Below are 57,671 nucleotides of genomic sequence, written 5' to 3' on the forward strand. Positions count from 1 at the left end.
TATCGTGTTGCCACACTCCTGTAGGAGCTGGCTTGCCAGCGATGAGGCCTTTGAGCCTTGCGCTGCCCGTGCGATCGCCATCGCCAGCAAGCCGGCTCCCACAGTTTCAGTGCATCTTGCTGTGGTCAGCCATGCTGTTCAGCGCCCGTGCCTGGGCCTTGACCTCAATCGACTCCTTGACGCCCTTGGCGTTTTCCACCACCAGCGTCAGCGGCACTTCGTCGCCCTCCTTCACCTGCCCCACCAGGTCGATCAGCATCACGTGATAGCCCTCGGGCTCGATGGCCACCGGCTTGCCCGCCGGCAACGGCACGAAGTCCACCGGCTGCATGCTCATGACGTCGTTTTCCATCTTCGACTGGTGGATCTGCACAATCCTGGCCACCGGCGATTTCGCTTCCAGCAACTTGGCGTCTTCGCTGGAAGTGATCCGCATGAAGGCCCCGCTCGAAGGCTGGCCAGGCACGGTGGCGCGCACCCAGGCGTCTTCCACGGTGGTTTGGGCAAAGGCCGGGACACTCAGCAGTGCGAGCAGGGAAAACATCAGGGTATTCAAGGATTTCATGGCTTCAACCTTATAAGCTCGAGTATTCATCAGCAGACTGACATCACGGTGAGCAAGTCATCTGCGCACTGCTTGGCCGACAGCGACGGCGACAGCCCCAGGCGCAGTACGCCCCGCGTGTCATAGACGAAACTGGTCGCCGTATGGGACAACGTGTAGGTCGAGCCGCTGGGGATCTTTTCGTAGAACACCTTGAATTCCTTGGCGGTGGCCGCGGTTTCTTCCAGGCTGCCATAGAGTGCGACAAAGCTCGGGTCGAAGGCCTTTACATAGGCATCGAGCACCTTGGGCGTATCGCGTTCCGGGTCCAGGGTGATGAAGATCACCTGCAATCGGTCGCCGTCCGGCCCCATCAGCTTCTTGGCCTGCACCGCCCGGGCCAGCGCGGTCGGGCAAACGGCCGGGCACTGGGTGAAGCCGAAAAACACCATCGGCATCATGCCGCGGAAACTCGAGAGCGTTTTGACGTTGCCCGCGGTGTCCTTCAGTTTGAAGGTCCGCCCGAGGATCTCGTCGCTGAGGTCCTTGCCGTATTTGTACGACAGGCCGTTGGAGCTGTCGCAACCGGTCAGCATGCCGAGGCCGAGCAAGCCAAGGCCGGCAACGACCTGGCGGCGAGTCAGCAATTCATTCATGTTCTGTAGTCCTTCCTGTGAAGCGGTGTCGCGGCCTTGCGTGGCCGGATAAACCCACCTTGACGCGCGTCGGGGGCGTCAGGGCTTATCGGTGGCAGGCCGTCTCGACAATGTTCGATGCGGCGGATCAGACGCTGGCGCGAGGCGGTGCGCGGGAGCGGGCCCCCGGGAAAACCGGGGCCGAGGCTTGCTCGGGGGTGAAGTGATGGTGCGTAAAGCTGACCGGGGGCTGTCCCAGGCGAGGAGCCAGGGCATGGGCGTCGCCCAGCGCCGGGTGCTGGAACAGCAACGAGCAGTAACCGCATTTCTCCCAGATCATCGCACCGTGATGACCCGCCGAGCCGGAGTCCTGCAGCGCTGCGACGCCCGGGCCGGGCACCGCGCCGCAAATTTCCTCGTTCGACGAACCGGCGCCGTGGGCCAGGCTCATCCCCTGCCCGATCAACGGGCCGACGAAGACCAGCAGCATGGCCAGCAGGCTGAGCCAGGCGGCGGTGCGGCGGCGTCCGGACGGTCGAAGGGACAGGATGGGTTTCATGGGCGCAGAATGTAACACCGACGGTGTGGCGGGTGGTGCGACAAAATGGCACATCCAGTGCCGCACCACGGGCTCAGCGCCTCAGGCCAGCTTGACGTTCATGGTGATCCGCGCCGTGAACACCTGCACACCCTCCTCGTCACGGATGTCCACCACGACGATCTTGTCCCCCGCCGTCGACCAGTCGACGGCGCTGCCATCGGCCACGGCATTTACGCCGGTCTTGGCCTTGGCCAGGTATTCGACCGTCATGCCCTTGGGAATCCAGCGGGCGCCCGCCGGAATCGACACATCGGTCATCACCCCGGCCGCCAGCTCCGCGGCATTGCACAGGGCAATGGCGTGGACTGTGCCCAGGTGATTGGTGATTTCCCGACGAAACGGCACCTGGACCTGCGAATACCCGGCTCGCAGTTCGCTGATCAACGGGTTGATGGTGCTGAAGTAAGGGGCCATCTGGCAGGCCAACTGACTGAATTTTTCCGGACCTACGCTGGTGAACATGCTTAGGGACTGGCTCATCGGGTGTACCTCTGTGGGTGTCTTGTTTGAGTAACAGAATAATATTCTGTAAAAGAACAATATTCTGCTTATTGAAAATCTGTCAAGCTCACCCTGCTGTTCCCTCCCATTGCTGTCTTGCCACCGGACTTCAGGTTGTTGTTTCCATGGAAAACCTCGATCTTCTCGAACGCTGTTACCCGGGCCGCCGGGCCGAATTGAAACGCGCGATCCTGGCGCAGGCACTGTCCAGCTTCAACGAGCACGGGATCGAAGCCACGACGATCGAGACCATCCGCGCCGAGTGCGACACCAGCGTGGGCGCGATCTATCACCACTTCGGCAACAAGGAGGGATTGGTGGCGGCGCTGTTCTTCGCCGCATTGGAGGACCAGGCCGCGCTGCGTGAACGCTATCTCTCGGCGGCCCGGACCTTGAAGGACGGTGTGCAGGCGCTGGTGTACAGCTATGTCGACTGGGTCGACGAACAACCGCAATGGGCGCGGTTCCAGTTCCAGGCGCGCTTTGTCGTGGCCCAGGGGCCCCACGCCGCGGAATTGGCCACGCGCAACAAGGTCCGTAACCGGCAGTTGCGCGAATGGCTGAGCGAGCCGGCCCATGCCGACGGCCTCAAGGCCATTCCTGCGGAGCTGCTGCTGTCGTTGATTGTCGGGCAGGCGGAGAACTACTGTCGGGCCTGGTTATCTGGACGGGTCCAGAGTCGCCCGGCGACCTTCAGGTCCGAGTTGGCCGAAGCCGCCTGGCGGTCTCTGCAGATCTAGCCGAGTGCATCCCCCTTGATGTCGTCGGCAAACTTGCGCATGAGTCGCACCAGGTCCTCGACATCCTGGTTGTCCCATTTGGCAAAAATCGCCTGTCCCATCCTTTTGCGTGCCTCATCGATCCGGTCGGTCATGGTCTTGCCTTTCTCGGTGATGACGGCCTCACGGATGCGGCGGTCGTTCGCGTTTGCCTGGCGCTCGATCAGGCTGAGGCTTTCCAGCTTCGCCACCTGCCGGCTGACCGTGGTGTAGTCACGCCCTACACGATCAGCCAGTTCGACCACCCCGATGGGACCTAGCCGCTCAACCAGAACCAGCAACGGAAACAACGCGCGGTCAAGGGATATACCGGCCTCCCGGACCATGGCTTCGTCGCGCTGAGGGCGGTTCATGACGCCAACAATCTCGAGCAAGGCCCCATGCAGCTCGCGAAGCCGAACGTCAATATGTGTATTTTGCACTTTTTCTGTTGACACTGTTTTCCCCCAGGGTTAACACTTATTAGGTGCAAATTACACATATCAAGGACGAGATGAAAGAGCCATTGGCAGTCGACGTATTGATGTGCACCACGGGCGCGGCCGGTTTGGCATCTCACGAACTCTTTAGCGGACGGTTTGACAGATGAACACACAAGATCAATTGCGTCCTTGGGACTGCTTCCAGAGCGCGAATCGCTTTCGACGGGCGATTCGCACCTTCAACTCGACCCCGATTCCCGAGGAGGACGTCTACGCTTTGCTGGCTGAGGCGGCGTTCGCGCCTTCAAGCGGGAATCTGCAGCCCTACGAGCTGCATTGGATTCGCGACCCTTCCTTGAAAAGCAGCATTGCGCAGGCATGCAATGGGCAGAAAGCGGCTGCATCGGCGACGGGCCTGATTGTCGTGGTGGCCAGTCCGGCACTGGGAACACGAACCGCCGGGGCGCAGCTCGCGTATGTTGAAAGCTCTTCGGCACTGGCGTCGAACTCGAAAGCCTATTACCGCAAGCAAATAGGGAAGTTCCAGAAGATCCTCGGGGTCGGCTCGTCAGCGTTGTGGTCACCGCTGCTTTTTCTGGCGGCACTGATTCGCCCCAGTCTGTCCCTGCTCCCGGTCGGTCATATCGGCAGTCGCCATTGGGCAGCGCGCAATGCGATCTTCGCGGCTCAAACCCTGATGCTTGGCGCCGCAGCGAAAGGAATCGACTCGTGTCCGATGGAGGGCTTTTCCGCGACCAAGGTTGCCAAACTACTGGGGCTGCCGCGCGGCGCCGTGATTCCAATCATTATCGCCTTGGGGTATCGCGCTGACGACGCAAGGATTGAAGAGCGCTGGCGTCGCCCAATGGCAGACATAGTGGTTTCACACTAGCAACATCGGCTCAGTGTTCAGCAGGACAGGCGTGTGCCAGCAACTCGAACAGTCGTGCATGCTCGGGAAACCGGGCGACTAGTTCGTGGCACCGCCCCAGGGTCATGTCGGCAAAGTCGAAACCGGGACACACGGCCTCGCTGATCAGCCCGTAGCCTGTCGATCCGGCCAACAGCCGCGAGGCTTTCCAGACGCCGCCCGGAACATGCAGTTGCAGGCACTGGCCGGCGCGGACATCACTGCCCATGACCACGGTTTTCAAGCGGCCATCCGGAAAGACGAGGCTGTACTCGATGGCGTCGCCCAGATGGTAGTAGTGCAGGATATCGGAGCGGTTCAGGTGGAAATGACCGATGGGCGCGGCCTCGGTCAACAGGTAGTAGATGGAGGTCATCAGGTAGCGTTCGCCATCGGCGGTGGCGAGCATGGCGCGCTCATCGGCCTGAAAGGTTCGCCGGTAGTAACCGCCTTCCACATGGGGTTCCAGGTTCAAGGCGGCAACCAGTTGCTGCGCATCGGGAGGCTGTCTGTCCATGGGAGGGACCGTCTTGCTGAGGGATGTCGGGAGAGTTGCCGCCCGGAGTATGACGCCGGCCGGGCGACAAATGAAAGCATTGGCGGAAGGCAGCCGGAGTCGAACCTGCCCGGGAACGGATGCCGTCCCCAACCGGGTTTGAAGCCCGGCCGCGCCACCGGGCGCGATTACCTTCCATTGATGTCAGCTCAAGGTTCTGGGCTTGACGGTATCTTGCGGTGAAACATCGCACTGTGGGAGCCGGCTTGCTGGCGATAGCGGTCGATCAGGCGATGCAAGACTCACTGGCCTCATCGCTGGCAATCGAGCGTCGACCGGCGCTCCTACAAGGGGCGTGGTGTAGCCAGTGCACTGTCGGCGCGAATGTAGCGCAGATTGCCGACTCGCCGGGTCAGGCCGATACGATCGAAAAACTCCAGTATCTGAATGCAGCGTTTACGCCCCAACCCCAGTCGATCACGAAAGGCGATCACCCGCACCGTCGGGTTATCCGCCGCCAATTGCACCAGCATAGCCGCCAATTGCCGGACTGCCGCCTCCGTGTAGAAACGGTCGTGCACCACCCGGTACACCAGCCCCAGCCGGGCCAGCTTGCACAGCAGCAAACGTACGGCGTCTTCATCGCGCCCAGTAGCGAGTGCCAGGGCGCGAACCCAGGGCGGATCGATAGCGCTCTGCTCCAGCAGCGGTTGCAGTTGTCGCCACAGGCCCTCGTCCTCTTCGCTCAAGCACACCTGATGGTCGGGCAGATGCAGCCAGGGTCCGCTGGCGACAATCAGGCCGTCGTCGAGCAACACGTCCAGCAGGCTGATGAACGCCGGTCGTTCCAATGGCAAGGCGGCAAAGCGACGCAAGCGCTCACGATCCGGCCCCAGTTGATCAGGTTCCAGGGCGTGAAAGCGCGCCAGTTGCGCGAGCAAGGCGTCTTTGTGCGCTTGCCAACCGGCGCTACTGAACAGCAGCGATCCTTGGCGCGTGGCGATCACACGGATATCGGCGGGCAGCTTCCAGGTGTCGCGCGGGCGATTGAACTGGCGTTCCAAGCGTTGCGGATCGAGGCCGCCGGCGCTGCCGGCCAGCAATGCCGGCAACACCGCCTCCAGGCTCCGGGCCTGCGCCAAGGCCTGTAACTGCGCCAGACGTTCGGGGCTGCGCCGCTGCCGGGTCGGTGCAAAGGGATCGAGCACCCGTCCACCGCCGAGGGTCCGTTGTGCGCTTTGATCGCGTAATACCAGGCGGTCACCGTGCACGGCGTGCAAAGGCTCATGGGCCAGCAACTGGGCAAAGGCCCGCCCTCCCGGTGCCAGCTGCGTGGTGTCCAGCAAGGCCACCCGGCCCAGCACATCCTGGGTGCCCAGATGAATGTGGACCGGGCTGAAATGTTCGAATTTTCGTGCTTCGCTGGCGAGCAGTTGCAGTTCGATGTCCAGTCGCCGGGTGGGCGCGTGCAACCACTCGGCCTGTAACCAGTGGCCGCGATGAATCTGCTCGAGCGTCAGGCGCTCGGCGCTCAGGTTCAGCGCCACCCGCTGCCCGGCGAAGGCTTCGCCGGCCGGCTGGTTCTGCGCGTGCAGGCCGCGGACCCGAACGGCTTTGCCCGTGGGGCCCAAGGCCAGGACTTCACCGGTGCTGACATGACCGGACAAGGCCGTACCCGTGACGACAATGCCGCTACCCGTCACGTTGAAGGCACGGTCGATGGCCAGGCGAAAACCACCTTCGTCACTGCGTCGGCGAACCTCGTCCTGGGCCTGGAGCAAGGCCTGGCGCAGTGTCTCGATCCCCTCGCCGGTGACACTGGACACCTCGACCAGCGGCGCCCGTGCATAGGGTCCGGCCGCCAGCAGCGTCTGGATCTCGGTGCGCACCTGTGACCTGCGCGCGGGCTCGACCCGATCGCATTTGCTGATCGCCACCAGCGCCCGGGGGATGCCCAGCAGCTCGACAATCGCCAGGTGTTCGCGGGTCTGTGGCATCACCCCGTCATCGGCGGCCACCACCAGCAACACCAGGTCGATCCCCTGGGCACCGGCCAGCATGTTATGGATAAACCGCTCATGGCCGGGCACATCGATAAAACCGGTGGGCGCGGCGTCGGCTGCGAGGGGCGCATAGAGATAACCCAGGTCGATGGTGATACCCCGTTCACGCTCCTCCGGACGCTTGTCGCCGGCCTGCCCGGTCAGTGCCTGGAGCAGGCGGGTCTTGCCATGGTCGATATGCCCTGCCGTCCCGACGATCACCCCGCCCGACTCCCGGCCAGATGCCCTTGGTGCGCGGATTCCGGACTCTCCACCGCCGCGCTTTTTGTAGGAGCAAGCTTGCTCGCGATAAACGATGACGCGGTCCCAAGGTTCAACCCCTCAAGCTGTGCCACCCAGACCGCCTCGTCATCCAACTGACGCAGATCCAGCCACAGGGCGTCGTCATCGATCCGCCCCAACACCGGAATCGGCAAGCCCCGCAAAGCCGCTTCCAGCCCCTGCAGGCTGCGCCCGCGCAGGCGTTTCGAGGTATGGGCTCGCAGGCACAAGGCCGCGCTGGGCAGCCGCGCCACCGGTTGGCTGCCGCTGCCGATCATGCCCAGCGCCGGAATTGCCGAGACACTCCAGCCCTCCCCCAATACTGCGGCCAACACCGGGCGCAGGCGTTCGGCCTGGGCGAGGATCTCGACCTGGGGCCGGGTCAGCAGGCGCAGGCTGGGCAGGCGTTCGGCCAGGCGCTCCGGGTTGCGGTACAGTCCCAGCACCGCCTCCAGTGCGGCGAGGGTCAGCTTGTCCACCCGCAACGCCCGTTTGAGCGGGTTCTTCTTGATCTTCGCGATCAGTTCCTTGCCCCCGACAATCAAGCCGGCCTGGGGACCGCCGAGCAATTTGTCGCCGCTGAAGGTGACGATATCGGCGCCATCCTCCAGCGCCTGGCGCACCGTCGGTTCGGCGGGCAGGCCCCAGCGCGTGAGGTCCAGCAGGCTGCCGCTGCCCAGGTCGTCCAGCAGCGGCAAGCCATGCCGATGGGCAATCCGCGCCAACTCGGCGGTGGGCACCTGGGCGGTGAAGCCCTGGATGTTGTAGTTGCTGGCGTGCACGCGCATCAGCAGACCGCTGCGTGGGCCGATGGCGCTTTCATAGTCACGGGCATGGGTGCGATTGGTGGTGCCCACCTCATGCAGGCGGACGCCGGCGCGGGCCATGATGTCCGGAATGCGAAAGGCCCCGCCGATCTCGATCAACTCGCCCCGGGAGATGATGCCCTCCTTGCGCTGCCCCAGGCTGTTGAGGGCGAGCAGCACGGCGGCGGCATTGTTGTTGACCACGGTGACGGCTTCGGCGCCGGTCAGCTCGCGAATCAGACCCTCGATCAGGTCGTCACGGTCACCGCGCTTGCCGCTGTGCAGGTCGAATTCGAGGTTGAGCGGGTAACGGGCCGCGGTTTGCACGGCGTCTATGGCAACTTCGGGCAGCAGCGCCCGGCCGAGGTTGGTGTGCAATACCGTGCCGGTCAGGTTGAACACCCGTTGCACACGGCTGCGGTGCTGGTTGAACAGGCGCTCGCCGGCCCTGCCCGCGAGGACTGGCGGGGTCAGCTCGGCGGCACTGAGTTGGCCCGAGCGGACAGGTTCACGCAGTTCGTCGAGCAGATGCCGCAAGGTCGCCAGCAAGGCATCACGGCCGTAGCGCTCGACCAGAGGCTGGCAGGCGGGATTGCGCAAAAGGCTGTCGATGGAAGGCAGGTGGGGCGGGACGGCGGCAAGGCTCGAAGACATCAGCGGTTTCCTGAATACGCGATGCTAAAACCTGAGTGTAGACGACGGTGTTTGGCGGATGAGCGTTGTAAACCTCAGGGGCCTCATCGCCAGCAAGCCGGCTCCCACAGTTCGTGTTCCAACGCAAAAACATCGTCGAACAAAAAACTGTGGGAGCCGGCTTGCTGCGGGCGGCGTTCCGACGATGGCGTCCGCACCGGCAACACAAAACTCAATCGCCGCCGGGTGCCAGCAACAGGTTCGGCGCCTGGCGCAGGTACCCCTCCTGGTCGAGACGAATGTCCAGCGCCAGGCTGCTGATATCGGCCGAAAGCGCCTCGGCCTCGGCGTCCTCTTCCAGGTAGAGCAGCTTCAGATAGCTGTTGCAGCCGGGACAGATCTCCGCCCGCAGGGGTGCATGACCGGTCGCGTGACTGTCGTCCCCCAGGCTCAGGTACCTAAGTCCCTTGCTCTGTTCGCAGTAGATGCATTTGACCCGCACCACATGCCATTCGCAGGCGCACAGCGAACACACCAGGTAGCGCAGGCCGTTGAACTTGCCCCGGTGCCGGATCACCCCGGCCATGGCCGGCGAACCGCAGGCCGGACATTGGGCCAGGCTGTCGCAGGGTTTTAGTGCCAGGTTCGGCACATTCATCAGCCAATGGCTCCAGGCCGCCTGCAACGCGGCCCCGAGAAACGGCACCAGCGCCGCCGGCAGGCCGGCGTACTGGCCGCTCAGCAAGGCCAACGCCCAGACCTTGCGTTGTCCGGCATGGCTGTCCTGCAAGGTGCCGATGGCCTGGCGTACGGCAGGTGTGGTGGTCGCAACACCTGACAACAAGGCATCCAGCCAAGGCAACCACAGGTCTTCGCGCACCAGGCTGTCGGCGGCCAGCGGCGGCAGGCCATGCTCCAAGCATAGTCGTTGGCGTTCGGGGTCAGGCGAAACGGTGCTTGGCGGTTGCTCCAGCAGTTGCTGCTGTACCCGGCAAAGCCCGGCCACCAGGCCGATGTACTCGGCCAACGGATGCCCGGGCGCCAGTTGCTCCAGCCGGGCGGCCCGCAGGGCGAACAGCGCCTTTGGCGGCAGGTTCAGGAACGGCGGCGCGCTGGCCGAGGCCTCGATCTGTCCAGGTTCCAATATCGTGCTCAAGCGCTTATCCCTTTTTCGGTGGCTCGGCGGTCGAGGTCTCGCCACGGGTCACTTCGCGATACCACAACTCATGGTGTTTGCGCGCCCAGGCGCGGCTGACCCAGCCATGCAGCATGGCCCCGACCGAGCCCTTGATCCAGATGCCGGCGTAAATGTGCACGATGATGCTCAGCACCAGCACGAACGCCGCCAGCGCATGGAGCACGACCGCCAGGCGAATGCTGCCGATGCCGAAGTACTGGCTGAAATACGCGCGCCAGATCACCACCCCGCTGAACAGCAGGACCAGCATGCAGGCCAGCAGCGTCCAGAACAGCAGCTTCTGCCCGGGGTTGTACTTGCCGATCGGTGGTACGCCCTGCTCCTCGTTGCGGATCACCCGATCCACCCGCTTGAGCCACAGGCGATCGTTGGCGATAAAGACGTTGGCCCGCCAGAAACGAATCACCAGCCCAAGGAACAGCACGAACATCAGCAGGCCCATGAACGGATGCAGGATGCGGGTCCAGGGCCCGCCGCCGAACAGCTGGCTGAGCCAGAACAGCGACGGATGGAACAGCGCCAGCCCCGACAGGCCGGCCATGAAGAACAGGATCGCCACCAGCCAGTGGTTGGTGCGCTGGCTGGCGGTATAACGCAGGATCGGCTTGTCGCTCATGGCCGTGGCTCCCCACCGGTTTTCGGATCGAACACATGCACGCCGGGGTCGACCTGGTGGACACCGTTATCCGTGGGCACCGGATGCTCGTTCTCCTCCACCCGTTGCGGGCCGATGCGCACGTAGTGGAAAAAGCCCGCCAGCACCGCCGCGCCCATCGCCAGCAGGCCCAGGGGCTTGCTGATGCCTTTCCACAACTCGACAAAGGGGCTGATGCTCGGCTGGTTGGGCAGGCCGGCGTACAGCGAGGGTTGGTCGGCGTGGTGCAGCACATACATCACATGGGTGCCACCGACACCGGCCGGGTCGTACAAGCCGGCCTGGTCGAAACCCCGGGACTTGAGGTCGACGATGCGCTCGGCGGCGTGCTCCTTCATGTCCTCCTTGCTGCCGAAGACAATCGCCCCGGTCGGGCAGGTTTTCACGCAGGCCGGTTCCAGCCCCACCGCCACCCGGTCCGAACACAGCGTGCACTTGTACGCCTTGTGGTCCTTCTGCGAGATACGCGGAATGTCGAAGGGACAGCCGGTGATGCAGTAGCCGCAACCGATGCAATGGCCCTGGTCGAAGTCGACGATGCCGTTGGCGTGCTTGATGATCGCTCCCGGGCTGGGACAGGCCTTCAGGCAGCCGGGATCGGCGCAGTGCATACAACCGTCCTTGCGGATCAGCCACTCCAGGTTGCCCGCGGGATTTTCATGCTCGGTGAAACGCATCAGGGTCCAGCTTTCGGCACTCAGGTCCTGGGGGTTGTCGTAGGTGCCGTGGTTATGGCCGACCTCGTCGCGCAGCTCGTTCCATTCCGAACACGCCACCTGGCAGGCCTTGCAGCCGATGCACTTGGTGGTGTCGATCAGTTTGGCCACTTCTTCCTGCTGGCGCACGGAGGGCGGTAACGTGGTGGTCGCCGAACGGGCAATGATGTCTTGGCTGGCCATCAGATTTTCTCCACGTTGACCAGGAACGACTTGGATTCCGGGGTCTGTGTATTACCGTCGCCAAGGAACGGCACCAAGGTGTTGGTCAGGTAGCCGTGCCGCGCCACGCCGGTGAATCCCCAATGCAGCGGGATGCCGATATGGTGCACGACCTGGTTGTTGACCTGCAGCGGACGAATCCGCTTGGTCACCACCGCCACGGCTTCGATATGCCCGCGCTTGGAGCTGACCCGCACCCGGTCGCCGGCGACGATGCCCTTCTCCTTGGCCAGCACTTCGCCGATCTCGACGAACTGCTCCGGCTGGGCAATGGCGCTGAGCTTGCAGTGCTTGGTCCAGAAGTGGAAATGCTCGGTCAGCCGGTAGCTGGTGGCGGCATAGGGGAAGTCCTTGGCCTGCCCCAGCGAGTCCCAGACCGAGTCGAAGATCCGCGCCGCCGGGTTGCTGGTGGCCTTCTTGTTGTCCGGGTGCAGCGGGTTGATGCCGATGGGGGTTTCGAATGGCTCGTAGTGTTCCGGGAACGGTCCTTCGGCCATCTTGTCGACGGCAAAGAAGCGCGCCACGCCCTCGGGGTTCATGATGAACGGGTTCATCCCGGCTTCCGGCGGCACATCGGGCTTGTAGTCGGGCACGTCGGTACCGACCCAGGCCTTGCCGTTCCACCACACCAGGCGTTTATCCGGCGACCAGGGCTTGCCCTGGGGGTCGCTGGACGCGCGGTTGTAGAGGATGCGCCGGTTCATCGGCCAGGCCCAGGCCCAACCCAGGTTCTGTTTCATGCCGTAGGGGTCGCTGTTGTCGCGCCGGGCCATCTGGTTGCCCTGCTCGGTCCAGCTGCCGCAGAAGATCCAGCAGCCCGAGGCGGTGCTGCCGTCGTCCTTGAGCTGGGCGAACCCGGCCAGTTGCTGGCCAGCCTTGATCGCAGTCCCCGTGGCGTCGGTGAAATCCGTGCTGGCGTAACCGTTGAATTCCCGGGCCAGTTCTTCCGGCGACGGTTCGGCGGCGATCTTGTAGGGCCAGCTAAGTTTGAGGATCGGTTCGGCGAAGGCTCCGCCACTGGCCTGGTAACGCTGGCGAAGACGCAGGAACAGCTCGCTCATGATCTTCACATCGGTGCGGGCTTCCCCCGGCCCCTCGGCGCCTTTCCAGTGCCATTGCAGCCAGCGGCTGCTGTTGGTCAGCGAACCGTCCTCCTCGGCGAAGCAGGTGGTGGGCAGGCGGATGACTTCGGTCTGGATGCCGGCGGTGTCGACATCGTTGAACGGCCCGGCATTGCGCCAGAACTCCGAGGTCTCGGTGGCCAGCGGGTCCATCACCACCAGCCACTTGAGTTTGCCCAGCGCCGCGGTGACCCGGTTCTTGTCGGGCAACGCGGCAATCGGGTTGAAGCCCTGGCAGATATAGCCGTTGACCTGGCCTTTGCCCATCCGATCGAACATGCGCAGGATGTCGTAGCCCGGGTTGTCGAGCTTGGGCAGCCAGTCATAGCCCCAGTGGTTCTCGGCCGTGGCGTTGGCGCCGTACCAGGCTTTCATCAGGCTGACATGGAACTTGCCGTAGTTCTGCCAGTAGGACAGCTGGCCCGGACGCAGGGGCTTGAGGGTGCGTTTGGCGATATAGGCGTCGTAGTCTTGTTCGGCATCTGACGCCAGGGTCAGGTAGCCGGGCAGCGAGTTGGACAACAGCCCGAGGTCGGTCAACCCCTGGATGTTGGAGTGACCGCGCAAGGCATTGACCCCACCGCCAGGCATGCCGACGTTGCCCAGCAACAGCTGGACCATGGCGGCGCTGCGAATCATCTGCGAACCGACGGAGTGCTGGGTCCAGCCCAGGGCATAGAGGATCGTCATGGTCTTGCCCGGTTGCGAGCAGGTGGCGATCTCGTCCCAGATCTTGCGCAGGGCATCCTGGGGCATGCCGCAGGTCTGACTCACCAGCGCCTGGGTGTAGCGACTGTAGTGCTGTTTCATCAACTGATAGACACAGCGCTCGTGCTGCAGGCTCGGGTCGACCTTGGCGAAGCCGTCCTCGCCCAGCTCATAGCCCCAGGAGGACTTGTCGGTGTAGGTGCGGCTGGCCGCATCGTAGCCGCTGAACAACCCGTCCTCGAAGCCGAAGGCGGCCTTGACGATAAATGACACGTCGGTGTAGTTGCGCACGTATTCGTGCTGAATCTTGTCCTCGCTCAGCAGGAAGTTGATCAGCCCGCCCATGAAGGCGATGTCGGTGCCGGTTCGGATCGGCGCGTAGTAGTCGGCCACCGAGGCGGTCCGGGTGAAGCGCGGGTCGACCACGATCAGCCGTGCCTGGTTGTGGGCCTTGGCTTCGGTCACCCATTTGAAACCGCAGGGGTGCGCTTCAGCGGCATTGCCGCCCATCACCAGGATCAGATTCGCGTTGGCGATATCGGTCCAGGTGTTGGTCATGGCTCCACGGCCGTACGTCGGGGCAAGACTTGCCACCGTCGGGCCATGTCAGACACGTGCCTGGTTGTCGAACCCCAGCATGCCCAGACTGCGAACGACCTTGTGGGTCAGGTAACCGGCTTCGTTGGACGCCGCCGAGGCGGCGAGAAAGCCGGTGGTCAGCCAGCGATTGACCGTCTGCCCCTGGGTGTTCTTCTCGACGAAGTTGGCATCGCGGTCGGCCTTGATCAGGTCGCTGACGCGGTCCAGCGCTTCATTCCAGGAAATCCGTGCCCACTCCCGGCTGCCCGGCTTGCGTACCTGCGGATACTTGAGGCGGTCGGGACTGTGGATGAAGTCCAGCAGGCCCGCGCCTTTGGGGCACAGGGTGCCGCGATTGACCGGATGGTCGGCATCGCCTTCGATATGGATGATGTCCTGGGCCACGTTCTTGGCGGTATCACCCTGGCTGTACATGATCAGCCCGCAACCGACCGAACAATAGGGGCAGGTGTTGCGGGTTTCATGGGTATGGGTGAGTTTGAAGTGGCGCACTTGCTCGGCGAAGGCGGGCGCCGGGGACATGCCCAGCGCGGCCAGGCTCGAGCCTCCAAGGCCGATGGCGGCGACCTTGAAGAACTGACGACGGTTGAGATCCATCGTGTACTCCCGATCAGGTGAACGATCACGCTGGCGGCACGATTGCCGTCAGTTTCACTCTAGCCAAGATTGGCGATTGTGCGCTGTGACCTGATCGTCGGCGGTCTTGCGTCGATCTTGCGGACGTCATCGCCGGCAAGCCGGCTCCTACAGGGGGCGCGGCGTTTTCGAGGGAGACTACTTGCCGGCAACCCTGGCCGTGACCGGCACGTCCTGCTGGCGAATCGAACGCTGGGTTTGCAGCACCCGCTCCAGCGCCTGCTCCGCGTCACGGTCCTGCATGGGCGCATGGATGGCCGCCGAGACCAGGCTGATCACCTTGGCCATGACTTCGGCATCCGTGGCCGGGCGCCCCAGGCTCATGGCCTGCATCAGCACGCGCAGTTCAGTCCCGGCAATCACCCCGGAGATGGCCTTGAGGGCGAATTGCAGGCGTACCCCGACTTCGTTGCGCGGCATGTCCGGCAGCGCCAGGGCGAAGGCATTGAAGAAACGCTCGAAAACCGGCTGGTAATGTTCCTTTAGGTACTTCTGGATAAAGGGTGAGGTGTCGCTGTAGACGCGGCCCAGGAAGCGAATGAAGGAGCGGCTTTCATCGCCGTCGCCGCTGCGCTCGAGCCCCATCGCCGGGGCGAACAGGACCCCCAGCAGGGTCTCGCAGTCCAGCGGGCCGTCCGCCTGCTCTTCGCATCTGGCCAGCAGTTCCAGGCGCTGTTCGTTGAGTGGTCCCAGGCGCTGCATCAGCAAGGCGGTCATCAGGGAATCCTTGTCCCCGAAGTGGTAGTTCACCGCAGCCAGGTTGACCTGGGCGCGTTCGGTAATCTGGCGCAACAACACGGCGTCGTAGCCGTATTTGATAAACAGTGCCTCCGCGGCATCCAGCAGTCGGGTCTTGGTGACATTGGGGGCACTGAGTTTCTTTGCGACCATATGTGAGGAGCCTTTGCAGGGTGAAAACCTGACCGAATGAACAGTGTTTTAAAAATAAATTTGATTTTTTATACCTACGAAAGTCCTTGAAAGCAAGCTTCTGCGCGGGGGAGCCAGCGCTTATCGGGTGTTTGAAAACCATTCTGTCTGGGCTGGAAACGGGAACGGCAGGCCCTCGCTCTTGCAGGTGGGTGAGCTGTTGATCGAGGTGGCTTTACCTACAATCAAAGAGGCATTCTGGAAAGCTCCTACATATATATCCGTAAATATGACGGCTATTAAAATCCGCTCATAACTAGCACCCAGCCACGCCTGCTTTAGACTAAACGAGTCGAGCTTTTTACCCTGTGTTCTCCTGGCGCAGTGCACACATTCTGTAGAGAACCCATCATGTCCAATGATGATTGCGACCCGTTCCGGCCTTCCATCATCGAGGCGCAGACTGCGCGACCGCTCGGGTCAAGTCCCGGTGATTGCGCCGCGCCGAATCCGGCCCCCCCCTTGAACAAGTTGATGGCACTGCGTGATGCACTTGTGGCCCTCAAGGGGCCGCTATCCGACGAGCCCGGTTTTCGACGGGTGATCGAAAGCGTGCTGCTCAACAATGAGGTCCACGAACGGGTGTTGGGCAAACGGGTTCGTGAGACGACTGCGGCGCCCTTCGGTCCTCGATTACCCTTGCAACGGCGCCTTGAGATCTACCCCCAGGGCCTGGGCGAAAGCCTTGACCAGCGGGCTGCGCGTCGTATTGTGGCGCAGGATCAGATTGAAGGCCGTGTGATAGCTGACCCGCTCCGGCATCAACGCCCGCAATAAGCCTTTGGCCACCCATGGTGCGGCATAGTGTTGTGGCAGGAAGCCGAGGAAACGACCCGTCTGGACCAGCATGGCGACGGCTTCCACCTGGGACGCCGAGGCGGAAAAACTGTCGTAGGTGACAAAGTCGAGCTTGTCACGATGGATCGCATAGCGGTGGTTGACGAACGCATGCTCACGCAGCACTTCCACGCTGTGATGCGCATCGTCCGCATCAAACAAGGGGTGCCCGACGCCGCAGTAAGCCTCGGAGCGCTCCTCATAGAGCGAGAAATAATCAAACTCTTCTCTTTTTTGATACACCGGTACTATTCCAGCGATATAACGCCCCTCCACCACGCCGCGCTCGATTTCATCAAGCTGGGCCGCGTGCAGGCGAAATCTTACTTTCGGCGATTCATCGTGAATTTTACGCAATGCCGCAACTAACGGTGAATTAATATCTGAAATAGTGTTGTCCACCACGCCGACACTAAGATCGCCGATCAATTCATTCTGGGCTGAACTAAGCCGATCCCGAAAGTTATCGACCGAAGTAAACAAGTCAATCGAGGCCTGATACACCAGACTGCCCTCTTCGGTCAGGCAAAAGCCTTCCCGCCCTCGGGTACACAGGCGCATGCCAATGCGGATTTCCAGGTCGGAAATCTGCTTGCTGATGGCGGCAAGTCCCACATTCAGCTCATTCTGAGCCGCGCTGAAACCTCCTGCCTCGACCACCGCCTTGAACACTTTGAGTAACTTGAAATCCAGTCCACTGAGGGCCAGGGGCGCTCGTTGTCCAGGTTTCGGCGGCGGGTTTCCAGAATTGGAAAGCTGGGTTTCCATCATGCTTATTGACCTCGAACTGCATATTCAACAGGCTTAGCTCCACTAGAAAAACGTCGCCGGTCAATAATAATGAACACAGAAAACCAGGCTTGGCAACCACCGCTTTTTTTTGCAAATCAGCCACAAGTCGCTGATTGCAAGCGTTTAAAAGCCACTCTTTTGTACTTGTAGGTGCCACCAGCGTCGAGCGGCTGCTTCTACAAGGATTCGTAACTGCCCTCCTGATAGCGCATGACCCTGCCCCTCCCCGGACGGCTGGCGGCGGTCGTGTGTCGAACCATTCATCTGAGTGAGGAAAAACAACAATGGCTCAAGCCACCGACCGTCTCTGGGGAGCCCGTTTCAAGAGCGGGCCGTCCGCCGCCCTGGCCGCCCTCTCCCGCTGCCCGGAACGCTATTTCCGCCTCACCCCCTATGATCTTGCCGGCTCCCGGGCCCATGCCCACGAATTGCAACGTGCCGGCCTGCTCGACGAACAGGAGACCCGAGCCATGGTCGAGGCCCTGGAGCGTATCGGCGAAGACTTTCGCGCCGGTCGTGTCGCCCCGACCCAGGACGACGAGGACGTGCACACCTTCATCGAACGCCTGCTGACCGAGCGCCTCGGCGCCCTGGGCGGCAAGCTGCGCGCCGGACGTTCGCGCAACGACCAGACCGCCAATGACCTGCGTCTGTTCCTGCGTGACCACGTGCGCACCCTGGCGGTGGAAGTCCTGGCCCTGCAACAGGCGCTGGTCGATCAGGCCGAGCAGCATGTGCAGAGCATCTGCCCCGGCTTCACCCACCTGCAGCAGGCGCAACCGATCGTCTTCGCCCATCACCTGCTGGCCCATGCCCAGGCCATGTTGCGTGACGTCCAGCGCCTGGTGGACTGGGATGCCCGCACCGCCCTTTCGCCATTGGGTGCGGCGGCCATGGCCGGTTCGGCCATCGCTCGCCAGCCGCAGCAATCGGCCCGGGAGATGGGTTACCGCGGCGTCTGCGAAAACTCCATCGATGCGGTGGCCAGCCGCGACCATGTCGCCGAGTTCCTGTTCGTCGCCAGCATGCTCGGGATCAATATCTCGCGCCTGGCCGAAGAGTTCTGCCTGTGGTCGTCCCGGCAGTTCCGCTGGGTGGCGCTGGACGACGCCTACGCCACCGGCAGCTCGATCATGCCGCAGAAGAAAAACCCGGATATCGCCGAATTGGCGCGGGGCAAGGCCGGGCGCCTGATCGGCAACCTGACCGGGCTGCTCTCGACCCTCAAGTCCTTGCCGCTGTCCTACAACCGCGACCTGAGCGAGGACAAGAACGGTGTGCTCGACAGCGTCGACACCCTGCTGCTGGTGCTGCCGGCCATGGCCGGTATGGTCGCGACCATGACGGTCAACGTCGAGGAGCTGCGGCGCCAGGCGCCCCTGGGCTTCACCCTGGCCACCGAAGTCGCCGACTGGCTGGCGGTGCGCGGTGTGCCCTTCAAGGAGGCCCATGAAATCACCGGTGCGCTGGTCAAGGCCTGTGAAGCCGGCGACTTCGAACTCTGGGAGGCGAGCCCGGCGCTACTGGCCGAGATCGACCCGCGGCTGACGCCTGAAGTCCGTGACAGCCTGACCCTGGAAGCCGCCATCGCCGCTCGCAGCGGTTGGGGCGGTACCGCACCGGAGCAGGTTCGCGAACAGATTGCCCGGCTGAAGGTCGCGCTCGAAGCACAACGGCAATGGGCCGCCGAATACAACGGCCTGCGTCTTTCCTGAACGCCAGAAACAAAGACGGCGCCCCTGGCGCCGTGTACGGAGAAACACCATGAGTCAATCCCAGGCAGAACGCTTGCAAGCCGAGCGCAAACAGGCCGAGAACCAGTTCGATATCACCCAGTACGAACATGTACCGCGGCGCTATTACGGACGCATCCTCTTCGCCACCCTGATCGTCGTCGCCCTGGCCGGGCTGGTCCGGGCCTTTGCCCAGGGCCAGATCGAATGGTCCTATATCGGCCAGTTCCTGACCGCCAAGGCGATTCTCACCGGGCTGCTGAACACCATCATCATGGCGATCCTGGCCATGGCCCTGGGCGTGGTGTTCGGCGTGATCACGGCGATCATGCGCATGTCCGCCAACCCGATCCTGCGCTACGTGGCGATCACCTACACCTGGCTGTTCCGCGGCACGCCGTTGATTCTCCAGCTGCTGCTGTGGTTCAACCTGGCGCTGATCTTCCCGAGCATCGGGATTCCCGGGCTGTTCCAGCTCGACACCGTCAGCCTGATGACCCCGTTTGTCGCCGCCTTGCTGGGCCTGAGCATCAACCAGGGCGCCTACACCGCCGAAGTGGTGCGTGCCGGCCTGCTCTCGGTGGACACCGGCCAGTATGAAGCCGCCAAGTCCATCGGCATGCCACGCCTGCAGGCCCTGCGCCGGATCATCCTGCCCCAGGCCATGCGCATCATCATCCCGCCGGTGGGCAACGAGTTCATCGGCATGGTCAAGATGACCAGCCTGGCGAGCGTGATCCAGTACTCGGAACTGCTCTACAACGCCCAGAACATCTACTACGCCAACGCCCGGGTGATGGAGCTGCTGATCGTGGCCGGCATCTGGTACCTGGTCGCCGTCACCGTGCTGTCCTTCGGTCAGAGCCGCCTGGAACGGCGTTTTGCCCGCGGCGCCGGCAAGCGCTCGTAAGTGTCCTGGAGAATTCGAACATGAGAAGCATCATCAAGGCTGTCGGCCTGAACAAATACTACGACTCCTTCCACGCCCTGAAGGACGTCAACATCGAAGTCGAGCAAGGCGAAGTGCTGTGCATCATCGGCCCCTCCGGTTCCGGCAAGAGCACCCTGCTGCGCTGCGTCAACCAGCTGGAAAAGATCGACAAGGGCGGCCTCTGGGTCGACGGCGAACTGGTGGGCTACCGGATCGCCGGCAACAAGCTGCATGAACTCAACGAAGCGCAGATCGCCCGCCAGCGCCTGGCCACCGGCATGGTGTTCCAGCGCTTCAACCTGTTTCCGCACATGACCGTGCTGGAAAACATCATCGAAGGTCCGGTCCAGGTGCTCAAGCGCTCGCCCAAGGAGTCGGTCGAGGAGGCCCTGGAGCTGCTGGCCCGGGTCGGCCTGGCGCACAAGCGCGACAGCTATCCCATCGAGTTGTCCGGCGGCCAGCAGCAACGGGTGGCCATTGCCCGGGCTCTGGCGATGCGGCCCAAGCTGATGCTGTTCGATGAACCCACTTCGGCACTCGACCCGGAACTGGTCGCAGAGGTGCTGTCGGTGATGCGCGACCTGGCGCAGACCGGCATGACCATGATCGTCGTCACCCATGAACTGGGCTTCGCCCGCGAAGTCTCCAACCGCATGGTGTTCATGGACGGCGGCCAGATCGTGGAGGAAGGAAGCCCCGAAGAACTTCTAATAAACCCACAAAACCCGCGCACCCAAAGCTTCATTTCTGCCGTTCGAACCTAGGTTTCCCTGAACCTTCACAACATTCATAAGAGAACGTCCATGAAGAACTACGTTATCCCAGCTGTACTCGCCGGTCTGATGGCTTCCAGCTTCACCTGGGCCGCCGAATTGCCCGCCAGCATCAAGGCCAAGGGCGAAATCGTCGCGGCGATCATGCCCAACTACCCGCCGATGGACTTCAAGGACCCGGCCAACAACGAACTCACCGGTGTCGACTTCGACCTGGGTAACGCCCTGGCCCAGCGCCTGGGCGTGAAAATGAAATGGCAGGAAACCTCCTTCGAACAGATGATCAACGCCCTGACCACCAAACGCGTAGACATCGTGCTCTCGGGCATGACCGACACCGCCGAACGGCAGAAGGCGGTGGACTTCGTTGACTACTTCACCAGCGGTTCGCAGTTCTACACCCTGGTGAAGAACCAGGACATCAAGGAAATGACCGATATCTGCGGCAAGACCGTCGGCACCAGCCGTCGCACCACCTTCCCGGCGGAAATCGCCGCCTGGAGCACTGCGCACTGCCCGGCCGACAAACAGATCAAGGTCATCGGCACCGAAGGTTCGGCCGACGCCCGCGCGCAACTGCGCCAGAGCCGCATCAACGCCGCCGTGCAAGGCAGCGAGACCCTGCCCTACCTCGCGAACCAGGAGAAGAACACCTTCAATATCATCGGCACACCGATGGTCGTGCAGTTCACCGGGATCGGCGTGAGCAAGGACAACCAGGCACTGCGTGATGCCGTCCAGGCTGCCCTGCAAAGCATGATCGCCGACGGCAGCTACCAGGCCATCCTGAAGAAATGGGACCTGTCGGTGGGTGCCGTCGACAGCATCGCCGTCAACAAGGGCCAGTAACCGGGAGCCGCCACTCATGTCCTCGACCCCGACCTGGCCGGATGGGCACAAAGCCTGCCTGGCCCTGGCATTCGACCTCGACGGCCCGACCGGTGACGCCATGCTCGATGGCTCGATCTGGCACAAGCCCGAGTACTTCGGTTTTGGCGGTTACGGCCCGTATCGGGCGTTGCCGCGCATTCTCGACCTGCTCGACGAGTTCCGCCTGCCGACCACCTTCTTCGTCCCGGCCTGGGTCGTGGAAAACTGGCCCCGGCAATGCCAGGCGATTGTCGAACGCGGACATGAAGTGGCCTACCACGGCTACAAGCACGAATCCTTCTACGCCCTGACGCTGGAACAGCAGCGGGACGTGATGAACAAATGCCGCGAGGTGTTCTGGCAATACCTGAACATCCGCGCCGAGGGCTTTCGCACGCCTTCCGGCGACTGGCGCGCGGAGACCCCGGCGATGCTGGTGGACGCCGGCGTGACTTACTCCAGCAGCATGCGCGGTGACGACCGGCCCTACCTGGTGCAGGTGCCCGGGCATGCGCAGCCGCTGGTGGAAATCCCCGGCCGCTGGGAAATGGATGATTACGCTTCCATCGCCTACACCCGCGAGCCGAACTTTCCGTCAGGGCTGGATCGCACCGCCAGCTATGCGCTGACCCTGGACAACTGGTGTCGCGAATTCGATGGCGCCGCCGACGAAGGGTTGTGCCTGACCACCCTGTTCCACCCCAAGATCACCGGCAAGCCGGGGCGCATCCTGTTGCTGGAGCGATTGTTCGAGCATATGCGCGAGCGCGATGACGTCTGGTTTGCCACCTGCCGCGATGTCGCCCATTGGTGGCTGAAGGAGCATCATCATGGCTGAGTCCCAACCGCCCGTATTCAAGAGCCCATGGCCCGCGCCTTATCGCTGTGCGGTGGTGATAACCGTGGATTACAACGATATCCATGGCATTCTCACCCAGGCCCCGGAGGTTGCCGGGCGCGACAAAAGCCTGTCGGTCTGGCGTTATGGCAGCCAGCGCGGGGTCGAACGGCTGCTCGGCCTGTTCGACGAATTGGCCGTGCGCAGCAGCTGGTGCATTCCGGGCATCGTCGCCGAAGAGCAGCCGGCCCACCTCCGCGCGATCCAGGCCGGCGGTCATGAAATCGCCTGTGCCGGCTACCGTCACCAGAACTTCGACAACCTGACCCTCGCCGAGCAGAAAGCCTCGCTCGCGCAAGGCTGCCAGGCCCTGGCGGCACTGACGGGCGAGCGGCCGAAGGGTTTCCGGATCCCGGCTGGCAACGGGTTGCCGGGGTTCACCGAGGCCCTGCACGACGAGGGCATTCTCTGGTCGTCCTCCTGGCGCGGTGATGACCTGCCTTTCGCCCACCCGACGGCCCCACAGGTCATCGAACTGCCGTTGCACTATGAGCTGGAGGACGAACCCTACTTCGCCTTCAACCTCAGCCCGGCGGTGCCGCCGGCGCAGTCGCGGATCGCTTCCTACAGCCATACCCTGGGCAACCTGCAGATGGATTTCGCCGGATTCCATCGGTTCGGGCTGTGCTACGTCCTGCGCCTGCACCCGGAAGTCATCGCTACGCCGGGGCGTATCGGCGTACTGCGTGAGCTGATCCAGGGTATCCAGCAACACGAGGACGCCTGGATTGCCACGGCCGGCGAAGTGGCCCAATGGTGGGACGACAACGGCCACGCCATGACGGCGGACCATCCGGCGGCCGTCTATGAGCGCCACTACCGCCAGTATCTGCCGTGATCCGGTGAAACACAGAGACGTTTTCAAAACAAGGACATAAGCACCACCGTGGCCACCTACTCCCTCGTTATCCGCCGGCTGATGATCTGCTCCGTGACCATCGTCGTCAGCCGTGCCATCACCAGCCCCCTGCTGACCCTGTTCCTCAGCAGGAAACTCGGGCTGAACCAGCAGGATGTCGGCCTGCTGATGGGGATCGCGGTGTTTATCGCCACCCTGCTCTCGCTGTACGGCGGCTACATCATCGACCGCCTGGAAAAACGTCGGCTGATGATCCTGGCGATGCTCTCCAGCGGCGTCGGTTTCACCTTGCTGACCTTCGCCCACGACCTGTACCTGACCACCCTGACCCTGGTGATCACCGAAACCGCGTCGGCGCTGTTTCTTATCGGTTCCAAGGCCATCATCAGCGAGAACCTGCCCATCGAGCAGCGGGCCAAGGTCTTCTCCCTGCGCTACACCCTGACCAACGTCGGTTACGCCACCGGCCCGATGCTCGGCGTGGTCATTGCCGGGGTGCAACCCTCGGCCCCTTTCCTGATTGCCGCGAGCATCGCTTTTTGCAGTATTTTCCTGATGCTCGGTATCGCCCCAACCGCCCAGGCGCTGCCGGGCAAGCCGCAAAGCTTCATCAACACCCTGGTGACGCTGCGCAACGACCGGACCCTGATCCTGTTCACCTGCGGCAGTCTGCTGAGCACCATTGTCCATGGCCGCTACACCCTGTACCTGTCGCAGTTCCTGCTGGTGACCCACAGCAGCCAGGACGCCCTGACCACCTTGTCGGCGATCCTGGCCTGCAACGCCATCAGCGTGATCCTGCTGCAATACCAGATCGGTCGTTTTCTCAAGCGCGAGCAGCTGCGCTACTGGATCGCCATCGGCACCAGCCTGTTCATCGCCGGGCTGATCGGCTTCAGTCTTGCGCAAAACCTGGTGACCTGGTGCGTGGCCATGTTCATCTTCACCCTCGGGGAGATGATCATCTATCCGTCCGAATACCTGTTCGTCGACACCATCGCCCCGGAAGCGCTGCGTGGCAGTTACCTGGGTGCACAGAACCTGGCCGCCCTGGGCGGTGCGTTGAGTCCGGTGATCTGCGGCTACCTGCTGATTCACGCGGTGCCGGCGACGATGTTCTATGCCCTGGGTGGTCTCACGGCCGTGGGCGGCAGCCTGTGCTTCCTGGCTGGACGCAGGGTGCCGTCCTGTAGGAGCGAGCTTGCTCGCGATGGACGCCAACGATAACGCGGGAAACCTGGTGCCCCGCGGTGCCCGGGCCACCATCGCGAGCAATCGAGCGTCGACCGGCTGCTCCTACATGAACCCAACATCAAACCCAAGGATCAGCGTTTGGCGCTCAGGTCGGTGTTGCCGTCCCAGCCACCGCCCAGCGCCGCGATCAGCTGGACACTGGCGATCAACCGGCTTTGCAGCAGGCTCAGCACGCTACGCTCATTGGTCAGGGCCGTGGTCTGCACCGTGACCACATCCAGGTAGGTGATCAGGCCGGCCTTGTACTGGTTCTCGGTCAGGCGCAGGGATTCGCGCGCCGCCTCCAGTGCCTGGGCGCGTACCGCTGCCTCGTCCTCCATCACCTTGAGCTGCACCATGAAGTTTTCCACCTCGCGGAAACCATCCAGCACGGTCTGGCGATACTTGGCCACGGTCTGGTCATACACCGCCTCGGTGCGGTCCACTTCCGCCGAACGCTGGCCGCCGTCGAACAAGGTGGTGGCAAGCTTCGGTCCCACCGACCAGAAACGGTTCGGCAGACTGATCCAGTTGGCATAGGTACTGCTACTGTAGCCGCCGGACAAGCTCAAGGTCAGGTCCGGGTAATAAGCTGCCTTCGCCACGCCGATATTGGCATTGGCCGCGATCACCGAACGTTCCGCCGAGGCCACGTCCGGACGCCGTTCCAGCAGTTGCGACGGTATGCCCAACGGAATCGACGGCAAGACCGGAACCGTGGTGGTGGCCGCCAACTGGAATTGCGCCGGTGGCTGGCCGGTCAAGACGGCAATGGCGTTTTCGAACTGGGCCCGTTGCCAGATCAGGTCGATCAGGTCGCCCTGGGCGGTCTTGAGCTGGGTCTGGGCCTGGGCGATCGCCGCCTTGCTGGAAACGCCAAAACGGTACTGGCTTTCGGTGCTCTTGAGCGAGCGCTCGTAGGTCTGCACCGTTGATTCCAGCAGGCGCTTCTGTTCGTCGATCACCCGCAGTTGCAGGTAGTTCTGCACCAGGCTCGATTGCTGGCTCAGGCGCATGGCCGCGAGGTCGGCAAAGCTGGCCTGAGCGCTGGCTTCGTTGGCTTCCAGGCCGCGGCGCAGCTTGCCCCAGATATCCGCTTCCCAGCTCACGCCCAGCTGGGCGTTGTAGGTATCCTGAATCCCGCTGGATGAACGGCTCAGGCTCGAACTGCTGCTGCCGGTACCCTGGCTGGAGCGGGTTTTTCCGACGCTCAGGTTGGCGCTGGGAAAGAAGGCGCCGCGTGAGCTCTTGACCAACGCCTGGGCCTGACGGTACTGGGCTTCGGACTGCGCCACCGACTGGTTGGCACTGTTGAGCTTTTCTACCAGGGCGTTGAGCGTCGGGTCGCCATACAGCTCCCACCAGGCGCCGCGGGCCAGGGAATCACTGGGCTGGGCCTGACGCCAGCCGGCGGCTTCCTTGTATTGCGCCGGCGTCGCGGCGTCCGGGCGCTTGTAGTCCGGGCCCACGGCGCAGGCGCTGAGCATCAGCCCGCACAAGGCCAGGCTCAGCAGGCGTGAGCCACGGGCGGTCTCCAGGCGCTGGGCGGCCAGGGGCATTTTGCATTGCGATCGGTCAGTCATAGCGGAGTTTCCAGAGCACCATCCGTGCGCACGCCACGCCACTGGTTGAAGCGGTGGCGCAAACGGTCGAGATAAAGGTAAACCACCGGGGTGGTGTAGAGGGTCAGGACCTGGCTGAAGATCAGCCCGCCGATAATGGTCAGGCCCAGGGGCTGGCGCATTTCCGCGCCTTCGGCACTGCTCAGCAGCAAGGGCAAGGCGCCGAGGATCGCCGCCAGGGTGGTCATCAGGATCGGCCGCAGGCGCAGCAGGCAGGCCTGTCGAATCGACTCCAGCGGGTCCAGGCCCGAATGACGCTCCAGTTGCAGCGCCAGGTCGATCATCAGGATCGCGTTCTTCTTCACCACGCCGATCAGCAGGAACAGCCCCAACAGCGAAATCAGGCTGAACTCGCCCCCCAGCAGGTAGATGCCGAGCAAGGCGCCGACCCCGGCCGACGGCAAGGTGGACAGGATGGTCAGCGGATGAATGTAGCTTTCGTAGAGGATCCCCAGGACCAGGTACACCGCCACCAGCGCGCCGAGGATCATGAACGGCTGGCCTTTCTGGGTCGCGGCAAAGGCGTCGCTGGTGCCGGCCATCTTGGCGATCACCGCTTCCGGCAAGCCGAGCTTGGCAATGGCCCGCTCGATGGCGGCGGTGCCCTGCTCCACCGTCACCCCGGGGGCCATGTCGAACGACAGGCTTTCGGAGGCGAACTGCCCCTCGTGATCGACCCGATCATCCTGCAGGCTGTTCTCATAGTGGGCGATGGCCGACAACGGAATGCGCTGCCCGGCCGAGCCGATCACCTTGACCTGATTGAGGGTTTCCGGAGACTGGGCGTACTTCGGATTGATCTCCATCACCACCTGGTACTGGTTCAGGCTGTCATAGATGGTGGAAATCTGCCGCTGGCTGTAGGCGTTGTTGAGCACCGCCGTGACCGTGCTCATGTCCACGCCCAGGCGCTTGGCGGTATCGCGGTCGACCACCAGGGTGGTCTGCGGGGCTCCGCGACCTTCCCGGGCATCGATAGCGGTCAACTCCGGCAGGGCCTTGAGGGCCGCGACCACCTTCGGGTACCACTCGCGCAGCGCGCCGAGGTCGTCGCTTTGCAGGATGTAGGAGTACTGCGCGGTCTGTTGCTCGCGCCCGCCGCCGAATTGCAGGTCCTGGTCGGCCATCAGCATCAGCCGGGCACCCGGCACCTTGGGCATTTCGGTGCGCAGGCGTTCGATGACGCTCTGCGCCGAGACATTGCGCTCCTTGATCGGCTTGAGGCGCACCAGCATGAACGCGTTGTTGGTGCCGTTGTTGCCGCCGATGAAGCCGGCCACGCTTTGCACCGCCGGGTCGGCCAGCACCGCCTTGCGGAAGATTTCCATCTTCGGCTGCATATTGCCGAACGACATGCCGTCGTCGCCGCGGACGAAGCCGATCAGTTGCCCGGTGTCCTGTTGGGGCAGGAAGGTCTTTGGCACCACCACATACAAGGCGACGTTCAGTCCGATGGTGACGAACAGGCTGAGCAGGGTCAGCCGCTTGTGCCGCAGGACCCAGTCCAGGCTGGTGGCATAGGCCGCCATCATGCGTTCGTTGGCCTTTTCGCTCCAGCGCTGCAGGCGGGTCGGCTCGCCCTGCAGGTGCGGCTTGAGCCAGCGCGCGCAGAGCATCGGCGTCAAGGTCAGCGACACCACCAGCGACACGATGATGGCCGCCGCCAGGGTGATGGAAAACTCGCGGAACAGGCTGCCGATGATCCCGCCGATGAACAGGATCGAGAGGAACACCGCCACCAGCGACACGTTCATCGACAGCAAGGTGAAGCCGACTTCCTTGGCCCCCTGGTACGCGGCCTTCAGGGGCGCGATGCCGTCGTTGATATGCCGGGAAATGTTCTCCAGCACCACGATGGCATCGTCCACCACCAGGCCGGTGGCCAGGATCAGGGCCATCAGCGACAGGTTGTTCAGGGAGAAGCCATACAGGTACATGACGGCAAAGGTGCCCACCAGCGACACCGGCACCGCCAGGGTCGGGATCAGCGACGCGCGGAAGTTGCCGAGGAACAGGTACACCACCAGCACCACCAGGGCCACGGCGATCAACAGGGTCATCTCGGCTTCGTGGAGCGTGGCCTTGATCACCGGCGAACGGTCCATGGCCAGGTTCAGCTTGACGCTGGCCGGCAACACCGCCTGCAAGGCCGGCAGTTGCGCCTTGATCTCGTTCACCGTCTGGATGATGTTGGCGCCAGCCTGGCGGTTGATCACCAGCAGGACCGCGTCGTCATTGTTGAAAAAGCCGGCGTTGTAACGATCCTCGACGCTGTCGCTGATCTTCGCCACATCCCCCAGGCGCAAGGCCGAGCCGTTCTGGTAGTGGATGACCAGCGGCTCGTAGTCCTTGGCCTTTTCCAGCTGGTCGTTGGCCTGCACCTGCCAGTTGCGCTCGGCATCCTCTAGTGAACCCTTGGGCCGCCGTACGTTGGCGTTGGCAATGGTGGTGCGCACGTTGTCCAGGGCCACGCCGTACTGGTTGAGCGCCTGGGGTTCGAGCTCAATGCGCACCGCCGGCAGCGAACTGCCACCGATCTGTACTTCGCCCACCCCCGGGACCTGGGACAGGCTCTGGGACAGGATGGTCGAGGCCAGGTCGTAGAGCTGGCCTTTCTGCAGCACGTCGGAGGTCAGCGACAGCACCATGATCGGCGCCTGGGACGGGTTGACCTTCTTGTAGGTGGGCATGCTGCGCATGCCGCTGGGCAGCAGGTTGCGCGACGCGTTGATCGCCGCCTGGACTTCCCGCGCCGCACCGTTGATATCGCGGTTGAGGTCGAACTGCAGGATCACCCGGGTCGAACCCTGGCTGGAGCGGCTGCTCATGGTGTTGACGCCGGGAATCACGCCGAAGGAGCGCTCCAGCGGCGTGGCGACGGTGGAGGCCATGACTTCCGGGCTGGCGCCGGGCAGGCTGGCCTGGACCACGATCACCGGGAAATCCATCTGCGGCAGCGGCGACACCGGCAGCAGGCCGAAACTCACGCCCCCCAGCAGGACAATGGCCAGGCTCAGCAGCATGGTGGCTACCGGCCGGCGGATGAACGGTCCCGAGAGGTTCATGTGTCCACCTGCTCAAGCAGGCTCGAATGCCGCCGCCAGCGCCGTCCCAGGCGATCGAAGTACAGGTAGATCACCGGCGTGGTGAACAGGGTCAGCACCTGGCTGACCAGCAACCCGCCGACCATCACCAGACCCAGGGGTTGGCGCAGTTCGGCACCGGAGCCGGTGGCGAGCATCAGCGGAATGGCGCCGAACAGCGCCGCCAGGGTGGTCATCAGGATCGGCCGGAAACGCAACAGGGCCGCCTGGTAGATCGCCTGCTCCGGGGCCATGCCCTGGTGACGCTCGGCATCGAGGGCGAAGTCGATCATCATGATCGCGTTCTTCTTGACGATACCGATCAGCAGGATGATCCCGATGATGGCGATCATGCCCAGGTCGTTGCCGCTCAGGATCAACGCCAGCAAGGCACCGACCGCCGCCGAGGGCAGGGTCGAGAGGATGGTCACCGGGTGGATATAGCTCTCGTAGAGCACCCCCAGCACGATGTACATGGTCACCACCGCCGCCAGGATCAGCAACAGGGTGCTCGACAGCGACGCCTGGAAGGCTTCGGCCGCGCCCTGGAACTGGGTCTGCACGCCAATCGGCATGCCGATCTCCTGCTTCACCTGGTCGATGACCTGTACCGCCTGTCCCAGCGCCACGCCGGGCGCCAGGTTGAACGACATCATCACCGCCGGGAACTGGCCGATATGGGAGATGGCCAGCTGCGCCTGGCGCTCCTCGACACGGGCCAGGCTGGACAGGCGCACCTGTCCGCCGCTGGTGGTCTTGACGTGGATCTGCTCCAGCGCCTGCGGGCCGATCCTCTCCCCCGCCTGGGCTTGCAGCACCACGCGATACTGGCTGGCCTGGGTGTAGATGGTGGAGATCTGCCGCTGGCCGAAACCGTCATACAGCGCATCGGTGATATCCGACACGGCGACGCCCAGGCGCGAAGCCGCGTCCCGGTCGATCACCAGATAGACCTGCAAGCCCTTGTCCTGCAGGTCGCTGGCCACATCCGTCAGTTCCGGGCGCAGGGCCAGCGCGTCCACCAGCTTGCCACTCCACTCGGCCAGCAGGTTGGCATCCGGCGAGGACATGCTGAACTGGTACTGGGTACGGCTTACCCGGTCTTCGATGGTCAGGTCCTGCACCGGCTGCATGAACAGACGGATCCCCGCCAGTTTGTCGACTTCCGGCTGCAGGCGGCTGATCACCTGCGCGGCGCTCAGGCTGCGCTGGTGGCGCGGCTTGAGGTTGATCAGCAGGCGGCCGCTGTTGAGCGTGGCATTGTCGCCGTCCACGCCGATATAGGACGACAGGCTTTCCACCTCCGGATCGGCCAGGATGACCTTGGCCAACGCCTGTTGCCGCTGGCTCATCGAGGCAAAGGACACCGACTGCGGCGCTTCGGAAATCCCCTGGATCACCCCGGTGTCCTGCACCGGGAAGAAGCCCTTGGGCACCATCAGGTAGAGGAACACCGTCAGTGCCAGGGTGGCGACCGCCACCAGCAAGGTCAGCGGCTGGTGATTGAGCACCCAGCGCAACTTGCGTCCGTAGGCTTCGATCAACCCGTCGATCCAGGCGCCGCTGGCCCGGTAGAAACGGCCCTGCTCTTCGGCCTTGGGCTCGCGCTTGAGCAGGCGCGCGCACATCATCGGCGTCAGGGTCAGGGACACCACCAGGGAAATCAGGATCGCCACCGCCAGGGTGATGGCGAACTCGCGGAACAGCCGCCCGACCACATCGGCCATGAACAACAGCGGTATCAGTACCGCGATCAGCGACAGGGTCAGGGAAATCAGGGTGAAGCCGATCTGCTTGGCGCCCTTGAGCGCCGCTTGCATCGGGCTGTCGCCCTCCTCGATGAAGCGCGAGATGTTTTCCAGCATGACGATCGCATCGTCGACCACGAAGCCGGTGGCGATGGTCAGGGCCATCAGGGTCAGGTTGTTGACCGAGAAACCCGCCAGGTACATCACGCCGAAGGTGCCGATCAGCGACAAGGGCACGGCAACCGAAGGAATGATGGTGGCGCTGGCCCGGCGCAGGAACAGGAAGGTCACCATCACCACCAGGGCGATGGCGATCAGCAGTTCATGCTGAACATCGGTGACGGAAGCGCGAATGGTCTGGGTCCGGTCGGTCAGCACCGTGACATCGATGCCAGCCGGCAGGTTGTCGGTGATGCTCGGCAGCAAGGCCTTGATCCGGTCCACCACCTCGATGACGTTGGCCCCGGGCTGGCGCTGGATATTCAGCAGCACGGCCTGGTTTTCGTTGGCCCAGGCGGCAAGGCGTTCGTTCTCGGCACCGTCGACGATCTGGGCGACATCCTTGAGACGCAGCGGCGCGCCATTCTTGTAGGCCAGGATCAGTTCGGCGTATTCCTTGGGCGAACGCAGCTGGTCGTTGGCGTCGAGCATCGACACCCGGGTCGGACCGTCGAAGTTGCCCTTGGGCTGGTTGACGTTCGACGCGCCGATCAGGGTGCGCACGTCCGACAGGTTCAGGCTGTTGGCCGCCAGGGCCTCGGGATTGACCTTGATCCGCACCGCCTGGCGCTGGCCACCGGCAATACTGACCATGCCTACGCCGCTGATCTGGGCGATCTTCTGCGCCATGCGGGTATCGACCAGGTCGTTGAGCTTGGGCAACAACATGGTTTTCGAGGTGATCGCCAGGGTCAGCACCGGGGTGTCCGCCGGGTTGACCTTGTTGTACACCGGCGGGGCCGGCAGATCCTTGGGCAACAGGTTGGTGGCGGCGTTGATGGCCGCCTGGACCTGCTGCTCGGCGACATCCATGTTGGTTTCGAGGTTGAAGCGCAGGGTCAGGATCGACGCCCCGCCCGAACTGGTGGAGGCCATCTGGGTCAGCCCGGGCATCTGCCCGAACTGGCGCTCCAGCGGCGCGGTGACCGCGCTGGTCATCACGTCGGGACTCGCACCCGGGTAGAGGGTCATCACCCGGATGGTCGGGTAATCGACCTGGGGCAGCGCCGACACCGGCAGCAGGCGATAGGCGATCAGGCCGGCCAGGACAATGGCCAGCATGCTCAGGGTGGTCGCTACCGGGCGGAGAATGAACAGCCGCGAGAGATTCATGCGCCGACCTTTTTCGCCTTGCCGGCTTCAGCCGGTGCCTTGGACGTCGAGCCTTCCTTCAGTTGTTCGGAAGGTGCCTTGGACAGGTCCTGGCTGTCATTGACCACCTCGACGTCGCCACCGTCCTTCAAGCGGTCGGTGCCCTCCAGCACCACACGGTCGCCGACGGCCAGGCCTTCCTTGATCACCGTGAGATTGCCATCGCTGGCGCCGACTTTCAGCGGTCGGATCTTGACCTTCTTGTCACCGTCCATGACGTAGACGAAGGTGCCATCGTTGCCGAACTGGATCGCCGCGCTCGGCGCCAGCACCACGTTTTTCAGGGTGTCGGCCAGCAGGTGCACATTGACGAACTGGTTGGGGAACAAGGCCTGCTCGCGGTTCTCGTAGAGCGCCTTGAACTTGAGGGTGCCGGTGGTGATGTCGATCTGGTTGTCGAGACTCTGCAAGACACCTCTGGCCTGCTGCTTCACGTCACCGCGGTCCCAGGCTTCGGCGGGCAATTTCGCCCCGCTGTGAAAGCGCGTGAGCACGGTGTCGAGGTTGTTTTCCGGCAAGGTGAAGGCCACGCTGATCGGCTGGGTCTGGGTGATCACCACCAGTGCCTGGCTGTCGTTCGCCGCCAGCAGGTTGCCGACGTCCAGCTGCCGCAGGCCCAGGCGCCCGGCAATCGGTGCGCGGATCTTGGTGAAGTCCAGATTCAGCTTGGCCGTCTCGACCGCGCCCTGGTTGGTCTTGACCGTGCCCTGGTATTGCTGCACCAGGGCCTCGGCGGTGTCCAGGGTCTGCTTGGCGATGCTGTCTTCGGCGAACAAGCCGCGATAGCGCTGCAAGTCGACCTGGGCGTTCTTCAACTGCGCCTGGCTTTGCAGCAGGGTGCCCTGGGCCTGGAGCAAGGCGCTCTGGTAGTTGCGCGGATCGATCTCGGCCAGCACATCACCGGCCTTGACCATCTGGCCCTCCTGGAAGTTGATCTTGACCAACTGCCCGGCGACTTGCGTGCGCACATTGACCGTGTTGAGGGCGGTCACCGTCCCCAGGGCCTTGTAGTAGACCGGGAAGTCCCCCACCGTCGCCGCTGCCACCCGCACGGGCACCGGGCCCGAGGATGCGCCGAAGCCCGGACGCATCATGCCCGACTTGCCGGCATGTCCGGCAGGTTTGGCTTGCGCGACCTTTTGATGGGCGCCTGACGGCCAGAAATGCCAGCACACTGCGCCGATAATCAACAGGATCAGCAGGCCGAACAGCCAGCGTCGGGATGGACGGGAAACAGAAGATTGCATGGAGTGATCAACCATTGTGCGCGAGAACTTCTTTTTGGGAAGGCTGAAAGATTAAGCACTGAATTGTTTCAGGCAAAGCGCCTTTACCGGCAATTTACCTTGGCATGACTTTCCTCAGTGTTCGGGTAAGACACTGAAGCACAAATAAAAACGGCCTGGACAGGGCCAGGCCGTGAATAATTGTAAACCGCTTGTTTCAAGAACCCTTTATTTCAGGGCCGCAAGCGCTGCCTCGTAATCAGGTTCCTGGCCGATATCGGCCACCAACTCGCTGTGCAGCACCTTGTCGTGGGCATCGAGCACCACCACGGCACGGGTGGTAAGGCCTTCGAGGGGACCATCGGCGATTTCCACGCCGTAATCGAGCATGAACTCGCGACCGCGCAGGGTGGAAAGGTTGATGACACGGTTCAGGCCCTCGGCCGCGCAAAAGCGCGCCTGGGCGAACGGCAGATCGGCGGAAATGCACAGCACCAGGGTATTTTCCAACTGGCTTGCGCGTTCGTTGAACTGGCGCACGGATTTGGCGCAGGTCGGCGTGTCGACGCTGGGGAAGATATTCAGCACCTTGCGCTGGCCGGCAAGGCTGTCCAGGGTGATATCGGAAAGGTCCTTGGCGACCAGGGAAAACGCCGGCGCCTGGGAGCCGGGCTGTGGCAACTGGCCTTTGATCCGGACCGTTACGCCCCTGCGGGTGACTTGAGCCATCTGTCTGCCTCCTTGTAAACGCAAAACCGTGTCTTGAAACGCGCTCTGGACGGCAACGATGGCGGTGAATGTGACGTCGTCATCGCTGGCAAGCCAGCTCCTACAAGTTAGCGCTTCACCGCTGGATATCGTCGGGCCCAAAACCCGTGGGAGCCGGCTTGCTGGCGATGACGATGTCACATTCAGCCAGCAAGCAGGTCCCTTGTAATTACTTCAGGACAGCCAGGGCCGCTTCGTAGTTGGGCTCTTCAGCGATTTCCTTGACCAGCTCGCTGTGCAGCACCTTGTCGTTTTCGTCCAGTACCACCACGGCACGAGCGGTCAGGCCGGCCAGTGGGCCGTCGGCGATTTCAACGCCGTAGTTCTGAATGAACTCGCGTCCGCGCAAGGTGGACAGGTTCAGGACGTTCTCCAGGCCTTCGGCGCCGCAGAAGCGCGCCTGGGCAAACGGCAGGTCAGCCGAGATGCACAGCACCACGGTGTTGGCCACGTCGTTGGCCTGGGCGTTGAACTTGCGCACGGAGGTGGCGCATGTCGGGGTGTCGACGCTTGGGAAAATGTTCAGCACCTTGCGCTTGCCGGCAAAGCTGCCCAGCGTGACATCAGCCAGGCCTGCGCCCACCAGGGAGAACGCTGGAGCCTTGTCGCCGGCCTGCGGCAGTTGACCGTTGACTTGAACCGGGTTGCCTTTGAGGGTGACTTGAGCCATGAGCTGAATCCTTCTAAGTGGTTTCTGTGAATTAAGGCGGAGTGGTGCACGAAAGGGCCACCCGACCTATGGGGAAGACAAAGTGTCACAGGATTTGCGGCCCGGCAAATCCTCCCGGGCTTTTTTTGTTGTGTGAATCTGATGATATCCATGCCGGACACTTCAGCAGTATTCGCGGGAAATCCTTTTAACTCGCGGTCGGCTGGCGGAACCGCGCCATGTTCAGGGTGTCGACCAGATGACCGTCGCGAATCGCATAGTCGCGCATCACGCCCTCCTCCTCGAACCCGAACTTGCGATACAGCCCCTGGGCGGCGAGGTTGTCGGTATACACCGTCAACTCGACACGCTGCAGGTTCATCCAGTTGTCCGCCACGTCCAGCGCCGCGGCCAGCAGCTTCGAACCGATGCCTTTACCTTGCCAGGCTGTCGCCACGCCCATGCCCAGGGTGCCGGCGTGGCTGCGGCGCACCCGTGCGTACTGCTCCAGGGAGCAACTGCCGATGACCACGCCCTGATGCAGTGCCACCAGTGCGAGCAGGCGTTCGTTGTCCTGGCGCTGAATCAGCCGTTGCCGCCAGACTTCGGTGGACTGAAACGGCATTTGCAGCACCTGGCGGCAGACGGCGGGTTCGTTGTAGAGGGCGGTCACACCGTCGACATGGGCTTCTCGGAAGCGCTCGATGACGATAGAGGGAGTGTCGGCTGGCATCGTTTTTCATCCATAAAAACAATAAGGCCGACCAGTGTAGAGCAGGAACGGCGGCCCCGACAGGGGCCGCCTATGGAGCGGGAGGCGATTACTCGGTAGCCAGTACGCCGCGGCGAACCTGGTCACGCTCGATGGACTCGAACAGTGCCTTGAAGTTGCCTTCGCCGAAACCGTCGTCACCCTTGCGCTGGATGAATTCGAAGAACACCGGTCCCATCAGGGTTTCCGAGAAGATCTGCAGCAGCAGGCGCTTGTCGCCTTCCTGCGAGGAGCCGTCCAGCAGGATCCCACGCGATTGCAGTTCCTTGACCGGCTCGCCGTGGTTCGGCAGGCGGCCTTCGAGCATCTCGTAGTAAGTCTCCGGTGGCGCGGTCATGAAGCGCATGCCGATCTTCTTCAAGTGATCCCAGGTCTTGATCAGGTCGTCGGTGAGGAACGCCACGTGCTGGATGCCCTCGCCGTTGAACTGCATCAGGAACTCTTCGATCTGCCCGGCGCCCTTGGACGATTCCTCGTTCAGCGGGATACGGATCATGCCGTCCGGCGCGGTCATGGCCTTGGAGGTCAGGCCGGTGTACTCACCCTTGATATCGAAGTAGCGGATCTCGCGGAAGTTGAACAGCTTCTCGTAGAAGTTCGCCCAGTAGGCCATGCGTCCGCGGTACACGTTGTGGGTCAGGTGGTCGATGATCTTCAAGCCCGCGCCCTGCGGGTGACGGTCGACACCTTCGAGGAAGACGAAGTCGATGTCATAGATCGAGTTACCTTCGCCGTAACGGTCGATCAGGTACAGCGGCGCGCCGCCGATGCCCTTGATCGCCGGCAGGTTCAGTTCCATCGGGCCGGTGGCGATATGGATCGGCTGGGCACCCAGCTCCAGCGCACGGGCATAGGCCTGCTGGGCGTTTTTCACCCGGAAGGCCATGCCGCACACCGAAGGACCGTGCTCGGCGGCAAAGTAGGACGCCTCGCTGTGGGGCTCGTTGTTGAGGATCAGGTTGATCGCGCCCTGGCGATACAGGTGCACGTTCTTGGAGCGGTGGGTCGCGACCTTGCTGAAGCCCATGATCTCGAAGATCGGCTCCAGGGTGTTGGGGGTCGGCGATGCGAATTCAATGAACTCGAAGCCCATCAGGCCCATCGGGTTTTCGAAGATATCGGTCATGGTGACGCCTCATCATTTTTATCAAGTAACGGTCAGTTAGTTGCTATCAATGCGGACGTTGGTGGGTGGCGCACAGGAAATCCCCCGCACGCTGCGGGCAAGGAAGTCGCCGTAGATCAGTTGAAACCCAAGTATCTTCATGATCGACCCAGTCTCTCAGGGCGAGGCTTCTGCTGCCAGAAGACGTTATTCTTATATGCGTAAACAGATTCTACATGGCGTAAACCGGTTTGTCCGTATCCCTTTTTCATTTCCTCCCGGGCAAGCGGGATGCCGGCCGGTTGCACAGGTAGATGCCGGCCAGGATCAGGCCCCCACCCAGGCACATGATCAGCGTCAATTGCTCGCCCAGCAACAGCGCGCCGCAGATCACCGCCGTCAGCGGATTGAGACCGATAAACACACCCGAGCGCGTCGCGCCGATGCGCTGGATGCCATCGTAGTACCAGATATAGGCCAGCGCCGACCCCAGGCCGCCAAGGTAGACCAGGCTCGACAGTTGGGGAGGACTCAAGGTTTCGATGGCGGCAAGACTTGCCTCCCCGCGCATCCAGGTCGCCAGCCAGAGCATGCCCGTACCGAGCCAGATGGAATAGGTCACGGTGGCCAGCGGGCCCAGCACCCGGGTCAGGTTGCGGGAAAACAGCGAGTAGACCGCCCAGGACAGTACGCAGCCGAAAATCAGCAGATCACCCATCCAGGTCCGGGCCGTGCCCTCGAACACCGTCCGATTGCCACTGACGATCACCAGCCCTGCCCCGGCCATGCAGACCAGTATGCCGAGTACTTTCGGCGTGCTCAGCCGCTCCTTGAAGAACAGCCATGAAGCCAGCCCGAACACCGCCGGATTCAGCACCACGATCAGTGACGCCCGCGAGGCATTGATGTAGTGCAGGCCGTAAAAGAAGCAGAGGTTGTAGAAGAAGATGCCGAAAAAGCCCAGCAGCGCCAATTGCGCGAATTGTTTCCTGTCCGGTCGCACCAGCGGGATGCGCGTCACCAGGATAAACACCAGCAGGATCACACTGGCCAGCAGGAAGCGCAGGCTGGCGAGCAGCAACGGTGCGATATCGCTGGACAGGAAGCGCCCGGCGACAAAGGTCCCGCCCCAGATCATCGAGACCCCGGCGAGCTTGAAGTAGACCCGCAGGTCGCTGCCGGCGGCGAAAGTGGATACCTGTGTGTGCATGGATTTTCCTGCGGATCGAGAAGGACGGTTGTCAAACTGGCTGCATTATTTTATTTATGTCGACTCATCGTAAAATGAGTAAAAACTCATGACCCTGACCCAACTGGAAGTGTTTTCCCTGGTGGCCGAACTGCGTGGTTTCACCAGTGCGGCCTTGCGCCTGGGGATCAGCCAGTCGGCGGTGTCCCATGCTCTCAAGGGACTGGAGCAGGAATTGGGCGTCGAGTTGCTGCGCCGGCACCAGGGCCAGGTGGAACTGACGGACATTGGTGCGCAATTGCTGCAACGGGCGCGGGCCATGCTCGGCCTGGCGGACACCTTGCGCCAGGAAGCCGCCGATGCCCGCGGCATGAAACGCGGGACCCTGCGCATCGGTTCGTTTGGGCCGACTTCTTCGAGCAAACTGCTGCCGGCACTCCTGGCGCGTTATCGCCTGGCCCATCCGGGCATCCAGGTGCAGATCGACGAAGGCCCCGACCGGCAGGTCCTGCAATGGCTGGAAGAGCGCCGTGTCGATGTGGGTTTCGTGGTGCTGCCGCAGGAGCGCTTCGACACCGTTGCTCTGGTGGAAGACCAGATGGTCGCCCTGCTCCCCGCTGGCCACCCGTTATGCGAACAGCCGGCGATCGAGCTCAAGGCGTTGTGCCAGGACCCCTTCATCCTTACCGGCGCCGGCTCCGGAGAACTGGTTTCCCAGCTGTTCGCGGCCCAGCGCCTGGTCCCGGATATCCGCTACCGTACCGCGCAACTGCTCAGTACCCTGGCCACCGTGGCCCGTGGCGAAGGCGTGACGGTGGTCGCCGAGCAATCCCTGCCGGAACATCCGGACCCTGGCTACGTCAGCCGGCCATTGTCGCCGCGGGTCAAGCGCCAGATCGGTATCGCCGTGCTCGACCGGCGCCAGGTCTCCCCGGCGACCCAGGCCTTTATCGACCTGGCCGGTCGATTCGACTATCGCTGAGGGTGCGAACGCTCTCAGCCGACTATCATGGCAACAGCCCTCTTCCAGGCGCCCTTGCCCCTACAGGTTCATTTCAATGCCATTGACCGCCAAAGCTTCCCGCTCCTGGTTCGTGCGTTACGCCTTGAGCTTGTTGATCGGCCTGTTGCCGATCCTCTCGGGGATCGCCATCCTGCACTGGCAAGCCGCTCGGACCTTGGGCGAGGACGCCGGGAAAACCGCCGGCGAAGCCCTGAGGCAGTTCGACCTGATGCTCGACAATGCCGCCGAGTCCGCCAATGTCATCCTGCCCCTGGCCGGCCAGCCTTGCGACGACATCAAATTGGCCTTGCGCGAGCAGGTCACCCGACAGCCCTACGTCCGGGCCGCGAACCTGGCCTGGAACAACAACCTGTATTGCACCTCGCTGTTCGGGCCTTATCAGGAAGCGATCGACCCGGCCGACTATGTCGACGGCACGCTCTGGCTGATGAACGGCAATCCGGTGACCCCCAAGTCTTCGCTGCTGGCCTACCGCCTGCAGGACGGCAAGGGGGCCGCCATGGTCAGCATCGACGGCTATCACCTGGCCAATACCCTGCGCCTGATCGGCCGTGAAGCCGGTTTGTACCTGCAGGTCGGCGATGTCTGGATCTCCGGCCAGGGCCAGGTCCACGAGGGCACCGCCCCCGGGTTTGCCGTCGGGCAGACGAGCTTGTCCTCCAGCCGCTTCCCTTTCAGCGTCAGCACCGGCTTCCCCGCGGGAGAAGCCTGGCGTTACGTCGGCAAGGAGTATCCGGCCCCGATGGCCCTGCTGCTGGTGTTCGGCGTGCTGGCCGGGGCCACGGCACGCTGGTTGCAGAAACGTTCCGGCGCACCGACCCACGAACTGCGGCGAGCCCTGGAAGCCCGGGAATTCATTCCCTATTTCCAGCCGGTGGTGCGCAGCGATACCCGGCAATGGGCGGGGGCGGAAGTGTTGATGCGCTGGAGGCATCCCCGTGAGGGGCTGGTGCGCCCGGACCTGTTCATTCCCCTGGCCGAAGATTCAGGCCTGATCGTGCCGATGACCCGTTCATTGCTGCAACAGACCGCCGCCCTGCTCGCCCCGCACGCGGCGAGCTTTGAGCCCGGCTTTCACCTGGGCGTGAACATCACCGCCCGGCATTGCCAGGACCTCGAACTGGTGGATGACTGCCGCGACTTTCTTGCCGCCTTTGCTCCAGGCCAGGTGCGCCTGGTGCTGGAGTTGACGGAACGGGAACTGATCGAACCCAGCGCCGTTGCCCACCAACTGTTCGCCCAGTTGCGCGAAATGGGCGTGATGATTGCCATCGACGACTTCGGCACCGGGCATTCCAGCCTCAGTTACTTGCGCCAGTTCAATGTCGACTACCTGAAAATCGATCAGAGCTTCGTCGCCATGATCGGCGCCGACGCGTTATCAGGGCATATTCTGGACAGCATTATCGAGTTGAGCGCCAAGCTTGAACTAGGGATCGTCGCCGAAGGGGTCGAAACCCTTGCACAACGCGACTACCTGACATCCCGGGGCGTTGGATTTCTCCAGGGCTACTTGTTTGGCAAGCCGCTGCCGGCGGAAGACTTTCTCGACAATTTCAAACGGCAGGCCTGCACACAAGAGGATAATATCGCGGTATCGGAATAAGTCGCGGACACTTGTCTATCCTATTTTTTGTAACACCTAGAGCACGTTATTTACTCTTGGCGTGATAACTACTACACTTTTTCATGCATGCTGTAAATTGACAGGAGCCCCAGAGGCTTATAAGTAACTTTCCGCACTGCCACACCAAGGTGCATACGCGTGACGAAAGCCGTTGCAAGCATTGGCTTGTCGTTTTGTTTTAGGTAGATGGCAGCCGAATACAATTCGTGGAGATAAACATCTTGTCCAAACTCGCTGAATTCCGTGCCGCAGAACAAGCCCTGAAAGCACAACTCGCCCAGCTTGAAGCCCTGAAAAACGATGCGGGGCTCAAAAAGGAGATCGAGTTCGAGGAAAAACTCAAGGGTCTGATGAAATCCTACGACAAGAGCCTGCGCGACATCATCGCGATCCTCGACCCCAGCGCGGGTCGGGCGGCCGCCGCGGCGCCCAAGCAGCGCCGTGCCCGCGTGGTCAAGGTCTACCACAACCCTCATACCGGTGAGCTGATCGAAACCAAGGGCGGCAATCACCGTGGCCTGAAAGCCTGGAAGGAACAATACGGTGCGGCTACCGTGGATTCCTGGCTGCGCGGTTGACTTCGCGCCTCAACGCCAAAGCCCTGCCCACGCAGGGCTTTTTTCTTGGCTCCTGGCGTACAGGCGATGACGCCCAGAACCACTCGGCTATTCAATTAGCAAGCTATCCATCGTTCATGGCGGCGACAAGACTTTCAGACAAGAGTTCCCACTTTGAGTCTGGTGTCGGGAAAGCAGAACTCAAAAACGACAGAATGCCCGTTATAGCCGGACCAGAGCGTTTCACCTTCTCTTATATTGCATGTAAAGAATTTCTCACACGGCCCTGAGCGAATGCCTGCTCCCTATTACGCCTGTCGGATGAAAAACAAGCCGCTCATGCGCTTCACAGATTTTTCACATCCATTCTTACAGGATGAAGGCTGCTAAAGGATTAGCGCCCCAATGCCCGCTTCGGCGGGCTTCTTTATGCCTCTTCGGCGACCTGTATACACTTTCCTATAACTTCCTGATAAAACCGAAGTAGCCCAATATTACCCGGCTCCGCTATGCTCGGGACTAAAATCCGCCCGTCCGAATTTGGCGCCCGCACCTCGCTTTCAGTATGATCCCAGCCCACAGGATCGGAATCGGCGAGTCTGCTGCCGCGTCCATGATCGCCCGCCTTTTTACCAGCTTTGCGGAGAGCCCATGAGCCTGCAAGACCTGAACACCTTCCCCGGCGTGACCGCCCAACCCGACACCGCCACCCAGGGCTTCGTGTTCAACCACACCATGCTGCGGGTCAAGGACATCACCCGATCCCTGGATTTCTACACCCGCGTACTGGGTTTTTCCCTGGTGGAGAAGCGTGACTTCCCCGAGGCCGAATTCAGCCTGTATTTCCTCGCGCTGGTGGACAAGGCCCGAATCCCGGCCGATTCCGCCGAGCGCACCCAGTGGATGAAGTCGATTCCAGGCATCCTGGAACTGACCCACAACCACGGCACCGAAAATGACCCGGACTTCGCCTACCACAATGGCAATACCGATCCCCGGGGGTTCGGCCACATCTGCATCTCGGTGCCGGATATTCGTGCCGCCTGCGAGCGCTTCGAAGCCCTGGGCGTGGAGTTCCAGAAACGCCTGAGCGACGGTCGCATGAAAAGCCTGGCCTTCGTCAAGGATCCGGACGCCTACTGGGTTGAAATCATCCAGCCGGCGCCGCTGCTGGATGCCTGATCGCGCCCTGTAAAGAAAAAACCCCATGAATCTTCGATTCATGGGGTTTTTCATGTGCAGCGCTATCAGGCGGGGGCTGACGTACGGATCAGATGGTCGAAGGCGCTCAACGAAGCCTTGGCCCCCTCGCCCACCGCGATCACGATCTGCTTGTACGGCACCGTGGTGACGTCACCGGCGGCGAAAATCCCAGGCAGCGAGGTCTCGCCACGGGAGTCGACGATGATCTCGCCGCGTGGAGACAGCTCGACGCTGCCTTTGAGCCAGTCGGTGTTCGGCAACAGGCCGATCTGTACAAAGATGCCTTCCAGGTCGACGGTGTGGAACTCACCCGAATCGCGATCCTTGTAGACCAGGCCGGTGACCTTCTGCCCATCCCCCTTGACCTCGCTGGTCAGCGCCGTGGTGATGACCGTGACGTTCGGCAGGCTGTACAGCTTGCGTTGCAGCACGGCGTCGGCGCGCAGCTTGCTGTCGAACTCCAGCAGCGTCACGTGGCTGACGATACCGGCCAGGTCGATGGCGGCCTCGACACCGGAGTTGCCGCCACCGATCACCGCGACGCGCTTGCCCTTGAACAGCGGGCCGTCACAGTGCGGGCAGAAGCACACGCCCTTGGCCTTGTATTCCTGCTCGCCCGGCACGCCCATTTCACGCCAGCGGGCACCGGTGGCCAGGATCACGGTCTTGGCCTTGAGGCTGGCACCGCTTTCAAAGCGCACTTCGTGCAGCTCGCCGGCACGCTTGGCTGGCACCAGGGCACTGGCGCGCTGCAGATTCATGATATCGACATCGTACTGGCGAACGTGCTCTTCCAGGGCACTGGCCAGCTTCGGCCCTTCGGTTTCCTGAACCGAGATAAAGTTCTCGATCGCCATGGTGTCCAGCACCTGGCCACCGAAACGCTCCGCCGCGACACCGGTACGGATGCCTTTGCGTGCGGCATAGATCGCCGCTGCGGCACCGGCCGGGCCACCGCCGACCACCAGGACCTCAAAGGCGTCCTTGGCGCTGATTTTTTCCGCTTGCTTCTGGGTGGCGCCGGTGTCGAGCTTGCCGAGGATTTCCTCCAGGCCCATGCGGCCCTGGCCGAAGTTCACACCGTTGAGGTAGATACTGGGCACGGCCATGATCTTGCGATCGTTGACTTCGTCCTGGAACAACGCGCCGTCGATGGCGACGTGACGGATGTTCGGGTTCAGCACCGCCATCAGGTTCAGCGCCTGGACCACGTCCGGGCAGTTCTGGCAGGACAGCGAGAAATAGGTCTCGAAGTTGAACTCGCCCTTGAGCGAGCGGATCTGTTCGATCACTTCGACACTGGCCTTCGAAGGGTGGCCGCCGACTTGCAGCAAGGCCAGCACCAGCGAAGTGAATTCGTGGCCCATGGGGATACCGGCGAAACGCAGGCTGATATCGGCTCCCGGGCGATTCAACGAGAACGACGGCTTGCGCGCATCGGTACCGTTGTCCAACAAGGTGATGTCCGCGGAAAGACTGGCGACGTCTTTGAGCAGCGTGAGCATTTCCTGAGATTTCGCGCCGTCATCAAGGGAGGCGACGATCTCGATCGGTTGCGTAACCCGTTCCAGGTACGACTTCAACTGGGCTTTAAGATTGGCGTCCAACATGCGGGCGATTTCCCTTTTTCAGTACTCTAGAAATAACAACGCCCAGGTGATTACCACCCGGGCGTTATGGGGCGGTGCGGCTGACTTATGAAGTGCGGATGACCGCCCTTGAATGACTCACGGACTTAGATCTTGCCGACCAGGTCCAGGGACGGAGCCAGGGTGGCCTCGCCTTCTTTCCACTTGGCTGGGCAGACTTCGCCTGGGTGAGCGGCAACGTATTGAGCGGCCTTGATCTTGCGCAGCAGCTCGGAAGCATCACGACCGACGCCGCCATCGTTGATTTCAACGATTTTGATCTGGCCTTCCGGGTTGATCACGAAAGTGCCACGGTCTGCCAGGCCAGCTTCCTCGATCAGGACGTCGAAGTTGCGGGAGATGGTCAGGGTCGGGTCGCCGATCATGGTGTACTGGATCTTGCCGATGGCTGGCGAAGTGTTGTGCCAGGCAGCATGGGCAAAGTGGGTGTCAGTCGACACGCTGTAGATTTCAACGCCCAGTTTCTGGAACTCGGCGTAGTTGTCAGCCAGGTCTTCCAGCTCGGTCGGGCAAACGAAGGTGAAGTCGGCTGGGTAGAAGAACACGACAGACCATTTGCCTTTCAGGTCAGCGTCCGAGACTTCGACGAATGCGCCGTTTTTGAAAGCGGTTGCTTTGAACGGTTTAACTTGGCTGTTGATGATAGGCATCGTTGACTCTCCGTCATGGGTTAAGAAGTTGATGGAGAGAATCCTAGCCATTCTTTCCTGCCCTGGCTCATTGGCAAAGCTGATGCTCACGATTGGTATTTGCTATGAGCAGACGCTATTAATAGAAGAAATCTTATGCTCCCTGATCCACCGGTTTCTCGGTGACCAGGCTCATGCCCGGAAAAGGACTGGCCTCGATATAGCGCATGGCCGACTTCATGTCCTTCCAGCCGACATAGCTCATCAGCGACTTCAGGTCCCAGCCGCTGCGGTGGGCCCAGGTGGCGAAGCCCCGGCGCAACGAATGGCTGGTGTAGTGCTCGGCGGCAATCCCGGCGCGTTCCAATGCCTGGCGCAACAAGGGGATGACACTGTTGGCGTGCAGCCCCTCCTCACCCAGATGCCCCCAGCGATCGATGCCGCGAAACACCGGGCCACGCACCAGCGCGGCGCTATTGATCCAGTCGATATAGGCCTGCACCGGACACAGGCGCTGCAAGGCCGGGGCCTGATAGGTCTTGCCGAGGTTTTCACGGTCGCTTTTGCTGCGCGGCAAATAGAGCGTCATGCCTGTGCCGGCGACAGGGCGGACATGCTCGATCTCCAGGCGACAAAGCTCATCGCTGCGAAAACCCCGCCAGAAGCCCAGCAGGATCAACGCCTTGTCGCGTCGGGCGCGCAGCAGCGTCGGACGATCATCGGCGGCCAGGGCCAGGCTCGCCTGGGCATCGAGCCTGGCGACGACTTGCTCCAGATGCTGCAACTCGAGCGGTTCGGCCTGCTTCTCCCGGGCCGGGTGCAGGGCGCGGATGCCCTTGAACACCTTGCGCACCAGGGGCGCCTTGGTCGGATCGGCAAAACCCTGGCTGTTGTGCCACTGCGCCAGGGCCGAGAGCCGCAGCTTCAGGGTGTTGATCGACAACACCCCGGCATGGGCCATCAGGTAGCGCACCACACTGTCGCTGGTGGCCGGCAGGAAGCCGCCCCAACTCACTTCGAAATGTTCTATGGCGGCCTGGTAGCTGCGACGGGTGTTGTCCCGCGTCGCGGCCTGCAGGTAGCGCTCCAGCTCGTTCATCGCTTCGGTTCCAGACATTCGTACTGATTCCCCAGGCAAAAATGCGAAAACGGCTTATCACATGAGGTAATACCAGTATATCCCGTGTTAATAATTACAAATATCCGCTTCTCGATTTTATCTATATGCTATGTAAATACATGGTACGTACCACAGTACGAAATCGTAGGAGAGAACATGGCTCGCGGCGGCGTGAACAAGGCAGTGGTGCAGACGGCACGCTTGGCGATCCTCGCCCGCGGCGAGCACCCAAGCATCGATGCGGTACGTATCGAAATGGGCAATACCGGCTCCAAGACCACCATCCACCGCTACCTCAAGGAACTGGACGACAGTGACCTGCGGCGCGCGGCGCCGGTGGAATCACTGGATGAAGAGCTGGGAGAACTGGTCTCCCGATTGGCGCAACGGCTTCAGGAACAGGCCCGGGAACCCGTCGAGCAGGCTCGGGCGCAGTGGGCGGCGGAAAAAGCCGAATGGCAGGCGCAGTTGACCGAGATGACCCGGCAGTTGGAACAGCAGCGACGTCAGTTCGAGATCCAGTCCGTGGCCCTGGCCGATGAATCGGGCAACCTGCAGGCCACCCGCTCGATGCTGCAGACCGAACAGACCCGCAACGCCGGGCTGAGCCAGGCCTGCAGCGACTACGAATTGCGCCTCAAGGACAAGGACCAGCAGATCCGTTCCCTGGAGGACAAGCACCTGCATGCTCGCGAGGCCCTGGAACATTTTCGCAGTGCCGCCCGCGACCAGCGCGACCAGGAACAACGCCGGCATGAGGCGCAGTTGCAGCAGGTGCAGATGGAACTGCGCCAGGCCCAGCAGAGCGCGTTGGTGCGCCAGGACGAGATCACCCAACTGCACCGGGATAATGAACGGCTGCTGGCGGAGGGTCGGGGAACCTCGAAGGCGCTCAAGCTGACGCAGGAGCAGCTGGAAAAAGAGCGGGTGCGCGGGGAGCAGCAGCTCGAGCACGCTCGAACGCTGGAGAATGAGGACACCCTGCTCCGGGAACGCCTGCGGGTGGCACTGGAGGATGCCGAGTCGCTCAAGCTTGCAGCTACGGATCGGCAGGGGCTGGTTCAAGCGCTTGAACTCAAACTAGCTGAAGCTGAAACAGCGCTTGAAGAGCTTCGCACACCTCTGTAGTCCACCTGACTTGATGGCGATGCAGTATTCGCCACCGCCATCGCCAGCAAGCCGGCTCCTACAAGTCGGCGTTCCAACACCAAAACATCGCCAGGCCCATCTTCTGTAGGAGCCGGCTTGCTGGCGATGGCGACCTCACATTCACCGCAACCATTTCCCCTGCCATAGCCATCCGAATATGTACGGATTCGCCACCTGCACACCCCGCAAATCCCCATCCCCCCAGCTCGACCAGCTGTTTCCCCGACCTGCGACATTCCGCCCCAGTGCAAAAAAGTACCGATTGAAGTGTCGTCAAGGATTTGTCAGCACGGCATTTGAAGGCTGTAATCAACGCCAGATTCTTCCTGGGCACCGGAAGACACAACAACAATAAACCGACCTTCGAGCGCCTCCGTGCGCCAGAAGAGGAGTGTTCGATGAAAGCCATTGCCACCGCACTGCTCGTCACCACCGGCCTCACCCTCAGCGGCGTCAGCCTCGCCGCCCAGACCCTGACCATCGCCACCGTCAACAACAGTGACATGATCCGCATGCAGAAGCTGTCGAAGACCTTCGAAGCCGAGCACCCGGACATCAAGCTCAACTGGGTGGTGCTGGAAGAAAACGTCCTGCGTCAACGGCTGACCACCGACATCGCCACCCAGGGCGGCCAGTTCGACGTGCTGACCATCGGCATGTACGAAGCTGCACTCTGGGGCGCCAAGGGCTGGCTGGAACCGATGAACAACCTGCCCGCTTCCTACGATATCGACGATGTGTTCCCGTCGGTGCGTGACGGTCTTTCCGTCAAGGGCACGCTGTTCGCCCTGCCGTTCTACGCCGAAAGCTCCATGACCTACTACCGCACCGACCTGTTCAAGGACGCCGGCCTGAGCATGCCCGAACGCCCGACCTGGGAACAGATCGGCGAGTTCGCCGCCAAGCTCAACCACCCCGAGAAGGAACAATACGGTATCTGCCTGCGGGGCAAGGCCGGCTGGGGCGAGAACATGGCCCTGATCACCACCGTGGCCAATGCCTACGGCGCCCGCTGGTTCGATGAGAAGTGGCAACCGGAATTCAACGGCCCCGAATGGAAGAACGCCCTGAACTTCTATGCCGAGACCATGAAGAAGGCCGGCCCGCCGGGCGCCTCGAGTAACGGTTTCAACGAAAACCTGGCGCTGTTCAACAGCGGCAAGTGCGCCATGTGGGTCGACGCCAGCGTGGCCGGCTCCTTCGTCACCGACAAGACCCAGAGCAAGGTCAGCGACCACGTGGGCTTTACCTACGCGCCGCACCAGGTCACCGACAAAGGCTCGGCCTGGCTCTACTCCTGGGCCCTGGCGATCCCCACCAGTTCCAAGGCCAAGGACGCGGCGAAAGTCTTCAGCAGTTGGGCCACTTCCAGGGAGTACGCGGCGCTGGTCGCCAAGGAAGACGGCATTGCCAACGTACCGCCGGGCACGCGCGCCTCGACCTACAGCGATGCCTACATGAAGGCCGCACCGTTCGCGAAGATCACCCTGGAATCGCTCAAGGCCGCCAACCCGAAAGACCCGAGCGCCAAGCCCGTGCCTTATGTGGGGATCCAGCTGGTGACCATTCCCGAGTTCCAGGCCATCGGCACCCAGGTCGGCAAGCAGTTCTCCGCCGCGCTGACCGGCCAGACCACGGCCGACAAGGCCCTGGCCGATGCCCAGACTTTCACCGAACGGGAAATGAAACGCGCGGGTTATCCCAAGTAACCCCGAATTTCTGTAGGAGCCGGCTTGCCGGCGATGGACTCAAAGGCGCCGCGTTTACCTGCTGGACACGCGTCATCGTTGACGACCATCGCGAGCAAGCTCGCTCCTACAGGGCCCGAGTCGTGTCTGCTCCTGTTCTCAATCGGTTTTGAACGCCATGAATACCTCCACTGCCAAAGCCCATATGGATATCCCCCTGCCCGTGCGCAAAAGCCGTTTGCGCAACCCCGGCTGGTTTCTGGTCACCCCGTCAGTTGGCCTGCTGCTGCTGTGGATGATCGTGCCCCTGGGCATGACTCTCTACTTTTCGCTGATCCGCTACAACCTGCTCTACCCGGGGGAAAACCAGTTCGTCGGGCTGGAAAACTTCAGCTACTTCCTGACCGACTCGGGGTTTCTCCCCGGCGCCACCAACACCCTGTTGCTGGTGGGCAGCGTGCTGCTGATCAGCGTGGTGTTCGGCGTGCTGATCTCGGCGCTGCTGGAGGCCAGTGAGTTCTTCGGTCGCGGCATCGTCCGGGTCCTGCTGATCTCGCCCTTCTTCATCATGCCCACCGTGGGCGCGCTGATCTGGAAGAACCTGATTTTCCACCCGGTCTCGGGGATTCTCGCCGCGCTGTGGCGACTGTTCGACGCGCAGCCGGTGGACTGGCTGGCCCACTACCCGCTGCTGTCGATCATCATCATCGTGTCCTGGCAGTGGCTGCCCTTCGCCATCCTGATCCTGATGACCGCCATGCAGTCCCTCGACCAGGAACAGAAGGAAGCCGCGCGCCTGGACGGTGCCGGTCCCGTGGCGATCTTCTGGCACCTGACCCTGCCGCACCTGGCCCGGCCGATCGCCGTGGTGGTGATGATCGAGACCATCTTCCTGCTCTCGGTGTTCGCCGAAATTTTCACCACCACCAACGGCGGTCCCGGCTATGCCTCGACCAACCTGGCGTACCTGATCTACAACCAGGCGCTGGTGCAGTTCGACGTCGGCATGGCGTCGGCCGGCGGCCTGATCGCTGTGGTCATCGCCAATATCGCCGCGATCATCCTGGTGCGGATGATCGGCAAAAACCTGACAGACAAGCCTTGAGGCCCGCGCCATGACCCTCACACTCAAACAATCCCGGCGCCTGCAAAGCGTTCTGCTCGGCCTCCTGGCCTGGGCCATTGCGATCCTGATCTTCTTCCCGATCTTCTGGATGGTGCTGACCAGCTTCAAGACCGAGATCGACGCGTTCGCCACGCCGCCCCAGTTCTTCTTCAGCCCGACGCTTGCGAACTACCTGCATATCCAGGAGCGCAGCGACTACTTCCACTTCGCCTGGAACTCGGTGGTGATTTCCTTCAGCGCCACGCTGCTGTGCCTGCTGATCGCGGTGCCGGCGGCCTACTCCATGGCGTTTTATGAAACCCAGCGGACCAAGCGCACGCTGCTGTGGATGCTCTCCACCAAGATGCTGCCGCCGGTGGGGGTGCTGATGCCGATCTACCTGCTGGCCAAGGGCTTTGGCCTGCTGGACACGCGCATCGCGCTGATCGCGATCTACACGCTGATCAACCTGCCGATCGTGGTCTGGATGATTTACACCTACTTCAAGGACATCCCCAAGGACATCCTCGAGGCCGCCCGCCTCGACGGCGCGACCCTGTGGCAGGAAATGGTCCGGGTGCTGCTGCCGATCAGCAAGGGCGGGCTGGCCTCGACCCTGCTGCTGTCACTGATCCTGTGCTGGAACGAGGCCTTCTGGTCGCTGAACCTGACGTCCTCCAACGCCGCGCCGCTGACCGCACTGATCGCTTCCTACTCAAGCCCCGAGGGTCTGTTCTGGGCCAAGCTGTCGGCCGTCTCGACCCTGGCTTGCGCGCCGATCCTGATCTTCGGCTGGATCAGCCAGAAACAACTGGTGCGCGGCCTGTCCTTCGGCGCCGTGAAATAGCCCTCAAAGAATAAGCACAAAGGAGCGCCATCATGGCCAACCTGAAAATCAAGAATCTGCAGAAAGGCTTCGAAGGCCTGTCCATCATCAAGGGCATCGACCTGCAAGTGAACGACCGCGAGTTCGTGGTCTTCGTTGGCCCGTCCGGCTGCGGCAAATCGACCCTGCTGCGGCTGATCGCCGGCCTGGAGGAAGTCACCTCCGGCACCATCGAGCTGGACGGTCGCGATATCACCGAAGTCAGCCCGGCCAAGCGCGACCTGGCCATGGTGTTCCAGACCTACGCCCTGTACCCGCACATGAGCGTGCGCAAGAACATGTCCTTCGCCCTGGACCTGGCCGGCGAGGCCAAGGCCGAGGTGGAACGCAAGGTCAATGAAGCCGCGCGGATCCTCGAGCTCGGCCCGCTGCTGGAGCGCAAGCCCAAGCAACTCTCCGGTGGCCAGCGCCAGCGGGTCGCCATCGGTCGTGCCATCGTGCGCAACCCGAAGATCTTCCTGTTCGACGAACCGCTGTCCAACCTCGATGCCGCCCTGCGGGTGCAGATGCGCCTGGAACTGGCGCGCCTGCATAAAGAGTTGCAGGCCACCATGATCTACGTGACCCACGACCAGGTCGAAGCCATGACCCTGGCCGACAAGGTGGTGGTGCTCAACGGCGGTCGCATCGAGCAGGTCGGCTCGCCCCTGGAGCTCTACCATGCGCCGGCCAACCTGTTCGTCGCCGGCTTCCTCGGCACCCCGAAAATGGGCTTTCTCAAGGGCAAGGTCAGTCGCCTCGACGGCCAGGGCTGCGAAGTCGAGCTGGACGCCGGCACGCGCATCAGCCTGCCGTTGAGCGGCGCCAGCCTCAGCGTCGGCAGCCCGGTGACCCTGGGCATTCGCCCGGAGCACCTGGAAATCGCCAAGCCCGGCGACTGCACCCTACAGGTCACCGCCGACGTCGGCGAACGCCTGGGCAGCGACACCTTCTGCCACGTGCGCACCGCCTCCGGCGAGGCCCTGACCATGCGCATCCGCGGGGACATGGCCAGCCAGTACGGTGAAACCCTCCAGCTGCACCTGGACAGCCGCCACTGCCATTTATTCGATGCCGGCGGTGTGGCGGTTGCCCGTCCGCTGCGCGCTGCCGCCTGATTGTCGAGAGCCCTTGCAATGAAACTGAATAAACAGAATCTCCACCGGCTGGCTCCGCAAGTCAGCCTGCCGCACTACGACCCGGCCGACACCCGCCAGGGCATTGCCCATATCGGCGTCGGCGGTTTCCACCGCGCCCACCAGGCTTACTACACCGACGCCCTGATGAACACCGGCGAGGACCTGGACTGGGCCATCTGCGGGGTCGGCCTGCGCAACGAGGACCGCCGCGCCCGGGACGACCTGGCCGGGCAGGATTATCTGTTCACCCTGTTCGAGCTGGGCGACAGCGATGACCGCGAAGTCCGGGTGATCGGCGCCATCAGCGACATGCTGCTGGCCCAGGACGATCGTCAGGCGCTGATCGACAAGCTCGCCTCGGCGCAGATCCGCATCGTCTCGCTGACCATCACCGAGGGCGGCTACTGCATCGACGACAGCAACGGCGAGTTCATGGCGCACCTGCCGCAGATCCAGCACGACCTCGCCTACCCCGATGCGCCGCAGACCGTCTTCGGCTTTCTCTGCGCGGCCCTGGCCAGGCGCCGGGCCGCGGGCATCCCGGCCTTCACCCTGATGTCCTGCGACAACCTGCCCCACAACGGCGCGGTGATCCGCAAGGCGCTGCTGGCCTTCGCCGCCTTGCGCGACGCCGACCTGCATGACTGGATCGCCGCCCACGTGAGCTTCCCCAATGCCATGGTCGACCGCATCACGCCGATGACCAGCGCCGCCCATCGCCTGCAACTGCACGACGAGCACGGCGTCGACGATGCCTGGCCGGTGGTGTGCGAGCCGTTCGTGCAATGGGTGCTGGAGGACAAGTTCGTCAACGGTCGTCCGGCCTGGGAAAAGGTCGGCGTGCAGTTCACCGACGACGTCACGCCCTACGAAGAGATGAAGATCAAGCTGCTCAACGGCAGCCACCTGGCGCTGACCTACCTGGGTTTTCTCAAGGGCTATCGCTTCGTCCACGAGACCATGAACGACCCGCTGTTCGTGAAATACATGCGCGCCTACATGGACCTGGACGTCACCCCGCAACTGGCGCCGGTGCCGGGCATCGACCTGGGCGCGTACAAGGACACCCTGGTCCAGCGCTTCTCCAACCAGGCGATTGCCGACCAGTTGGAACGGGTCTGTTCCGATGGCTCGTCGAAGTTTCCCAAATTCACCGTGCCAACCATCAACCGCCTGATTGCCGACGGTCGCGCGACCGAGCGCGCGGCACTGGTGGTGGCGGCCTGGGCCTTGTACCTCAAGGGCGTCGATGAAAACGGCGTGACCTACGCGATTCCCGATCCCCGGGCCGAGTTCTGCCAGGCGCTGGTGGCGGATGACACGCTGATCGTGCAACGGCTGCTGGCCGTGGAAGAGATCTTCGGCACTGTGATTCCCCAGTCCGACGAGTTTGTCGCCGCTTTCAAACGCTGCTTCGACAGCTTGCGGGAAGTGGGGGTAAGCAAGACGCTGGAGCGTTTGCTATGAGTCAAAGACTCTACCTGGGTATCGACTGCGGTACCCAGGGCACCAAGGCTATCGTCCTCGATACCGTCAGCGGCCAGGTGCTGGGCCAGGGCTCGGCTCCCCATACCCTGATCAGCGGCGCCAACGGCCGCCGCGAGCAGGACACCCGGCAATGGCTGGAGGCGTTCACCCTGGCCACCCGCCAGGCACTGGAAGCCGCGGCGGTGGACGGCCAGGCGATCCTCGGCATCGGCGTTTCCGGCCAGCAACATGGCCTGGTCCTGCTCGACAAGCATGGCCAGGTCCTGCGTCCGGCCAAGCTCTGGTGCGACACCGAAACCACCGCGGAAAACCAGCGCCTGCTGGAGCACCTGGGGGGCGAACAGGGTTCGCTCGAGCGCCTGGGCCTCGTGATCGCGCCCGGTTATACCCTGTCCAAGCTGCTCTGGACCCGGGAACAGCATCCGGAACTGTTCGCCCGGATCGCCCATGTCCTGCTGCCCCACGACTACCTCAACTACTGGCTGACCGGCCGTAGTTGCGCGGAATACGGAGATGCGTCGGGCAGCGGCTATTTCGATGTGCGCAAGCGTTGCTGGGACCTGCAACTGCTGCGCGACATCGACCCCACGGGGCGCCTGCAAGCCGCCCTGCCGGAACTGCTCGAAGCCCACCAGCCGGTCGGCCGGGTGCTGCCCGGGATTGCCCGGCAGCTGGGCATCAACCCCAATGCGCTGGTCTCCAGCGGCGGCGGCGACAACATGATGGGCGCCATCGGCACCGGCAACATCCGGCCCGGCGTCATCACCATGAGCCTGGGTTCCTCCGGCACCGTCTACGCCTACGCCGAACAGCCGCCGATCAGCCCGGACGCCTCGGTGGCGGCCTTCTGCTCCTCCAGCGGCGGCTGGCTGCCGCTGATCTGCACGATGAACCTGACCAACGCCACCGGCGCCGTCCGTGAGTTGTTCGACCTCGACCTCGAACATTTCAACGCCTGCGTCGCCCAGGCTCCGATCGGTGCCGAGGGCGTCAGCATGCTGCCGTTCCTCAACGGCGAACGGGTCCCCGCCCTACCCCAGGCCACCGGCAGCCTGCTGGGCCTGACCCTGACCAACCTGACCCGGGCCAACCTGTGCCGGGCGGCGGTCGAGGGCACCACCTTCGGCCTGCGCTACGGCCTCGACCTGCTGCGCGGCAACGGCCTGCACAGCCACGGCATCCGCCTGATCGGTGGCGGCGCGAAGAGCGCGGTCTGGCGGCAGATGGTCGCCGATATCATGGACACCCCCGTGGTCTGCACCGAGCAGAGCGAAGCCGCCGCGCTGGGTGCCGCGATCCAGGCCGCCTGGTGCGAGTCCGGGGCAATTCACAGCCTGGCCGAACTGTGCGACCGTTGCGTCAGCCTCGATACGGCGAGTGCAACCCGGCCGATCCCGGCCAATGTCAGCGCCTATCAACCGATCTATCACCGCTACCGCCAACAGGTCGCGGCCATTCAAGAGTGAGCATCCATGTATCTGGTCTGTGGTGAAGCGCTGTTTGATTTTTTCAGCGATGAGACAAGTGGGCAAACCTCGAAAGTGAACTTCAAGGCCATTGCCGGCGGTTCGCCGTTCAACGTCGCGGTCGGCCTGCGCCGCCTGGGGGTCGACGTGGGGTTGTTTGCCGGGCTGTCCAACGACTACCTGGGACGCCGCCTGCAACAGGTCCTTCGCGAAGAAGGCGTGCGCGCGGATTACCTGTTGGACTTCGACGCACCCACCACCCTGGCGATGGTCGCCGTGGGTGCCGACGGCTCGCCCCATTACAGTTTCCGCGGCGAAGGCTGCGCCGACCGCCAGTTGCTGCCGAACCACCTGCCCACGCTGGGGGATGAGGTTCGCGGCCTGCATATCGGCTCGTTCTCGCTGGTGGTGCAGCCGATTGCCGATACGTTGCTGGCGCTGGTTCGCCGGGAAAGCGGCCGGCGCCTGATCACGCTCGACCCCAATGTACGGCTCAACCCGGAGCCAGACATCGAATTGTGGCGCCAACGTATCGCGACCCTGGCCGAACAGGCCGACATGATCAAGGTCAGCGACGAGGACCTGAGCCTGCTCTACCCCGATCGCGACCCGCAGAGCATCGCCCAGGCGTGGTTGGCCCAGCGTTGCCAACTGGTGTTCCTGACCCGTGGCACCCAGGGCGCCGGCGTCTTCAGTCGCCGGCATGGTCACTGGTCGGTGCCGGCCCGCGAAGTCGTCACCGCCGATACCGTCGGTGCCGGCGATACCTTCCAGGCGGCGCTGATCGCCTGGTTGACCGAACAGCAGCTTGACTCAGTGAAAGGACTCGAGCGCCTGGAAAAGGCCCAGATCGACGCGATGCTGAACTTCGCCGTCAGTGCCGCCGCAATTACCTGCAGCCGCACCGGGCCAGACCTGCCGTATCGCCATCAGGTGGTGTAACCCCGAAGCACGACGGACAGCGCTGAATCAACCGTGCGGCGAGTTGCCGTCCTCCACCAAGCCCCAATCCTTGGCATCCAACTCCTTCGCCGCGATCGGCGGCGCGGGAGGGGTCTTCTGCACGGCCAGGGCCGCGGTATCCTGATGCAGCTTCAGGCGCAGGCGCAGGTTGTTCACCGAGTCGGCATTCTTCAACGCCTCCTCCTCGTCGATCGCCCCTTCCACCACCAGTTCGAACAAGGCCGTATCGAAGGTGCGCATGCCGATGATCTCGGACTTCTCCATGATCCCCTTGAGTTCGGAAAACTCATTGCGCTTGATGAAGTCACGCACCGTCGGCGTGCCCAGCATCACCTCCACGGCCGCCCGGCGCTTGCCGTCCTGGGTATTGACCAGGCGCTGCGAGACGAAGGCCTTCAGGTTGTTGCCCAGGTCGTTGAGCAGTTGCGGGCGGCGGTCTTCGGGGAAAAAGTTGATGATGCGGTCCAGCGCCTGGTTGGCGTTGTTGGCGTGCAGGGTGGAGATCGCCAGGTGCCCGGTATCGGCGAACGCCAGGGCGTGCTCCATGGTTTCGCGGTCGCGGATCTCGCCGATCAGGATCACATCCGGGGCCTGGCGCAGGGTGTTTTTCAGCGCCGCGTGGAAACTGCGGGTGTCGACCCCGACTTCGCGCTGGTTGATGATCGACTTCTTGTGCCGATGGATATACTCCACCGGGTCTTCGATGGTGATGATATGGCCGCTGCTGTGGCGATTGCGGTAGTCGATCAGCGCCGCCAGCGAAGTGGACTTGCCTGAACCGGTGGCACCGACGAACAGCACCAGGCCACGTTTCTCCATGATGGTCTCAAGCAGGATCGGTGGCAGCTTGAGGTCTTCGAAACGAGGGATTTCCAGCTTGATGTTGCGCGCCACGATCGACACTTCGTTGCGCTGCTTGAAGATATTGATACGGAACCGCCCGACACCGGGCAAGGACAACGCCAGGTTCATTTCCAGTTCCCGTTCGAACTGCAGGCGTTGTTCGGGGTCCATGATACCGTCGGCGATGGCCGCCACCTCACCGAGCTTCAGCGATTCGCTGCCCAACGGCTTGAGCACGCCATTGAACTTGGCACAGGGCGGCGCACCGGTGGACAGGTACAGGTCCGAGCCGTCCTGGGCGGCCAGGGTTTTCAGCAACGCGTGGATATCCATGGCAAAGGTGTCCGCAATACAGTCAAAAAGAGGTTGAGCGATTAAGCTTGTGTCATTTGAATATGACGAATGTCTACAGCTTGGCGGGATAATAAGCCGCAGCGCAACCCAAAGCTTCACCTTCAAGGCAGGTTTATGAACGGATCTCCAGGTGGCGGCAGCGCCACCCGACTCGGCACCTGGGACTGGGATATCGACCAGGACCGGTTTGTCGCCGATGCCCACTTCGCCCAGTTGCACGGTGTCGACCCCGCGAGGGCCAGCCAGACGCCCCTCAGCGTCTATATGGACAGCGTGCACCCCGAAGACCGCGCCCTGGTGGCCCACGGTATCAAGCAGTGCCTGGAGCAGCACACCGAGCACGCCGAAGAGTACCGCGTCTTGCAAGCCGACGGCCAGGTACGCTGGGTCTTCGCCCGGGGACGTTGCCACCTCGGGCCGCATGGCCGGGCGCAGCGCTTTGTCGGCGCGGCGTTGGACATCACCGAGCACAAACGCACCGAAGAGGCCCTGCGCAATCTCAACGAGACCCTGGAAGAGCGTGTCGCCCAGCGCACCCGGGCGCTGGCCGAGTCCAACCAGCGCTTGCAGAACGAGATGTTCGAACGCGAGCGCGCCGAAGAGGCGCTGCGCCATGCGCAGAAAATGGAAGCGGTGGGACAACTGACCGGCGGCATCGCCCATGACTTCAACAACATGCTGACCGGCATCATCGGCAGCCTGGACCTGATGCAACGCTATATCGCCGCCGGGCGCAGCGACGAGATCGGCCGGTTTGCCGACGCCGCCGTGAGTTCGGCGCAGCGGGCCGCGTCCCTCACCCATCGGCTGCTGGCGTTTTCCCGCCGGCAATCGCTGGACCGCAAGCGCATCGATCCCAACCAGTTGGTGCAGTCGCTGGAAGACCTGTTCAGCCGCACCACCGGC

The 57,671-nt window shown here is 62.7% G+C and carries 47 protein-coding genes, 1 tRNA gene and 3 pseudogenes (1 of these 51 running past the window's edge); 23 read left to right on the plus strand and 28 right to left on the minus strand.

All coding sequences use genetic code 11. From position 1 onward, the window contains the following. Nucleotides 1-106: 106 nt before the first annotated feature. The 4 genes from UCMB321_RS12735 to UCMB321_RS12750 form a co-directional block, all read right to left on the minus strand. Nucleotides 107-565 (minus strand): copper chaperone PCu(A)C, encoded by a 459-nt coding sequence (locus UCMB321_RS12735; protein WP_040067198.1) that lies wholly within the window; start codon nt 563-565, stop codon nt 107-109. Between the two features lie 29 nt (nt 566-594). Continuing rightward, on the minus strand, nt 595-1,200 hold the full coding sequence (locus UCMB321_RS12740; RefSeq protein ID WP_040067201.1) for an SCO family protein: 606 nt from the start codon (nt 1,198-1,200) through the stop codon (nt 595-597). A 127-nt stretch (nt 1,201-1,327) separates the two neighbouring features. Then, nucleotides 1,328-1,738 carry a DUF2946 domain-containing protein gene (locus UCMB321_RS12745; protein WP_040067204.1) on the minus strand — a complete coding sequence of 137 codons (411 nt, stop codon included), beginning with the start codon at nt 1,736-1,738 and terminating at the stop codon, nt 1,328-1,330. A gap of 81 nt (nt 1,739-1,819) precedes the next feature. Then, complete coding sequence (locus UCMB321_RS12750; RefSeq protein WP_040067206.1) at nt 1,820-2,260, minus strand: hotdog fold domain-containing protein; 441 nt, start codon at nt 2,258-2,260, stop codon at nt 1,820-1,822. Nucleotides 2,261-2,406: 146 nt separating this feature from the next. Here UCMB321_RS12750 and UCMB321_RS12755 point away from each other — a divergent pair, with 146 nt between their 5' ends. Beyond that, a complete protein-coding gene (locus UCMB321_RS12755) occupies nt 2,407-3,021 on the plus strand; it encodes a TetR/AcrR family transcriptional regulator (RefSeq protein WP_040067208.1) in 615 nt (204 codons plus the stop codon). On the opposite strand, the gene UCMB321_RS12760 is transcribed toward UCMB321_RS12755, so the two are convergent. After that, complete coding sequence (locus UCMB321_RS12760) at nt 3,018-3,497, minus strand: MarR family winged helix-turn-helix transcriptional regulator (protein WP_040067211.1); 480 nt, start codon at nt 3,495-3,497, stop codon at nt 3,018-3,020. The two genes, UCMB321_RS12755 and UCMB321_RS12760, sit on opposite strands and share 4 nt — an antisense overlap. 148 nt (nt 3,498-3,645) lie before the next feature. Here UCMB321_RS12760 and UCMB321_RS12765 point away from each other — a divergent pair, with 148 nt between their 5' ends. Next, complete coding sequence (locus tag UCMB321_RS12765) at nt 3,646-4,374, plus strand: nitroreductase family protein (protein WP_040067214.1); 729 nt, start codon at nt 3,646-3,648, stop codon at nt 4,372-4,374. 10 nt (nt 4,375-4,384) lie between these two features. Here the strand turns inward: UCMB321_RS12765 and UCMB321_RS12770 are convergent, their stop codons facing one another. The 9 genes and pseudogenes from UCMB321_RS12770 to UCMB321_RS12815 form a co-directional block, all read right to left on the minus strand. Continuing rightward, complete coding sequence (locus UCMB321_RS12770; RefSeq protein WP_040067216.1) at nt 4,385-4,909, minus strand: cupin domain-containing protein; 525 nt, start codon at nt 4,907-4,909, stop codon at nt 4,385-4,387. 80 nt (nt 4,910-4,989) lie between these two features. After that, a tRNA-Sec gene (locus UCMB321_RS12775) sits at nt 4,990-5,085 on the minus strand. A 147-nt stretch (nt 5,086-5,232) separates the two neighbouring features. Next, nucleotides 5,233-7,152, minus strand: coding sequence for a selenocysteine-specific translation elongation factor (selB, locus tag UCMB321_RS12780; protein WP_040067218.1), 1,920 nt, complete (start codon nt 7,150-7,152; stop codon nt 5,233-5,235). 113 nt (nt 7,153-7,265) lie between these two features. Next, nucleotides 7,266-8,672: pseudogene (gene selA, locus UCMB321_RS12785) on the minus strand (L-seryl-tRNA(Sec) selenium transferase); the annotation flags it as partial. Between the two features lie 211 nt (nt 8,673-8,883). Next, nucleotides 8,884-9,807 carry a formate dehydrogenase accessory protein FdhE gene (gene fdhE, locus UCMB321_RS12790; RefSeq protein ID WP_040067220.1) on the minus strand — a complete coding sequence of 308 codons (924 nt, stop codon included), beginning with the start codon at nt 9,805-9,807 and terminating at the stop codon, nt 8,884-8,886. Nucleotides 9,808-9,811: 4 nt separating this feature from the next. Continuing rightward, on the minus strand, nt 9,812-10,465 hold the full coding sequence (locus tag UCMB321_RS12795) for a formate dehydrogenase subunit gamma (protein ID WP_040067222.1): 654 nt from the start codon (nt 10,463-10,465) through the stop codon (nt 9,812-9,814). Next, nucleotides 10,462-11,403: a formate dehydrogenase subunit beta gene (gene fdxH / locus UCMB321_RS12800; RefSeq protein ID WP_040067224.1), complete on the minus strand. Its 942-nt coding sequence runs from the start codon at nt 11,401-11,403 to the stop codon at nt 10,462-10,464. The genes UCMB321_RS12795 and fdxH overlap by 4 nt, the downstream gene beginning before the upstream one ends. After that, entirely contained in the window at nt 11,403-14,468 is a 3,066-nt protein-coding gene (gene fdnG / locus UCMB321_RS12805) for a formate dehydrogenase-N subunit alpha (protein WP_157015944.1), read from the minus strand. The genes fdxH and fdnG overlap by 1 nt, the downstream gene beginning before the upstream one ends. A 177-nt stretch (nt 14,469-14,645) precedes the next feature. Beyond that, on the minus strand, nt 14,646-15,398 hold the full coding sequence (locus UCMB321_RS12815; protein WP_040067230.1) for a TetR/AcrR family transcriptional regulator: 753 nt from the start codon (nt 15,396-15,398) through the stop codon (nt 14,646-14,648). Between the two features lie 495 nt (nt 15,399-15,893). Here UCMB321_RS12815 and UCMB321_RS31415 point away from each other — a divergent pair. Next, nucleotides 15,894-16,031 (plus strand): annotated as a pseudogene (locus tag UCMB321_RS31415) (type VI secretion system contractile sheath small subunit); the annotation flags it as partial. Nucleotides 16,032-16,070: 39 nt separating this feature from the next. Here the strand turns inward: UCMB321_RS31415 and UCMB321_RS12820 are convergent. Continuing rightward, entirely contained in the window at nt 16,071-17,042 is a 972-nt protein-coding gene (locus tag UCMB321_RS12820) for a LysR family transcriptional regulator (protein ID WP_040067372.1), read from the minus strand. Nucleotides 17,043-17,350: 308 nt separating this feature from the next. On the opposite strand from UCMB321_RS12820, the gene argH reads away from it, so the two are divergent. The 7 genes from argH to UCMB321_RS12855 are packed head-to-tail and all read left to right on the plus strand — an operon-like array spanning nt 17,351 to nt 24,357. After that, on the plus strand, nt 17,351-18,781 hold the full coding sequence (argH, locus tag UCMB321_RS12825) for an argininosuccinate lyase (protein ID WP_040067232.1): 1,431 nt from the start codon (nt 17,351-17,353) through the stop codon (nt 18,779-18,781). A gap of 49 nt (nt 18,782-18,830) precedes the next feature. Next, nucleotides 18,831-19,709: an amino acid ABC transporter permease gene (locus tag UCMB321_RS12830; protein ID WP_040067234.1), complete on the plus strand. Its 879-nt coding sequence runs from the start codon at nt 18,831-18,833 to the stop codon at nt 19,707-19,709. A gap of 20 nt (nt 19,710-19,729) precedes the next feature. Continuing rightward, nucleotides 19,730-20,494, plus strand: coding sequence for an amino acid ABC transporter ATP-binding protein (locus UCMB321_RS12835; RefSeq protein WP_040067236.1), 765 nt, complete (start codon nt 19,730-19,732; stop codon nt 20,492-20,494). Between the two features lie 39 nt (nt 20,495-20,533). Beyond that, on the plus strand, nt 20,534-21,352 hold the full coding sequence (locus UCMB321_RS12840) for an ABC transporter substrate-binding protein (protein WP_040067238.1): 819 nt from the start codon (nt 20,534-20,536) through the stop codon (nt 21,350-21,352). 16 nt (nt 21,353-21,368) lie between these two features. Beyond that, nucleotides 21,369-22,211: a polysaccharide deacetylase family protein gene (locus tag UCMB321_RS12845; protein ID WP_040067240.1), complete on the plus strand. Its 843-nt coding sequence runs from the start codon at nt 21,369-21,371 to the stop codon at nt 22,209-22,211. After that, the gene (locus UCMB321_RS12850) at nt 22,204-23,109 is read left to right on the plus strand and encodes a polysaccharide deacetylase family protein (protein ID WP_040067242.1); all 906 of its coding nucleotides are present in this window, start codon (nt 22,204-22,206) and stop codon (nt 23,107-23,109) included. The genes UCMB321_RS12845 and UCMB321_RS12850 overlap by 8 nt, the downstream gene beginning before the upstream one ends. 48 nt (nt 23,110-23,157) lie before the next feature. Then, nucleotides 23,158-24,357 carry an MFS transporter gene (locus UCMB321_RS12855; protein ID WP_040067244.1) on the plus strand — a complete coding sequence of 400 codons (1,200 nt, stop codon included), beginning with the start codon at nt 23,158-23,160 and terminating at the stop codon, nt 24,355-24,357. A 98-nt stretch (nt 24,358-24,455) separates the two neighbouring features. On the opposite strand, the gene UCMB321_RS12860 is transcribed toward UCMB321_RS12855, so the two are convergent. From UCMB321_RS12860 to UCMB321_RS12900, 9 genes are all read right to left on the minus strand, one after another. Next, on the minus strand, nt 24,456-25,946 hold the full coding sequence (locus tag UCMB321_RS12860) for an efflux transporter outer membrane subunit (RefSeq protein ID WP_040067246.1): 1,491 nt from the start codon (nt 25,944-25,946) through the stop codon (nt 24,456-24,458). Beyond that, on the minus strand, nt 25,943-29,050 hold the full coding sequence (locus UCMB321_RS12865; RefSeq protein ID WP_040067249.1) for an efflux RND transporter permease subunit: 3,108 nt from the start codon (nt 29,048-29,050) through the stop codon (nt 25,943-25,945). Before UCMB321_RS12865 ends, UCMB321_RS12860 begins: the two co-directional genes overlap by 4 nt. Continuing rightward, nucleotides 29,047-32,148, minus strand: a complete 3,102-nt coding sequence (locus UCMB321_RS12870; RefSeq protein WP_040067251.1) for an MdtB/MuxB family multidrug efflux RND transporter permease subunit — start codon at nt 32,146-32,148, stop codon at nt 29,047-29,049. The genes UCMB321_RS12865 and UCMB321_RS12870 overlap by 4 nt, the downstream gene beginning before the upstream one ends. Next, a complete protein-coding gene (locus UCMB321_RS12875; RefSeq protein ID WP_040067253.1) occupies nt 32,145-33,449 on the minus strand; it encodes an MdtA/MuxA family multidrug efflux RND transporter periplasmic adaptor subunit in 1,305 nt (434 codons plus the stop codon). Before UCMB321_RS12875 ends, UCMB321_RS12870 begins: the two co-directional genes overlap by 4 nt. 192 nt (nt 33,450-33,641) lie before the next feature. Further along, the gene (tpx, locus tag UCMB321_RS12880) at nt 33,642-34,142 is read right to left on the minus strand and encodes a thiol peroxidase (protein WP_040067255.1); all 501 of its coding nucleotides are present in this window, start codon (nt 34,140-34,142) and stop codon (nt 33,642-33,644) included. Nucleotides 34,143-34,350: 208 nt separating this feature from the next. Then, nucleotides 34,351-34,851, minus strand: a complete 501-nt coding sequence (tpx, locus tag UCMB321_RS12885) for a thiol peroxidase (RefSeq protein WP_040067258.1) — start codon at nt 34,849-34,851, stop codon at nt 34,351-34,353. Nucleotides 34,852-35,038: 187 nt separating this feature from the next. Next, nucleotides 35,039-35,563: a GNAT family N-acetyltransferase gene (locus UCMB321_RS12890; protein WP_040067260.1), complete on the minus strand. Its 525-nt coding sequence runs from the start codon at nt 35,561-35,563 to the stop codon at nt 35,039-35,041. 88 nt (nt 35,564-35,651) lie between these two features. Beyond that, a complete protein-coding gene (gene hppD / locus UCMB321_RS12895; protein WP_040067263.1) occupies nt 35,652-36,728 on the minus strand; it encodes a 4-hydroxyphenylpyruvate dioxygenase in 1,077 nt (358 codons plus the stop codon). Nucleotides 36,729-36,975: 247 nt separating this feature from the next. Further along, complete coding sequence (locus UCMB321_RS12900) at nt 36,976-37,917, minus strand: DMT family transporter (protein ID WP_040067265.1); 942 nt, start codon at nt 37,915-37,917, stop codon at nt 36,976-36,978. Nucleotides 37,918-38,005: 88 nt separating this feature from the next. On the opposite strand from UCMB321_RS12900, the gene UCMB321_RS12905 reads away from it, so the two are divergent. The 4 genes from UCMB321_RS12905 to gloA all read left to right on the plus strand — a co-directional run bounded on the left by UCMB321_RS12905 (nt 38,006) and on the right by gloA (nt 42,286). Further along, on the plus strand, nt 38,006-38,878 hold the full coding sequence (locus UCMB321_RS12905) for a LysR family transcriptional regulator (protein ID WP_040067267.1): 873 nt from the start codon (nt 38,006-38,008) through the stop codon (nt 38,876-38,878). 76 nt (nt 38,879-38,954) lie between these two features. Then, nucleotides 38,955-40,526: an EAL domain-containing protein gene (locus tag UCMB321_RS12910; protein ID WP_052451170.1), complete on the plus strand. Its 1,572-nt coding sequence runs from the start codon at nt 38,955-38,957 to the stop codon at nt 40,524-40,526. Between the two features lie 242 nt (nt 40,527-40,768). Beyond that, the gene (locus UCMB321_RS12915) at nt 40,769-41,125 is read left to right on the plus strand and encodes a histone-like nucleoid-structuring protein, MvaT/MvaU family (RefSeq protein WP_040067269.1); all 357 of its coding nucleotides are present in this window, start codon (nt 40,769-40,771) and stop codon (nt 41,123-41,125) included. Nucleotides 41,126-41,755: 630 nt separating this feature from the next. Further along, a complete protein-coding gene (gene gloA, locus UCMB321_RS12920; RefSeq protein ID WP_040067273.1) occupies nt 41,756-42,286 on the plus strand; it encodes a lactoylglutathione lyase in 531 nt (176 codons plus the stop codon). A 65-nt stretch (nt 42,287-42,351) separates the two neighbouring features. Here the strand turns inward: gloA and ahpF are convergent, their stop codons facing one another. The 3 genes from ahpF to UCMB321_RS12935 all read right to left on the minus strand — a co-directional run bounded on the left by ahpF (nt 42,352) and on the right by UCMB321_RS12935 (nt 45,702). Beyond that, nucleotides 42,352-43,917, minus strand: coding sequence for an alkyl hydroperoxide reductase subunit F (gene ahpF, locus UCMB321_RS12925; protein WP_040067276.1), 1,566 nt, complete (start codon nt 43,915-43,917; stop codon nt 42,352-42,354). A gap of 125 nt (nt 43,918-44,042) precedes the next feature. Beyond that, nucleotides 44,043-44,606, minus strand: a complete 564-nt coding sequence (gene ahpC / locus UCMB321_RS12930) for an alkyl hydroperoxide reductase subunit C (protein WP_020294651.1) — start codon at nt 44,604-44,606, stop codon at nt 44,043-44,045. A gap of 133 nt (nt 44,607-44,739) precedes the next feature. Then, complete coding sequence (locus UCMB321_RS12935; RefSeq protein WP_084614980.1) at nt 44,740-45,702, minus strand: site-specific integrase; 963 nt, start codon at nt 45,700-45,702, stop codon at nt 44,740-44,742. 159 nt (nt 45,703-45,861) lie between these two features. Between UCMB321_RS12935 and UCMB321_RS12940 the strand changes: the two genes are divergently transcribed. The 8 genes from UCMB321_RS12940 to UCMB321_RS12975 all read left to right on the plus strand — a co-directional run bounded on the left by UCMB321_RS12940 (nt 45,862) and on the right by UCMB321_RS12975 (nt 55,547). Further along, complete coding sequence (locus UCMB321_RS12940) at nt 45,862-46,833, plus strand: DNA-binding protein (protein WP_040067283.1); 972 nt, start codon at nt 45,862-45,864, stop codon at nt 46,831-46,833. 419 nt (nt 46,834-47,252) lie between these two features. Then, on the plus strand, nt 47,253-48,563 hold the full coding sequence (locus UCMB321_RS12945) for an ABC transporter substrate-binding protein (protein WP_040067285.1): 1,311 nt from the start codon (nt 47,253-47,255) through the stop codon (nt 48,561-48,563). Between the two features lie 157 nt (nt 48,564-48,720). Then, nucleotides 48,721-49,647, plus strand: coding sequence for a carbohydrate ABC transporter permease (locus tag UCMB321_RS12950; protein ID WP_040067287.1), 927 nt, complete (start codon nt 48,721-48,723; stop codon nt 49,645-49,647). A gap of 10 nt (nt 49,648-49,657) precedes the next feature. Continuing rightward, nucleotides 49,658-50,494, plus strand: coding sequence for a carbohydrate ABC transporter permease (locus UCMB321_RS12955; protein ID WP_040067290.1), 837 nt, complete (start codon nt 49,658-49,660; stop codon nt 50,492-50,494). A gap of 32 nt (nt 50,495-50,526) precedes the next feature. Further along, nucleotides 50,527-51,630 (plus strand): ABC transporter ATP-binding protein, encoded by a 1,104-nt coding sequence (locus UCMB321_RS12960; protein WP_040067291.1) that lies wholly within the window; start codon nt 50,527-50,529, stop codon nt 51,628-51,630. Nucleotides 51,631-51,648: 18 nt separating this feature from the next. Further along, the gene (locus UCMB321_RS12965) at nt 51,649-53,118 is read left to right on the plus strand and encodes a mannitol dehydrogenase family protein (RefSeq protein WP_040067293.1); all 1,470 of its coding nucleotides are present in this window, start codon (nt 51,649-51,651) and stop codon (nt 53,116-53,118) included. Next, a complete protein-coding gene (xylB, locus tag UCMB321_RS12970; RefSeq protein ID WP_040067295.1) occupies nt 53,115-54,605 on the plus strand; it encodes a xylulokinase in 1,491 nt (496 codons plus the stop codon). The genes UCMB321_RS12965 and xylB overlap by 4 nt, the downstream gene beginning before the upstream one ends. A 6-nt stretch (nt 54,606-54,611) precedes the next feature. Continuing rightward, the gene (locus tag UCMB321_RS12975) at nt 54,612-55,547 is read left to right on the plus strand and encodes a carbohydrate kinase family protein (protein ID WP_040067298.1); all 936 of its coding nucleotides are present in this window, start codon (nt 54,612-54,614) and stop codon (nt 55,545-55,547) included. A gap of 27 nt (nt 55,548-55,574) precedes the next feature. Here UCMB321_RS12975 and UCMB321_RS12980 read toward each other — a convergent pair whose 3' ends face one another. Further along, nucleotides 55,575-56,744 carry a PilT/PilU family type 4a pilus ATPase gene (locus UCMB321_RS12980; RefSeq protein WP_040067300.1) on the minus strand — a complete coding sequence of 390 codons (1,170 nt, stop codon included), beginning with the start codon at nt 56,742-56,744 and terminating at the stop codon, nt 55,575-55,577. 171 nt (nt 56,745-56,915) lie between these two features. On the opposite strand from UCMB321_RS12980, the pseudogene UCMB321_RS12985 reads away from it, so the two are divergent. After that, nucleotides 56,916-57,671: pseudogene (locus tag UCMB321_RS12985) on the plus strand (ATP-binding protein); its annotated part runs 855 nt beyond the window's last position; the annotation flags it as partial.

This window comes from Pseudomonas batumici, assembly GCF_000820515.1.
Taxonomy (GTDB): Bacteria; Pseudomonadota; Gammaproteobacteria; order Pseudomonadales; family Pseudomonadaceae; genus Aquipseudomonas; species Aquipseudomonas batumici.

Coding starts and splice junctions, on each gene's coding strand:
- UCMB321_RS12795 (WP_040067222.1), bottom strand. CDS start 10,465: ATGAGCGACAAGCCGATCCTGCGTTATACCGCCAGCCAGCGCACCAAC.
- argH (WP_040067232.1), top strand. CDS start 17,351: ATGGCTCAAGCCACCGACCGTCTCTGGGGAGCCCGTTTCAAGAGCGGG.
- ahpF (WP_040067276.1), bottom strand. CDS start 43,917: ATGTTGGACGCCAATCTTAAAGCCCAGTTGAAGTCGTACCTGGAACGG.
- UCMB321_RS12975 (WP_040067298.1), top strand. CDS start 54,612: ATGTATCTGGTCTGTGGTGAAGCGCTGTTTGATTTTTTCAGCGATGAG.
- UCMB321_RS12835 (WP_040067236.1), top strand. CDS start 19,730: ATGAGAAGCATCATCAAGGCTGTCGGCCTGAACAAATACTACGACTCC.
- hppD (WP_040067263.1), bottom strand. CDS start 36,728: ATGACCGATATCTTCGAAAACCCGATGGGCCTGATGGGCTTCGAGTTC.
- UCMB321_RS12945 (WP_040067285.1), top strand. CDS start 47,253: ATGAAAGCCATTGCCACCGCACTGCTCGTCACCACCGGCCTCACCCTC.
- UCMB321_RS12905 (WP_040067267.1), top strand. CDS start 38,006: ATGACCCTGACCCAACTGGAAGTGTTTTCCCTGGTGGCCGAACTGCGT.
- UCMB321_RS12935 (WP_084614980.1), bottom strand. CDS start 45,702: ATGTCTGGAACCGAAGCGATGAACGAGCTGGAGCGCTACCTGCAGGCC.
- UCMB321_RS12740 (WP_040067201.1), bottom strand. CDS start 1,200: ATGAATGAATTGCTGACTCGCCGCCAGGTCGTTGCCGGCCTTGGCTTG.
- UCMB321_RS12890 (WP_040067260.1), bottom strand. CDS start 35,563: ATGCCAGCCGACACTCCCTCTATCGTCATCGAGCGCTTCCGAGAAGCC.
- UCMB321_RS12735 (WP_040067198.1), bottom strand. CDS start 565: ATGAAATCCTTGAATACCCTGATGTTTTCCCTGCTCGCACTGCTGAGT.
- UCMB321_RS12845 (WP_040067240.1), top strand. CDS start 21,369: ATGTCCTCGACCCCGACCTGGCCGGATGGGCACAAAGCCTGCCTGGCC.
- UCMB321_RS12850 (WP_040067242.1), top strand. CDS start 22,204: ATGGCTGAGTCCCAACCGCCCGTATTCAAGAGCCCATGGCCCGCGCCT.
- UCMB321_RS12815 (WP_040067230.1), bottom strand. CDS start 15,398: ATGGTCGCAAAGAAACTCAGTGCCCCCAATGTCACCAAGACCCGACTG.
- UCMB321_RS12750 (WP_040067206.1), bottom strand. CDS start 2,260: ATGAGCCAGTCCCTAAGCATGTTCACCAGCGTAGGTCCGGAAAAATTC.
- fdxH (WP_040067224.1), bottom strand. CDS start 11,403: ATGGCCAGCCAAGACATCATTGCCCGTTCGGCGACCACCACGTTACCG.
- UCMB321_RS12860 (WP_040067246.1), bottom strand. CDS start 25,946: ATGACTGACCGATCGCAATGCAAAATGCCCCTGGCCGCCCAGCGCCTG.
- gloA (WP_040067273.1), top strand. CDS start 41,756: ATGAGCCTGCAAGACCTGAACACCTTCCCCGGCGTGACCGCCCAACCC.
- UCMB321_RS12755 (WP_040067208.1), top strand. CDS start 2,407: ATGGAAAACCTCGATCTTCTCGAACGCTGTTACCCGGGCCGCCGGGCC.
- UCMB321_RS12910 (WP_052451170.1), top strand. CDS start 38,955: ATGCCATTGACCGCCAAAGCTTCCCGCTCCTGGTTCGTGCGTTACGCC.
- UCMB321_RS12960 (WP_040067291.1), top strand. CDS start 50,527: ATGGCCAACCTGAAAATCAAGAATCTGCAGAAAGGCTTCGAAGGCCTG.
- UCMB321_RS12955 (WP_040067290.1), top strand. CDS start 49,658: ATGACCCTCACACTCAAACAATCCCGGCGCCTGCAAAGCGTTCTGCTC.
- ahpC (WP_020294651.1), bottom strand. CDS start 44,606: ATGCCTATCATCAACAGCCAAGTTAAACCGTTCAAAGCAACCGCTTTC.
- UCMB321_RS12865 (WP_040067249.1), bottom strand. CDS start 29,050: ATGAACCTCTCGGGACCGTTCATCCGCCGGCCGGTAGCCACCATGCTG.
- UCMB321_RS12765 (WP_040067214.1), top strand. CDS start 3,646: ATGAACACACAAGATCAATTGCGTCCTTGGGACTGCTTCCAGAGCGCG.
- UCMB321_RS12870 (WP_040067251.1), bottom strand. CDS start 32,148: ATGAATCTCTCGCGGCTGTTCATTCTCCGCCCGGTAGCGACCACCCTG.
- xylB (WP_040067295.1), top strand. CDS start 53,115: ATGAGTCAAAGACTCTACCTGGGTATCGACTGCGGTACCCAGGGCACC.
- UCMB321_RS12820 (WP_040067372.1), bottom strand. CDS start 17,042: ATGGAAACCCAGCTTTCCAATTCTGGAAACCCGCCGCCGAAACCTGGA.
- UCMB321_RS12965 (WP_040067293.1), top strand. CDS start 51,649: ATGAAACTGAATAAACAGAATCTCCACCGGCTGGCTCCGCAAGTCAGC.
- UCMB321_RS12830 (WP_040067234.1), top strand. CDS start 18,831: ATGAGTCAATCCCAGGCAGAACGCTTGCAAGCCGAGCGCAAACAGGCC.
- UCMB321_RS12875 (WP_040067253.1), bottom strand. CDS start 33,449: ATGGTTGATCACTCCATGCAATCTTCTGTTTCCCGTCCATCCCGACGC.
- tpx (WP_040067255.1), bottom strand. CDS start 34,142: ATGGCTCAAGTCACCCGCAGGGGCGTAACGGTCCGGATCAAAGGCCAG.
- UCMB321_RS12770 (WP_040067216.1), bottom strand. CDS start 4,909: ATGGACAGACAGCCTCCCGATGCGCAGCAACTGGTTGCCGCCTTGAAC.
- UCMB321_RS12900 (WP_040067265.1), bottom strand. CDS start 37,917: ATGCACACACAGGTATCCACTTTCGCCGCCGGCAGCGACCTGCGGGTC.
- tpx (WP_040067258.1), bottom strand. CDS start 34,851: ATGGCTCAAGTCACCCTCAAAGGCAACCCGGTTCAAGTCAACGGTCAA.
- UCMB321_RS12745 (WP_040067204.1), bottom strand. CDS start 1,738: ATGAAACCCATCCTGTCCCTTCGACCGTCCGGACGCCGCCGCACCGCC.
- UCMB321_RS12980 (WP_040067300.1), bottom strand. CDS start 56,744: ATGGATATCCACGCGTTGCTGAAAACCCTGGCCGCCCAGGACGGCTCG.
- UCMB321_RS12840 (WP_040067238.1), top strand. CDS start 20,534: ATGAAGAACTACGTTATCCCAGCTGTACTCGCCGGTCTGATGGCTTCC.
- UCMB321_RS12940 (WP_040067283.1), top strand. CDS start 45,862: ATGGCTCGCGGCGGCGTGAACAAGGCAGTGGTGCAGACGGCACGCTTG.
- UCMB321_RS12950 (WP_040067287.1), top strand. CDS start 48,721: ATGAATACCTCCACTGCCAAAGCCCATATGGATATCCCCCTGCCCGTG.